This is a genomic window from Colwellia asteriadis, from assembly GCF_039523295.1.
Classification (GTDB): Bacteria; Pseudomonadota; Gammaproteobacteria; order Enterobacterales; family Alteromonadaceae; genus Colwellia; species Colwellia asteriadis.
Map to the genome: position 1 here is coordinate 10,894 of NZ_BAAAFA010000011.1, position 57,671 is coordinate 68,564.

The 57,671-nt window shown below is 37.5% G+C and carries 39 protein-coding genes and 16 tRNA genes; 34 read left to right on the forward strand and 21 right to left on the reverse strand.

The window, feature by feature from the left end:
• Positions 1 to 44: 44 nt before the first annotated feature.
• Together ABD005_RS14960 and ABD005_RS14965 are read right to left on the reverse strand one after the other, a co-directional pair.
• Positions 45 to 121 (reverse strand) — tRNA-Met (locus ABD005_RS14960).
• 105 nt (positions 122 to 226) lie between these two features.
• A tRNA-Met gene (locus tag ABD005_RS14965) sits at positions 227 to 303 on the reverse strand.
• A 284-nt stretch (positions 304 to 587) separates the two neighbouring features.
• Between ABD005_RS14965 and rlmKL the strand changes: the two genes are divergently transcribed.
• From rlmKL to ABD005_RS14985, 4 genes are all read left to right on the forward strand, one after another.
• Complete coding sequence (gene rlmKL / locus ABD005_RS14970) at positions 588 to 2,732, forward strand: bifunctional 23S rRNA (guanine(2069)-N(7))-methyltransferase RlmK/23S rRNA (guanine(2445)-N(2))-methyltransferase RlmL (protein WP_215980088.1); 2,145 nt, start codon at positions 588 to 590, stop codon at positions 2,730 to 2,732.
• Positions 2,733 to 2,745: 13 nt separating this feature from the next.
• Positions 2,746 to 3,009, forward strand: coding sequence for a glutaredoxin family protein (locus ABD005_RS14975; protein ID WP_215980087.1), 264 nt, complete (start codon positions 2,746 to 2,748; stop codon positions 3,007 to 3,009).
• 25 nt (positions 3,010 to 3,034) lie between these two features.
• Complete coding sequence (uup, locus tag ABD005_RS14980; RefSeq protein WP_215980086.1) at positions 3,035 to 4,960, forward strand: ATP-binding cassette ATPase Uup; 1,926 nt, start codon at positions 3,035 to 3,037, stop codon at positions 4,958 to 4,960.
• Between the two features lie 190 nt (positions 4,961 to 5,150).
• Positions 5,151 to 6,965 (forward strand): DUF3466 family protein, encoded by a 1,815-nt coding sequence (locus ABD005_RS14985; protein ID WP_343818441.1) that lies wholly within the window; start codon positions 5,151 to 5,153, stop codon positions 6,963 to 6,965.
• Positions 6,966 to 7,532: 567 nt separating this feature from the next.
• On the opposite strand, the gene fabA is transcribed toward ABD005_RS14985, so the two are convergent.
• Positions 7,533 to 8,048 carry a bifunctional 3-hydroxydecanoyl-ACP dehydratase/trans-2-decenoyl-ACP isomerase gene (gene fabA / locus ABD005_RS14990; RefSeq protein WP_215980092.1) on the reverse strand — a complete coding sequence of 172 codons (516 nt, stop codon included), beginning with the start codon at positions 8,046 to 8,048 and terminating at the stop codon, positions 7,533 to 7,535.
• Positions 8,049 to 8,316: 268 nt separating this feature from the next.
• Here fabA and ABD005_RS14995 point away from each other — a divergent pair, with 268 nt between their 5' ends.
• From ABD005_RS14995 to ABD005_RS15050, 12 genes are all read left to right on the forward strand, one after another.
• Positions 8,317 to 8,598, forward strand: coding sequence for a hypothetical protein (locus ABD005_RS14995; RefSeq protein ID WP_343818443.1), 282 nt, complete (start codon positions 8,317 to 8,319; stop codon positions 8,596 to 8,598).
• Between the two features lie 178 nt (positions 8,599 to 8,776).
• Complete coding sequence (gene uvrY, locus ABD005_RS15000; RefSeq protein WP_215980083.1) at positions 8,777 to 9,421, forward strand: UvrY/SirA/GacA family response regulator transcription factor; 645 nt, start codon at positions 8,777 to 8,779, stop codon at positions 9,419 to 9,421.
• A 74-nt stretch (positions 9,422 to 9,495) separates the two neighbouring features.
• Positions 9,496 to 11,358, forward strand: coding sequence for an excinuclease ABC subunit UvrC (gene uvrC / locus ABD005_RS15005; protein ID WP_343818636.1), 1,863 nt, complete (start codon positions 9,496 to 9,498; stop codon positions 11,356 to 11,358).
• A 47-nt stretch (positions 11,359 to 11,405) separates the two neighbouring features.
• Positions 11,406 to 11,987: a CDP-diacylglycerol--glycerol-3-phosphate 3-phosphatidyltransferase gene (pgsA, locus tag ABD005_RS15010; RefSeq protein WP_343818445.1), complete on the forward strand. Its 582-nt coding sequence runs from the start codon at positions 11,406 to 11,408 to the stop codon at positions 11,985 to 11,987.
• A 305-nt stretch (positions 11,988 to 12,292) separates the two neighbouring features.
• Positions 12,293 to 12,368 (forward strand) — tRNA-Gly (locus tag ABD005_RS15015).
• Between the two features lie 94 nt (positions 12,369 to 12,462).
• Positions 12,463 to 12,536, forward strand: a tRNA-Cys gene (locus tag ABD005_RS15020).
• Positions 12,537 to 12,540: 4 nt separating this feature from the next.
• Positions 12,541 to 12,625 (forward strand) — tRNA-Leu (locus ABD005_RS15025).
• 108 nt (positions 12,626 to 12,733) lie between these two features.
• A tRNA-Gly gene (locus ABD005_RS15030) sits at positions 12,734 to 12,809 on the forward strand.
• Positions 12,810 to 12,859: 50 nt separating this feature from the next.
• Positions 12,860 to 12,935 (forward strand) — tRNA-Gly (locus ABD005_RS15035).
• 66 nt (positions 12,936 to 13,001) lie between these two features.
• Positions 13,002 to 13,086: transfer RNA gene (locus tag ABD005_RS15040), tRNA-Leu, on the forward strand.
• A 32-nt stretch (positions 13,087 to 13,118) separates the two neighbouring features.
• Positions 13,119 to 13,194: transfer RNA gene (locus ABD005_RS15045), tRNA-Gly, on the forward strand.
• 87 nt (positions 13,195 to 13,281) lie between these two features.
• A tRNA-Leu gene (locus tag ABD005_RS15050) sits at positions 13,282 to 13,366 on the forward strand.
• A gap of 377 nt (positions 13,367 to 13,743) precedes the next feature.
• Here the strand turns inward: ABD005_RS15050 and ABD005_RS15055 are convergent.
• The 4 genes from ABD005_RS15055 to ABD005_RS15070 all read right to left on the reverse strand — a co-directional run bounded on the left by ABD005_RS15055 (position 13,744) and on the right by ABD005_RS15070 (position 18,787).
• Complete coding sequence (locus tag ABD005_RS15055) at positions 13,744 to 14,319, reverse strand: YceI family protein (RefSeq protein ID WP_343818447.1); 576 nt, start codon at positions 14,317 to 14,319, stop codon at positions 13,744 to 13,746.
• 37 nt (positions 14,320 to 14,356) lie between these two features.
• Positions 14,357 to 15,586 carry a pyridoxal phosphate-dependent aminotransferase gene (locus ABD005_RS15060; RefSeq protein ID WP_215980081.1) on the reverse strand — a complete coding sequence of 410 codons (1,230 nt, stop codon included), beginning with the start codon at positions 15,584 to 15,586 and terminating at the stop codon, positions 14,357 to 14,359.
• Between the two features lie 368 nt (positions 15,587 to 15,954).
• A complete protein-coding gene (locus ABD005_RS15065) occupies positions 15,955 to 17,652 on the reverse strand; it encodes a proline--tRNA ligase (protein ID WP_343818452.1) in 1,698 nt (565 codons plus the stop codon).
• Between the two features lie 133 nt (positions 17,653 to 17,785).
• On the reverse strand, positions 17,786 to 18,787 hold the full coding sequence (locus tag ABD005_RS15070; protein ID WP_343818455.1) for an ion channel: 1,002 nt from the start codon (positions 18,785 to 18,787) through the stop codon (positions 17,786 to 17,788).
• 76 nt (positions 18,788 to 18,863) lie between these two features.
• Between ABD005_RS15070 and ABD005_RS15075 the strand changes: the two genes are divergently transcribed.
• Positions 18,864 to 19,349, forward strand: coding sequence for a GNAT family N-acetyltransferase (locus ABD005_RS15075; protein WP_215980078.1), 486 nt, complete (start codon positions 18,864 to 18,866; stop codon positions 19,347 to 19,349).
• An 84-nt stretch (positions 19,350 to 19,433) separates the two neighbouring features.
• On the opposite strand, the gene ABD005_RS15080 is transcribed toward ABD005_RS15075, so the two are convergent.
• Both ABD005_RS15080 and ABD005_RS15085 read right to left on the reverse strand, forming a co-directional pair.
• Positions 19,434 to 19,907, reverse strand: coding sequence for an RNA-binding S4 domain-containing protein (locus tag ABD005_RS15080; protein ID WP_343818457.1), 474 nt, complete (start codon positions 19,905 to 19,907; stop codon positions 19,434 to 19,436).
• Positions 19,908 to 19,948: 41 nt separating this feature from the next.
• Entirely contained in the window at positions 19,949 to 20,362 is a 414-nt protein-coding gene (locus ABD005_RS15085) for a hypothetical protein (protein ID WP_215980076.1), read from the reverse strand.
• Between the two features lie 220 nt (positions 20,363 to 20,582).
• On the opposite strand from ABD005_RS15085, the gene ABD005_RS15090 reads away from it, so the two are divergent.
• The 10 genes from ABD005_RS15090 to ABD005_RS15135 all read left to right on the forward strand — a co-directional run bounded on the left by ABD005_RS15090 (position 20,583) and on the right by ABD005_RS15135 (position 27,985).
• Positions 20,583 to 22,766, forward strand: a complete 2,184-nt coding sequence (locus tag ABD005_RS15090; RefSeq protein ID WP_343818460.1) for a carbohydrate-binding family V/XII — start codon at positions 20,583 to 20,585, stop codon at positions 22,764 to 22,766.
• A gap of 90 nt (positions 22,767 to 22,856) precedes the next feature.
• A complete protein-coding gene (locus tag ABD005_RS15095; RefSeq protein WP_343818462.1) occupies positions 22,857 to 23,540 on the forward strand; it encodes a DUF3313 family protein in 684 nt (227 codons plus the stop codon).
• A 214-nt stretch (positions 23,541 to 23,754) separates the two neighbouring features.
• Positions 23,755 to 23,830: transfer RNA gene (locus ABD005_RS15100), tRNA-Val, on the forward strand.
• A gap of 118 nt (positions 23,831 to 23,948) precedes the next feature.
• Positions 23,949 to 24,024: transfer RNA gene (locus ABD005_RS15105), tRNA-Val, on the forward strand.
• A gap of 118 nt (positions 24,025 to 24,142) precedes the next feature.
• A tRNA-Val gene (locus ABD005_RS15110) sits at positions 24,143 to 24,218 on the forward strand.
• 118 nt (positions 24,219 to 24,336) lie between these two features.
• A tRNA-Val gene (locus ABD005_RS15115) sits at positions 24,337 to 24,412 on the forward strand.
• A gap of 118 nt (positions 24,413 to 24,530) precedes the next feature.
• Positions 24,531 to 24,606 (forward strand) — tRNA-Val (locus ABD005_RS15120).
• 117 nt (positions 24,607 to 24,723) lie between these two features.
• Positions 24,724 to 24,799 (forward strand) — tRNA-Val (locus tag ABD005_RS15125).
• A gap of 285 nt (positions 24,800 to 25,084) precedes the next feature.
• Entirely contained in the window at positions 25,085 to 26,497 is a 1,413-nt protein-coding gene (gene gltX / locus ABD005_RS15130) for a glutamate--tRNA ligase (protein ID WP_343818464.1), read from the forward strand.
• 126 nt (positions 26,498 to 26,623) lie between these two features.
• Positions 26,624 to 27,985, forward strand: coding sequence for a DEAD/DEAH box helicase (locus ABD005_RS15135; protein ID WP_343818465.1), 1,362 nt, complete (start codon positions 26,624 to 26,626; stop codon positions 27,983 to 27,985).
• 255 nt (positions 27,986 to 28,240) lie between these two features.
• Here the strand turns inward: ABD005_RS15135 and ABD005_RS15140 are convergent, their stop codons facing one another.
• Complete coding sequence (locus ABD005_RS15140) at positions 28,241 to 30,883, reverse strand: leucine-rich repeat domain-containing protein (RefSeq protein WP_343818467.1); 2,643 nt, start codon at positions 30,881 to 30,883, stop codon at positions 28,241 to 28,243.
• 311 nt (positions 30,884 to 31,194) lie between these two features.
• Between ABD005_RS15140 and ABD005_RS15145 the strand changes: the two genes are divergently transcribed.
• Both ABD005_RS15145 and ABD005_RS15150 read left to right on the forward strand, forming a co-directional pair.
• Positions 31,195 to 32,850, forward strand: a complete 1,656-nt coding sequence (locus ABD005_RS15145; RefSeq protein ID WP_343818468.1) for an FMN-binding glutamate synthase family protein — start codon at positions 31,195 to 31,197, stop codon at positions 32,848 to 32,850.
• Positions 32,851 to 33,049: 199 nt separating this feature from the next.
• Positions 33,050 to 34,369 carry a trypsin-like serine protease gene (locus ABD005_RS15150; RefSeq protein ID WP_343818470.1) on the forward strand — a complete coding sequence of 440 codons (1,320 nt, stop codon included), beginning with the start codon at positions 33,050 to 33,052 and terminating at the stop codon, positions 34,367 to 34,369.
• 44 nt (positions 34,370 to 34,413) lie between these two features.
• On the opposite strand, the gene ABD005_RS15155 is transcribed toward ABD005_RS15150, so the two are convergent.
• Complete coding sequence (locus tag ABD005_RS15155) at positions 34,414 to 35,139, reverse strand: glutathione S-transferase (protein ID WP_343818472.1); 726 nt, start codon at positions 35,137 to 35,139, stop codon at positions 34,414 to 34,416.
• A 135-nt stretch (positions 35,140 to 35,274) separates the two neighbouring features.
• Here ABD005_RS15155 and ABD005_RS15160 point away from each other — a divergent pair, with 135 nt between their 5' ends.
• Positions 35,275 to 37,566 (forward strand): peptidase U32 family protein, encoded by a 2,292-nt coding sequence (locus tag ABD005_RS15160; protein ID WP_343818474.1) that lies wholly within the window; start codon positions 35,275 to 35,277, stop codon positions 37,564 to 37,566.
• Between the two features lie 95 nt (positions 37,567 to 37,661).
• On the opposite strand, the gene ABD005_RS15165 is transcribed toward ABD005_RS15160, so the two are convergent.
• The 8 genes from ABD005_RS15165 to purM form a co-directional block, all read right to left on the reverse strand.
• Positions 37,662 to 38,501, reverse strand: coding sequence for a 23S rRNA (adenine(2030)-N(6))-methyltransferase RlmJ (locus tag ABD005_RS15165; protein ID WP_343818475.1), 840 nt, complete (start codon positions 38,499 to 38,501; stop codon positions 37,662 to 37,664).
• A gap of 102 nt (positions 38,502 to 38,603) precedes the next feature.
• On the reverse strand, positions 38,604 to 40,196 hold the full coding sequence (locus ABD005_RS15170) for an ABC-F family ATPase (RefSeq protein ID WP_215980066.1): 1,593 nt from the start codon (positions 40,194 to 40,196) through the stop codon (positions 38,604 to 38,606).
• A gap of 222 nt (positions 40,197 to 40,418) precedes the next feature.
• Positions 40,419 to 42,341: a diguanylate cyclase gene (locus tag ABD005_RS15175; protein WP_343818477.1), complete on the reverse strand. Its 1,923-nt coding sequence runs from the start codon at positions 42,339 to 42,341 to the stop codon at positions 40,419 to 40,421.
• 327 nt (positions 42,342 to 42,668) lie between these two features.
• Positions 42,669 to 44,981 (reverse strand): YgiQ family radical SAM protein, encoded by a 2,313-nt coding sequence (locus ABD005_RS15180; RefSeq protein ID WP_343818479.1) that lies wholly within the window; start codon positions 44,979 to 44,981, stop codon positions 42,669 to 42,671.
• A gap of 191 nt (positions 44,982 to 45,172) precedes the next feature.
• Positions 45,173 to 45,646 carry a hypothetical protein gene (locus tag ABD005_RS15185; RefSeq protein ID WP_343818481.1) on the reverse strand — a complete coding sequence of 158 codons (474 nt, stop codon included), beginning with the start codon at positions 45,644 to 45,646 and terminating at the stop codon, positions 45,173 to 45,175.
• Positions 45,647 to 46,265: 619 nt separating this feature from the next.
• Complete coding sequence (locus ABD005_RS15190; RefSeq protein ID WP_343818483.1) at positions 46,266 to 47,018, reverse strand: DUF3108 domain-containing protein; 753 nt, start codon at positions 47,016 to 47,018, stop codon at positions 46,266 to 46,268.
• 68 nt (positions 47,019 to 47,086) lie between these two features.
• Positions 47,087 to 47,731 (reverse strand): phosphoribosylglycinamide formyltransferase, encoded by a 645-nt coding sequence (gene purN / locus ABD005_RS15195; protein ID WP_343818638.1) that lies wholly within the window; start codon positions 47,729 to 47,731, stop codon positions 47,087 to 47,089.
• A 114-nt stretch (positions 47,732 to 47,845) separates the two neighbouring features.
• A complete protein-coding gene (gene purM / locus ABD005_RS15200) occupies positions 47,846 to 48,886 on the reverse strand; it encodes a phosphoribosylformylglycinamidine cyclo-ligase (RefSeq protein WP_215979493.1) in 1,041 nt (346 codons plus the stop codon).
• A gap of 249 nt (positions 48,887 to 49,135) precedes the next feature.
• On the opposite strand from purM, the gene ABD005_RS15205 reads away from it, so the two are divergent.
• From ABD005_RS15205 to ABD005_RS15215, 3 genes are all read left to right on the forward strand, one after another.
• Positions 49,136 to 50,272, forward strand: a complete 1,137-nt coding sequence (locus ABD005_RS15205; protein ID WP_343818484.1) for a DUF2066 domain-containing protein — start codon at positions 49,136 to 49,138, stop codon at positions 50,270 to 50,272.
• On the forward strand, positions 50,269 to 50,976 hold the full coding sequence (gene hda, locus ABD005_RS15210) for a DnaA regulatory inactivator Hda (protein ID WP_215979491.1): 708 nt from the start codon (positions 50,269 to 50,271) through the stop codon (positions 50,974 to 50,976). The genes ABD005_RS15205 and hda overlap by 4 nt, the downstream gene beginning before the upstream one ends.
• A gap of 465 nt (positions 50,977 to 51,441) precedes the next feature.
• Positions 51,442 to 53,262: an acyl-CoA dehydrogenase C-terminal domain-containing protein gene (locus ABD005_RS15215; RefSeq protein ID WP_215979490.1), complete on the forward strand. Its 1,821-nt coding sequence runs from the start codon at positions 51,442 to 51,444 to the stop codon at positions 53,260 to 53,262.
• Positions 53,263 to 53,361: 99 nt separating this feature from the next.
• Here the strand turns inward: ABD005_RS15215 and ABD005_RS15220 are convergent, their stop codons facing one another.
• Positions 53,362 to 54,069 (reverse strand): TetR/AcrR family transcriptional regulator, encoded by a 708-nt coding sequence (locus tag ABD005_RS15220; RefSeq protein ID WP_215979489.1) that lies wholly within the window; start codon positions 54,067 to 54,069, stop codon positions 53,362 to 53,364.
• A gap of 148 nt (positions 54,070 to 54,217) precedes the next feature.
• On the reverse strand, positions 54,218 to 56,644 hold the full coding sequence (fadE, locus tag ABD005_RS15225; protein WP_343818487.1) for an acyl-CoA dehydrogenase FadE: 2,427 nt from the start codon (positions 56,642 to 56,644) through the stop codon (positions 54,218 to 54,220).
• Positions 56,645 to 56,862: 218 nt separating this feature from the next.
• On the opposite strand from fadE, the gene ABD005_RS15230 reads away from it, so the two are divergent.
• The gene (locus ABD005_RS15230) at positions 56,863 to 57,669 is read left to right on the forward strand and encodes a class II glutamine amidotransferase (RefSeq protein ID WP_215979487.1); all 807 of its coding nucleotides are present in this window, start codon (positions 56,863 to 56,865) and stop codon (positions 57,667 to 57,669) included.
• The last annotated feature ends 2 nt before the right edge of the window (positions 57,670 to 57,671 follow it).

Below are 57,671 nucleotides of genomic sequence, written 5' to 3' on the forward strand. Positions count from 1 at the left end.
TTGATAGATTAAAAAGTAGTAAAACTATTTAATTATCAATGAATTGGTTGCGGGAGCCAGATTTGAACTGACGACCTTCGGGTTATGAGCCCGACGAGCTACCAGGCTGCTCCATCCCGCGTCCGAATGACCTAAATTAATAGGAAGCCAATAAGTTTTTAATTCTACTTATTAAAGAATTATTGATAGATTAAAAAGTAGTAAAACTATTTAATTATCAATGAATTGGTTGCGGGAGCCAGATTTGAACTGACGACCTTCGGGTTATGAGCCCGACGAGCTACCAGGCTGCTCCATCCCGCGTCCGAATGGTTTAATAATATCTCATTAAGAGATAAATAAACGAGCCTTAAAAGTTTTAATTCATTTTAAAAGAATATCCTCAAAAATCTCTCCCTGAGAACGAGGCGTATACTAAGGATAGCGCACTCATAAAGCAAGTGCTTTTTTAAAAAAAATTACGATAGCTTAAAACTTCAACATAAAGGGGGAATTACGCTCAATTTCGCCGCATAAACTTTAACTTTTGTTTATGTGCACTATGTTTGCGTATATAATCGCAGCATAGTTTACTCTGGAAATACCCCATGAAAGAAAGCACGCAACAATTTTTAGCCTTAACGTCTCCTGGCATTGAAGTTTTACTTAGTGATGAAATAAAAAGCCTAGGCGGTGAAAACGTCATTCAAAAGCCAGAGGGGGTTTATTTCGACGCTTCAATGGCTGTTGGTTATAAAATTTGTTTGTGGACGCGCCTAGCCACAAGAGTAATGTTAAAGCTTGGTGAAGGTGACGCTCTTAACAAAGACAAACTATTTGCCACGGCAAATACGATTAATTGGCCTGATATTTTTACCAGTAATACGACATTTGCTATCGATTTTGTTGGTTACAGTGAAGAAATCCGAAATAGTCAGTTTGGCGCGTTAACTATTAAGGATGCGATTGTTGATCAGTTTAGGGAGCAAGGTTTAGATCGTCCTAATGTTGATAAAAGCGCGCCACAAATTAGTTTTCAAGCACGCTTACTAAAAGACAATATCACATTATTTTTAGACTTTTCGGGACGCGGTTTATTTCAACGCGGTTATCGACAAAATAGTGGTGCTGCACCATTAAAAGAAAACTTAGCCGCAGCATTAATTATTCGTTCGGGTTGGTTAGATGATACGAGTAAGCCACTGGTTGATCCTATGTGTGGCTCAGGCACTATTTTAATTGAAGCTGTTTCAATGGCTGCTAAGCAAGCACCAGGAATTGACCGTAGAACATGGGGCTTTGCAGCTTGGCAGGCACATAATGTTGAGTTATGGGAAGAGGCTCTTAGCGATGCTATTACACAATCAGAACAATCACTTGAACAACTAAAAGTTAAAGTGTTTGGGGTTGATATCGACTCACGCGTTATTAATACCGCACAGCAAAACTCACGTGCTGCTGGCTTACAGCGCTTTATTGAGTTTTCATGTAAAAACACCAATGATATGAATAATACGTTTGGACAAGCGGGCACTATATTATTTAACCCTCCCTATGGTGAACGTATTGGTGAGTTACCAGAGCTTGTTGAAAACTTTGTTTTATTTGGTCAGAAGTTAAAAGCACAATTTTTAGATTGGCGTGTAGCTATTTTTACCGCGAACGTTGAGCTGCTAAGTATGCTCAAGCTTTCCAGTTTTAAACGCTATAAGTTGAAAAATGGTCCGTTAGATTGTCAACTAGCTTTATATAACGTTGATGAAAAACAGCTATCAAAAGATGCAAGTAACCCACAAGCTAACTTTGCCGAACAAGATAGTGCTTTTGCCAATCGTCTCAAGAAAAATGCTAAATCACTTAAAGGCTGGCTTAAATCAAATCAAATAGATTGTTACCGCCTTTATGATGCTGATATCCCAGAGTATAACGTTGCCGTTGATATTTACAGTGAGTATTTAGTGATTCAAGAGTACGCAGCACCTAAGAATATTGAAACAGAAAAAGCGACTAAACGCTTACAAGAAGTCATTTACTGGGCACCTAAAGTGTTAGGTATTCCAACAGATAAAGTTGTACTTAAAACCCGAGCGAAACAAAAGGGTAGTAATCAATATCAGCGTATCGATAAATCAAAGCAGTCAATTACCATTAATGAACATGGCGCTTTATTTAAAATAAACCTTTGGGATTACCTTGATACTGGCTTGTTTTTAGATCATCGAAAAACTCGCCAAATTGTTGCCAAGAAAGCGAAAGGTAAAACACTACTCAATATGTTTGCTTATACTGGTTCAGTGTCTGTGCAAGCGGCGATACACGGCGCTAGTGAAATTACCACGGTTGATATGTCTAATACTTATTTAAATTGGGCTCAAGATAACTTTGCTTTAAATAAATTGAGTAGTCATAAGTACCAATTTGTTCAGGCTGATTGTTTAGATTGGTTGAAGAAAAACACGCAAAAGTTTGATTTGATTTTTATCGACCCGCCAACATTTTCAAACTCAAAGCGTATGGAAGACAGTTTTGATGTACAACGTGATCATGTCACTTTACTTACTGATGCATTAAAGTCTCTTAATAAGGGCGGAGAAATATTCTTCACGAACAATAAGCGTAATTTTAAAATAGATTTTGATGCGTTAGATAAAGCCGGTTTACAAGCGCAAGCGATGTCTGATATTACCCGTGATAAAGACTTCTCCCGTAATAAACATATTCATAATAGCTGGTCTATTACACGAAAAGCCTAATAGGTTTTATAAAATGCAAATATATAACCTTTATGGCAGCGAAGGCTGTCATTTATGTGAGCAAGCTCAAGCGATTTGTTTATCAATATTGGCTAAAGAGCAGCTAAATGAAGTTGATATTATTGAGCAAGAACGCGTTGAACATGAAGAAAAAACATTGGTTGAACTGTATGGCGTGCATATCCCCGTACTTGAAAAGTTAGCCGTTAATGGTAATGCTAATCGCAAGTTATTTTGGCCTTTTACTGCAGAGCAAGTTAAACAACTTAGTTTGTAATGACAATATTTAAATAAGAAGAATTATGGAATTATTAAGAATAGCCAATGGCGAACTTGCTTTTGGTGAAGATAAAATTTTAGATAAAGCTGACTTGAGCATACAAACGGGTGAGCGTATCTGTTTAGTGGGCCGAAATGGTGCTGGTAAGTCAACATTAATGAAGATATTAATGGGCTTACAAAATTTAGATGATGGTCAAATCTTAAAATCAAGCACCATGCAAATGGCTATGTTAGAGCAAGATCCACCAGAATCATCAGAAATGAGTGTCTTTGATTATGTCGCTGAAGGCGTAAAAGAAAATGCTGACTTAATTCGCCGTTATCATCACTTGATTCATATCATTGGTGAAGACCCGAGTGAACAAAACCTTAATAAGCTTGCTAAAGTTCAAGAAGAGTTAGAGCAAGCTAATGCATGGCAAGATGAGCAACGCATAGAGCAAGTGATGACGACTTTATCACTTAATGGTGATGCTAAAATTTCAGATCTTTCCGGTGGTTGGCTAAGAAAAGTCGCCCTTGCTAAAGCATTAGTGACGAGTCCAGATATTTTATTACTTGATGAGCCAACTAACCATTTAGATATTCAAAGTGTTCTATGGCTGGAGAAGTTTTTAAAAGACTTTGCTGGCACGATTATTTTTATTAGCCATGATAGGGCATTTATTCGCGGTTTATCTACGCGCATTTTAGATCTCGATCGCGGGCAATTAAAAAGCTACCCTGGTGACTACGATTTATATGTCGAGCAAAAGCAGCATGACTTACAAGTTGAAAGTCAACAAAATGCGCTGTTTGATAAAAAGCTTGCTGAAGAAGAAGTGTGGATTCGCCAAGGAATTAAAGCAAGGCGTACACGTAATGAAGGCCGAGTACGCTCTTTAGAAAAACTGCGCTTAGAGCGTAAAGCAAGACGCGAAGTTCGCAACCAAAGTGCCATGAATATTACCCAAGGCGAACGTTCAGGAAAGTTAGTTTTTGAAGCTGAAGATGTAACCGTAGCCTTTGAAAATAAAGTGGTGATAGATAAGCTTAACTTATTAATTTCGCGCAACGATCGTCTAGCGTTAATTGGTGCTAATGGTACAGGTAAGTCAACATTAATTAAATTGATTATGGAAAGGCTACCTGCAACAAGTGGTAAAATGCGCTCAGGAGTTAATTTAGATATAGCTTACTTTGATCAGCACAGAGAAGCTTTAGATTTAAATAAAACGGTTCAGGAAATTGTGGGTGAAGGTAAACAAGAAGTAGTCGTTAACGGTAAATCTCGCCATGTATTGGGTTATTTACAAGACTTCTTATTTAGCCCTAAGCGAGCAAGAACACCGGTAAGAGCATTATCTGGTGGTGAAAAAAATAGGTTGTTACTCGCACGACTATTCTTACGCCCGAGTAATTTACTCATTCTGGATGAGCCAACTAACGATCTAGATATTGAAACTTTAGAGCTACTTGAAGAAGTGGTTGCAAATTATGCAGGAACCGTTATTTTAGTTAGCCATGATAGGGACTTTGTTAATAATTGTGTTAATACCTGTCTTTATTTTGATGGAACCGGACAAATTAACCAAATCGTTGGTGGCTATGATGATGTTGATGATTATTTGGTATTAAAGGCTGAACAGCGTCAAACTATGCTCGATAATGCAAAACAACAAAACAATAAAGCCACTCAAACAAAGGTTCAAGAAAAAGCAAAGCCAACCGCTCCTGAAGTTAAAAAGAAGAAGCTTTCATTTAAAGAAACAAAAGAGCTGGAAGAGTTACCCGAAAAAATAGATGTACTTGAAACTGAAATAGAGGCATTACAAGTGCAGGTTAATGAAGCTGACTTTTTTACTCAAGAAGAGAGTGTCACTAAAAAAATATTGAACCAGCTTGCTGAAAAAGAGTCAAATCTTGAAGTTATCTATGCGCGTTGGCAAGAATTAGACGAGTTTTAGTAGCGAAAAAGCAGGGTAAAAAGAAGAAACTAGTTCTTCTATATAAGTTAATAGTGTCTGAAATTATTCAACGATAAATGTTTAACACTTTTGTGGCACCCCTGTTATTAGTATTAAACTCAAAGTTTTCAAGGCAATTTTTATTAAAATAAGTTGTCATAATAATCATTAATAAGAGTTAACAAGAAGAATGAAGCAATTTGCAAAACATATGTTGGCAGTGGGCATTACCAGTGCATTGAGTTTTAGTGTGATTAATCCCGTTTCAGCCGCTACTTATAAAGTGGTTGATAAAATTGCCGTTGATGAACTTAAGCATAGTTATGCTCAACAACAAAATAATAATGGTGTATTAGCTATCTCTGGCTCTAACCTTTATAATTTTCCGGTGCAATTTGACTATCTAGATGATGATGATTTTACACAAATTAGAGAGTTAGCAAGGATTCGACATGAGAGAGTTCATGGTTTAAATGAAATTGAAAATTATGACGAGTTAGTCGCAGGAAACCCTACAGCTAACGATCTGGCATGGGTTAAATCTTATTTAGCTTTGCAAGTTGATTTTGAAAAGCCTGAAAATGACCCTTATGAGTATCAACGAGTTGGTGATTTAGTTGCGATGATTAACTTGGGCGGTGATGCCGATACCGAGGTTTTTAAAATATTTGACCAGCCTTTTGCCGGCACTGATACCTTAACTCGCTCAACCATTGATATTATTTCAGGTGTAACCAACAGTGGTATTGCTTATGGTAGTGCGACAGCACCTTATTTACCTATGGAAGACTTCACGACCAGTAATGGTAATGTTAAAACTTTTTGGTTAAGAGAGCATGGTCAACGAGGTTTTTTCTCTTACGATAATGGTGCTCAAATTTTTCCTGTGATACCAGCAGAGACACGCTATGGTGGTGGTATTTCAGCGGTGCTTGATGTCAATGATAACGGTGAAGCTGTTGGTTACATGAGTTATGAGTTAAGTGAAACAATTCAAGAGTATGTTGAGGATGAAAGCAATGGTTGCTCCGATCCCGATGTTGTTGATGATTTTCCTTTTGAAATTTGTGTTCAGCGTTATCAGCCTTACATGTATCGTATCATGGCATTTAAGGGCAGCTTGAATGCAAATGGCGAGGTGACTTCAGAGCAGCTAGGTTTGTTGGTCGAGCCACACCCTGAAGATACACGTAATTACTCAAGTCGCGCTCTGGCTATTAATAATAATGGTGTAGCCGTTGGCTTTGCTGATGGTTGGGATGATGAAACTGTTACTACACCTGACGAGGATGAGAGGTTGACAGGCTCTTATGCGGTGATGTTTAAGGATGGTAAAGTTTTTGATTTTAACCAAGAACATTACAGTTTTAGAGTGTTTTCAGGCTCTGTTGTAAATTGGTCTAAAGCTTATGATATTAACGATCATGGCCTCGCTGTAGGTACAACAAATACATTAAGTGCAGTTAACAAGTTTTTTTATGTTGATACTAGCGTTCCTGAAGCTGAAATGAAAATGACTTTACCCGATGATTTTTTTAAAAGCTCACAGAGTGCAGCATATGCGGTTAATAATAACGGTATGATAGTTGGTGATGGTGAAATAGAAACTCATAATGCGAGTGCTGAGAATCCACGTCGCACAGCCGCTTTTTTATATGACAGTAAAACGGACGTTTTTAATAATGTTAATGATTTATTAGAATGTGGCTCGCCTTATACGGTAGTAGAAGCTCGTGATATTAATGATGAAAATGTTATTTCAGGTACAGCTATTATTAAAGTTGACAGGTACGATGCCAAAGGTGAACTTATGCTCGATAGCGACGGAAGTCCCCTTACAGAAGATGTGGTTCGTGCTGTGACCTTAGTGCCTATTGCGGGAGAAGTGGAAGATTGTTTTGACGAAGAAGAGAAAGTAGAACGTCAAGGCGCAAGCTTTAACTTACTAGCGTTATTATCACTATTTGGCTTATTTGGTGTCCGCTTATATAAAAAAATATTTTAGGGGATCTTCGTGCCATTATAAATAAAGCACTTTTTAGTGCTTTTTTTTATAAGCTTAATTTATACGCCGAGAGTGGGTAATAAATATAAAAATTATTTAGGTAAAATTTGTGTTTTTCTAAATTCTTCCTATGCTTAAAGGAGTAAACAACTTTTAATTTATTAAGGAGCGTGTATCTATGATAAAACGGCAAAAACGCGACCGTGAAGGTAGGGTACATATAAGAGATTACCTAACTGGTATATCTGAATGCTCTAAAGCGAATAGCCCTTACTAACGTAATAATAGTTAACTTGTTAGGCGCGGTTGGCGAGAAGCCATATAAAATAAGCATCAGGGTTGTTTAAATAAACAATTAGTGTTTTATGGTTAACAGCTCTTAAAAAATAGTGAAAACGTTATTTTATGTATATTTGATATGAAAAAGCATTAAAAATCCCAGCAAGAGCTGGGATTTTTTTATAGTTAGATATACGCTTTTTCGTTTCTTTTATGAACGATTATGGTAATGAGCTTTTGCATGGTTAATTTCTAATACATAACGTCTAACTTTTTTATAAACAAATATTAAAACTTACTCGTATCTGTAAAAAGACCTACTTTTAAGTCTTTCGCCGTATAAATTTCACGACCATCTACACAAACACTACCGTCAGCAAGACCCATGTATAGTTTACGTTTTATGACTCGTTTAAAGTCAATTTTGAAGGTTACTTTTTTTGCAGTAGGTAATATTTGACCGGTAAATTTTACTTCGCCTACACCTAATGCGCGACCTCGACCAGGACCACCAGTCCAAGCTAAGAAAAAACCAACGAGTTGCCACATAGCATCTAAACCAAGACAACCAGGCATTACCGGATCACCTTTAAAGTGACAGTCAAAAAACCATAAATCAGGGGTAATATCTAACTCAGCTAACACTTGTCCTTTACCATGCTCACCACCATCTTCGGTAATGGTGATAATGCGATCCATCATTAGCATGTTGTCAGAAGGAAGCTGTGAATTACCTTCACCAAACATTTCCCCTGTACCTGCTTTAATAAGATCTTCTTTGTTATATGAGTTTTGTTGTGCCATCGCCATAATAGAGTCGATATCCAATAATAAAATAAGATGTGTACTTTAGCGTACACTTGTACACTAAACAACTCGGAGCAGTTAAAAAATAGCTAGTTTCGATAAAAATTAAGCAAGCGCATTACTGGTAGCTTAATTTATATACTGAAATAGGAATTTTATGTTGTGAAAAAGCAATAATATTAGCTTATGACTATTTTAAATTAAGCGAATATAATAAAGTTAAGTGAAAGCTAAGTGCCTTATTATTATTCGAAATGGGATTTTCATGAAAGATTTAGCACAAGACGAAAAGGGCAGCCCCCCTAAAAAAGCAATGACCAATGCACAAAAGCAAAAGCGTTACCGAGAAAGGCAAAAAGAACGGGGTTTACAAGAAATGCGAGGCTATTTATCGCCAGAAGCTAAACATTGTTACCAATTAATTGCCGAGCAAACTAATTGGTCTGATAGTATTATACTCAGCAACGCAGTACGGTTAACTTATGCAGCTTATAAAAATGGTCAAATAGGCTTGCTAAATAATTGGCTGAAAAACAATAAACTATAACCGTGTTATAAACTTACGCTACAATAAAGATAATGCTCTTGCCTTAAGGTAAGCTTAACTTGTCATTTTTAATTATATAAATGATACTTTTTAGCTCACAATGAATAGACTTGAGTTTTAAGTAACATAAGCCACTAGCTGAATCAGCTAAACCATTTGATAATAACAGGTAAAATTTGTGATAAATATTCTATTAGTTGATGATCATCATATTGTTCGAGCTGGTATCCGTAATATCTTATCAACTTTTAAAGGTATAAAAGTTGTTGGTGAATGTGAAACGGGTGAGGAGGCAATTAAGTTTTGTCGAGAACATGAGCCTGATGTTGTTTTAATGGATATGGACATGCCCGGTATAGGCGGTTTTGAAGCCACTAAGAAAATTATTCGTTTTGTACCCAGTGTACAAGTGATTATTTTAACAGGGCATACGGAAGACCCATTCCCAACTAAAGTCATGCAAATGGGCGCTGCAGGTTTTTTAACCAAAGAAGCAGGACCTGATGAAATGGTTAACGCTATTAGAGCGGTCAATAGTGGGCAGCGTTACTTACCTCCAGAAATAGCTCAAAAAATGGCGCTGAATCAATTTAAAACAGTAGATGATAATCCCTTTAATGGTTTATCTGATCGTGAGTTACAAATTATGGTAATGATAACACGCGGTGATAAAGTTCCTGATATATCAACACGTTTAGATTTGAGCACAAAAACGATTAATAGTTACCGTTATCGTATGTTTGAAAAATTAGGTGTTAGTAATGATGTTGAGTTAACCCATCTTGCTATTCGTCATGGTATGTTGAAAACAGAAAAAATTTAATTTTGTCAAAAAATCACCCCGAAAAACTAGTCGCTTCTCCAGCAAAGCCAACCCGTGAAAGCCAGCCGCCCGTAATGTCTTTTGATAGTACGGCTTTTTTGCAAGCCGTTACCGAGCAAGCAGGTGTTTACCGCATGTATAATAGCCAACAGCAAGTTATTTATGTTGGTAAGGCTAAACAGCTTAAAAAGCGTTTAGCGAGTTATTTTAGACAAGATGTTGGCTCAGTAAAAACCAAGGCTTTAGTTAAGCAAATTTGCGCAATAGACGTTACAGTCACTCACACCGAAGGTGAGGCGTTGATTCTTGAAAATAACTATATTAAAAAATACCAACCGAAATATAACATTTTACTTCGTGATGATAAGTCTTACCCTTATTTACTGATCACTGCCCATAAACACCCAAAGCTGGGCTTACATCGTGGTGGTAAAAAAGTAAAAGGTGAGTACTTTGGTCCATACCCAACCGTTGGTGCCGTTTGGGAAAGCTTACGCTTAATGCAAAAGGTTTTTCCTATAAGACAATGCGAAGATAGCTATTATCGCGCTCGCTCTCGACCTTGTTTACAGCATCAGTTAGGTCGATGCTCTGCACCATGTGTTGATAAAATATCGCAAGCAGATTACGCAGAGCAAGTTAACTTAGCAAAACTTTTTCTTAAAGGTAAAAGCTCAACGGTTATTGAACAGTTAGTACAGCACATGGAAGCTGCGAGTCAGGCACTTAACTTTGAACTTGCTGCAAAATATCGCGATCAAATCGTTACCTTACGAAAAGTACAGCAGCAACAATATGTCAGTGGCTTTACCTCAGAGATGGATGTGATTGGTTTATATCGATTTAAATCGCAAGTGTGTATTCATTTATTGTGTATTCGTAGTCATAAAATACTAGGGAGTAAAAGTTACTTCCCTGTTGTTCCTGCAGAAACAAATGACAGTGAAATTATTGAGGCTTTTATTGCTCAGCACTATTTGGCTAGCGACGTAGCTAGCGGCGGTGAAGTACAAGGCCATATTCCCAAAGAAATTGTCATACAAGGAGAGGTTGAGCAGCGACTCATGTTGACGGAACTATTAAGTAAGCAGGCTGAATTTGAGGTAAAAATATCGTCTAATAGTCGCAGTGAGCGTGCTCAATATTTAAAATTGGCTCAAACCAACGCACAAAGTGCGTTGGTTACTCGAAATAGTCATAAAGAATCAATGCAAGCTCGTTTTACTGCATTAAATGAAGTGTTTGAGCTAGAGCAAGGTATTCAGCGTATCGAATGTTTTGATATTAGTCATACTATGGGGCAGCAAACTGTTGCCTCTAATGTGGTTTTCAATCAAGAAGGTCCTTTGAAGTCTGACTATCGACGCTATAACGTGCACGGTATAACACCTGGTGATGATTATGCCGCTATGGCTTTCGCCTTAAATAAGCGCTATAGCAAGCTTAAAAACCTTAGCAGCACAGATGACACCCAGCTACTTAATGTCCCTGATATTGTTTTTATTGATGGGGGGAAGGGCCAACTTGCGAAAGCGGAAGAGTTTTTTAATCAACTTGAGCTAGTTAAAACACCTTTACTTGTTGGTGTTGCTAAAGGAGAGTCACGTAAGCCAGGGTTAGAAACGCTTATTCTAGCAGGGAGTCACCAACTAATTTCATTACCTGCTACATCGCCAGCATTGCATTTAGTGCAACATATACGTGATGAATCACACCGTTTTGCGATTGCAGGTCATCGAGCTAAGCGCCAGAAGGCGAGTAAAAAATCTATTTTAGAGTCTATTGAAGGTATTGGCGCTAAAAAAAGGCAGAGTTTATTAAAGTATTTAGGTGGTATACAAGAGGTGATGGTTGCAGATATTAGCGCGCTTGAAAAAGTTCCAGGTATTAGTAAAGTATTAGCGCAAAATATTTATGATGCATTACATGACAAGTGATCGATAACTTGTGTAAACTAAAGAAAAATACTTGTAGTGAAAAGTAAATGTGGACTATACCTAATCAAATAACTTTATTTCGAATCATCTTAATTCCAATCTTTGTTATTATTTTCTATTTGCCTTTATCTTGGAGTCACTTTGGTGCGTTTGCCGTTTTTTGGTTAGCAGCGATTAGTGATATTTTAGATGGCTACCTTGCCAGAAAATTAAATCAATCTTCTGCTTTTGGTGCTTTTATTGATCCCGTTGCTGATAAATTGATGGTGGTTGTGGCATTAGTAATGATCGCCCAAGATTATCATTCATGGTTGATCTCGGTCGCAGCGATTATTATGATTGCTAGAGAAGTTTTTATTAGTGCTTTGCGTGAATTTATGTCTTCTCGTGGTAAGCGTGACATCATTGCGGTTTCTAATATGGGAAAATATAAAACAGCGGCACAAATGTTAGGAATAATGGGTCTTATTTGGCAACCTGATTACGATATTCCATTAATTTTGTTTTATTTCCCACATGAAATATTAAATGTATTGTCTTATGGCTTTTACTTTATTGCGACAGTATTAACCGTAGTTACCCTAGTTAACTATTTTAGAGCTGCCTGGCCTGAACTTAAAGATGTTTAATTGTACTAGTCTTTTATCTGTTGTTAATTTGATTGCTTTAATAAGCTAACTTAACAACATACTTTAAATGCTGTTAGCACAAAATAACCGCGCCACCGCTCGGTTTTAGTTAAAAAAACAACAAATAAGACGAAAAGTAAGCAGTCGAAATAAAAATGCAATTTAATAGTTGACTGGAAAATATTAAGATGTAGAATGCGTTTCCGTTGACAGGGAGTCAGCAGGCAAAGTTAGCTAGTTAAGCACTACGGTGTTAAATGGCTAATAAGTAATAACGAAGTAACTAATCGTTAACGTTCTATGAAGCGGCTGTAGCTCAGCTGGTAGAGCATCACGTTGCCAACGTGAATGTCACGAGTTCGAGTCTCGTTAGCCGCTCCAACTTATTTATATTTAGTTTAATATAAATAAAAGTATATTTTTGATAGTAATCAAATGTAAACTATGAACACCTCGATAAAGCGTTGATGTATAAGGCGGGTTGGCAGAGTGGCCATGCAGCGGATTGCAAATCCGTTTACCTCGGTTCGACTCCGGGACCCGCCTCCAAAATGCCCGGGTGGTGGAATTGGTAGACACAAGGGATTTAAAATCCCTCGCCGAAAAGCGTGCCGGTTCAAGTCCGGCTCCGGGTACCATTTCATCAACACTATGTTGAGAAAAAGTAAAAAATGGTTGTTAAGCTAATATTGATACGCTAAAATGCGCGCCGATAATTAGACATAACCAAGTAAATAAAGTGATCTGCGGCTGTAGCTCAGCTGGTAGAGCATCACGTTGCCAACGTGAATGTCACGAGTTCGAGTCTCGTTAGCCGCTCCAATCTTTATGGTAAAAGTATTGGCGAATCACTTAAAATTAGCTCTAATGAAGCGGCTGTAGCTCAGCTGGTAGAGCATCACGTTGCCAACGTGAATGTCACGAGTTCGAGTCTCGTTAGCCGCTCCAATTTTTATAGTGTTAATTTAAAAAGTAGGTCTCCAATACCTACTATAAAAAAAGCTCCCATATAATGCCCGGGTGGTGGAATTGGTAGACACAAGGGATTTAAAATCCCTCGCCGAAAAGCGTGCCGGTTCAAGTCCGGCTCCGGGTACCATTTGATAGTTTATAATTGAAAGCTCTAATGAAGCGGCTGTAGCTCAGCTGGTAGAGCATCACGTTGCCAACGTGAATGTCACGAGTTCGAGTCTCGTTAGCCGCTCCAACTTTTAAAGTTATTTATAGCTTTGTCGTAAAAGTAGGTACCAATACTTACTATAAAAATTCTTCCCATATCTTATATGATATCGTTGCCCGGGTGGTGGAATTGGTAGACACAAGGGATTTAAAATCCCTCGCCGAAAAGCGTGCCGGTTCAAGTCCGGCTCCGGGTACCATTTAATTTATAGTTATTCAACTATTCCGTTATTCAACTATTCCGTTATTCAATTCTAATAATATAAACTATTTATTTGATTAATTATTTAATTAACCAGCTATTTATTTCCTAAAGTACATTTCATCAGTAAATCACTGTAACTACTCTACGTTATAAGTCCTATTTCATATAGTGAACTTGCTATTGTTGCATTGTTCATTTACAGCTTTATTTTGTTGCACTGAACACTGTAATAAAAGCTTTGTTGTGCTATTTGATTTTACTTATTTTACATAGTGTAAGAAGGCGGGAAAAAATAGTTAAATATATGTGGAGTGGGGCAACCTCAATAAGTTGGTACTAAGGTTGCCTTGCTTTAAATAAAGTAATAGTGCTTTAGTTTTTTTGTAGCGTTAGGGTAAAAGAGACTGGTACAGACTGTGTAATTGAAGGTAATTGAGCCAATGCCTGAAGTTTTTCAATGCCTGCTGTTAAATTGAAGTCAGCTGGGTTAATAATTACCGGCATAAAAGAGCTTACTATAATATTGCCATTGCCTAACTGTGTTGTTAACACATCGATTGCTAATGTTTTGTTTATGCCGTTTAAGGTGATATTAGCCGGTATGTTAAGTAATTGGCTTTGATCTGTTTTTAGCGTTTTTAAATGCTCAAATAGATCAGCGTTCAGCTTTAAGGTTGGTGATAACTTTGTATTGAATAGATATTGCGCCATTCTTTCATTACGAATAGGGATTAATGTCTCAACGCTAGCTAACTGTATGTCCGCAGAAAACTGCCCTGATTGTGTTAATTCACCCGCTATTTTTTTAAAGTAATGAGCTTCACCAATAGTATTTTTTTTAACTGAAACAAAGCTTACTCGAGATAAGTCGTTATCTAAGCTCCAATCGGCTAACGCTATAGGGCTAAGCAATAACAACGTAGCCCCAGTGAATAAAGTTTTTAACATCGTGATATTCCTCACATAAAATGGATGATAGAGCTTCTTAACTCTTGTGATTAACTTGCTTATATGTCGAAAAAAAGTTTTTTAATTTTTCTAATGCTGGGACTAGTTCATCAACATGCGGTAGAAATACTAATCTAAAATAATTATTTTCTTTAATATTAAAAGCACGGCCATGTACTAAGAGTATTTTTTCTTGTTTGAGTAAGTCTAAAATCATTCCTTCATCGTCGGTAATATTGAATTTTTTATTATCAACTTTCACAAATAAATATAGAGCGCCCATTGCGGGGTTACATGATAAACCATCAATGTCGTTAATCATTTGATAAGCAATGTTACGTTGCTTAAGTAGGCGGCCGTCACCACTAATTAGCTCATTAATACTTTGATAGCCACCTAGCGCAGTTTGTATTGCGTGTTGACTAGGAACATTAGCGCACATACGCATAGAAGATAGTAAGGTTAAGCCTTTTATATAATCTTCAGCATGTAGTTTGGGGCCCGATATTACCATCCAGCCAGCTCTAAAACCTGCAATACGATAATTCTTCGATAATCCACCTAAAGTAATAATTAGCACATCGGTAGACAAGCTAGCGGTTGGAACATGTTTGGCTTGATCATAAAGAATTTTGTCATAAATTTCATCGCTATAAATAATTAAGCCATGCTTTCGTGCGAGTGCAATGATGCCTTGTAGTACTTCTTTTGAATAGACAGCACCAGTAGGGTTATTTGGATTAATTAATACAATAGCCTTGGTTTTTTTCGTTATTTTACTTTCCATATCGGCTAGATCTGGAAACCAACTGTTTTCATCGTCACAACGATAATGTACTGGCTTGCCACCTGATAATGAAACCGCAGCGGTCCATAGCGGATAATCAGGTGATGGAATTAATACTTCATCACCGTTATCAAGTAAGGCTTGCATCGCCATAACAATCAGTTCGCTAACACCATTACCAATGAAAATATCATCAACGTTAACGTCTTTGATACCTTGCTGTTGAAAATATTGCATCACGGCAACTCGAGCAGAGTAAATGCCTTTTGATTCAGAGTACCCTTGTGAGCGAGGTAAGTTATGGATTACGTCTTTTAAAATATCATCAGGTGCAGCAAAACCAAATGGTGCTGGGTTACCAATATTAAGCCTCAGAATTTTATGGCCTTCATCTTCAAGGCGTTTGGCTTCGGCGGCTATTTGTCCTCTAATATCATAACAAACATTGTTTAATTTAGATGACTTAGTAATAGCTTTCATGAGTTAGGTACTTCTTACGTGAATAAAAAAATAGGATTACTTCATTGTTGCCAATAATGAACTGTTTTTAAACCTTTAATTACGCTTTTTTAATGATAATTTGTCGATAAAGTCATGAAAAAGTAATATTGCGCAAAATTATGTCCTTATTGATGAATGAAGCTTTATATTTAGCGGATTACTTTGTTTTAAATTGGAAGTAAGTCGTTTAATAAAGAGTTGTGTACGTTTAGCATGTGTTTTGATTGGCTTGTTCATAATAAGTCCTAAATATGTAAACACATTTCAGGACGAGACAGTGCTAATAAAAAAGCCAACTAGATAACCTAGTTGGCTTTTTATTAAGTCTTTAAATTCGTTTTTATTGGTTAGTTAAATAACGACATTACGTTATCAATCGCTAATAATGACTTCTCACCAGTAATACGATTTTTTAATTCAACTTCTTGAGTATCAAGGTTACGCTCACCAACGACGAGTAATAATGGTGTCCCCATTAGTTCATGGTCAGCAAACATTACACCAGGGCGTTCTTTTCTGTCATCAAACAATACTTCAATACCCGCGTTACTTAATTGCTCATAGAGTGCTTCTGCCGTTTCTTTCACACGAGCAGATTTTGCCATATTCATTGGTACAATCGCCACTTGGAAAGGCGCAATTGCTTTTGGCCATTTTATACCGTATTGATCGTGGTTTTGCTCTATTGCGGCAGCAACAATACGAGAAACGCCAATACCGTAACAACCCATAGTTAACGTTTGATTTTTACCGCCTTCATTTAATACAGCACAGTTCATTGCTTGGGCATATTTGTCACCTAACTGGAAAATATGACCTACTTCAATACCACGTTTTATCACAATGCTACCTTGACCACATGGGCTTGGATCGCCTTCAATCACATTGCGTATATCTGCAACGGTAATATCAGCACAATCTCTTTCCCAATTAACACCAGTCAAAGAGTACCCATTTTGGTTTGCACCACAAGCAAAGTCACTTAAATGTGCTGCGCTTCTATCAACGATAACCGGTACCGACAACCCTTTAGGGCCTAATGAACTGCTGTGACAGTTAGCAACAGCAGATACTTGTTCGTCAGTTGCAAGGGTTAATGGTGCATGCACGCCACTAATATTTTCAGCTTTTATTTCATTTAGCTGGTGATCGCCACGAAGTACAAGTGCTACAAAGTTTTTGGTAGGCTCTTCATCAGCATCACCAAGAACTATGATTGTTTTAACGGTATTTTTTATATCGACATCCGTTGTTTTGATTAACCGCTCAAGTTTTAATTCAACTGTTTCTAGCGCTTGAGATGCTATGGCACGTTCACCTTGTGGTGCTAATGCCTCAGCTTTTTCAATATTCGCAGCAAAGTCACTTGCATCACTAAAGGCGATATCATCTTCACCCGATTCCGCTAACACATGAAATTCATGTGATTTTTCTCCACCAATAGAGCCAGTGTCAGCAATTACAGGGCGGAAGTTCAATTCTAATCGTTCGAAAATACGGCAGTAGGCATCAAACATAATTTGATAGGTTTTTTCTAAACAAGCATCGTCTAAATGAAATGAGTAAGCATCTTTCATTAAAAATTCACGACCACGCATTACCCCAAAACGAGGGCGAATTTCATCTCGAAATTTCGTTTGAATTTGGAAAACATTTAAAGGTAATTGTTTGTAACTGCTAAGTTCATTAGCCACTAACTTAGTAATAACTTCTTCATGAGTTGGGCCTAAAACAAAGTCACGTTTATGACGATCGCTTAAACGTAGTAATTCGGGACCATAGTCATCCCAACGACCAGACTCTTTCCATAAGTCAGCTGGTTGAACCATAGACATCATGATTTCATTCGCGCCGGCACGCTGCATTTCTTCACGAACAATGTTTTCTACTTTTTTAAGTACTCGCAAGCCAGTAGGTAACCAAGTATATAAACCCGAAGCAAGGTGACGTACTAATCCTGCTCGTAACATCAATTGATGACTTATCACTTCTGCGCTCGCAGGAGTTTCTTTTAAGGTAGACAGTAAGTATTGACTGGTACGCATTGCTAAAGACTTCCAAATAAATAGGATAATAAAATTGCCGCTATTCTATCAGGGGGATCTCAGATGAAAAAGCAATAAATACAATATTTATATCGAGTGGTATATTTTCAGGTTCTATAATGAAAAGTTGTCTTTATCGGGTCATCTTTTTGACGAATACCACAACAAAAAGCGCGATAGTAAAACTACCAGTAAATGCCTCTATGGCTGCAATAGCTCGGGATATACCTACGGGGGTGAAGTCGCCATAACCTAAAGTGGTAAAGGTAACAACAGAGTAGTATAAAGAGGAAAAAAAGAAGTTAATATTCTGTTGGATATCTTGTTCACTACTAAGAGATTGCACCGCGCCGTTATAACTTAAACCAGTAAAAGCATAAATAATGGCGCAAACAAAAATAATTGCCATCGATAAACCGATAATGCGCAAAGGCGCTTCTCCATAACCACAGCATATATCAACCAGCTTAGACAAAGTGCGCTTAATGCTAAAGCGAGGGAGCTGTAAGCGGCGCATTGTTAACTCTTTTTGAATAAAGTAACCTGATAAGGTAAATATGCCTTCATGCTCTGAATGCTTGCGCAAATCGCGGTAAATCTCCTCAGCTTGCTCTAAGTAATCAAGTGAGGCGCGTTGGTTTTTTTGCTTTTGTGCTTTTTTTGCGGCAATTTCTTGTCGTATTTTTTTACCAAACTTTATATTTTCAAACTTACTACCAGCCCACTTTACTCCTAACATATTGGTATTTTCTAAATTAGCGCAGTTTAAGTTGGCGTCACGCAGGTCGGCTTTCATAATACTGGCGTTATTTAAATTAATATTAAATAAATGCCCGCCCATGAGGTTTGCATGATAAAAGTCGGCATAGCTAAAGTCATAGCCTAGTTTTTGATGATGATTGACTAAATCGACATCTTTTAGGTTTGCACGGGTAAGATATATACCTCGTAATAAACCACCGTTTTTGGCATATTCTTCTAAAAGTGCCTTAACTTCTGTTCCTGTTTTATCAATTGATTTATCATGCCAATAACAAAAGCCAGAGTCATGGGCTTGCTCCGTACAGCAGAAGTTTTCTGTACCTTTTTTATTGGGGTCTTGGTATCGACACAATGGTGACTTTATCTCATTCATTTAAAGAGTATAGTGCGCTCTCTCTAAAATTAAAAAATAACTGTTAATAAATTAGTACGTATAAAGGAAGTATTTAATGCAAATATCGTTAATTCAAGCTGACTACCAAAACGAACAACATAGCAAAGACTTAGTTATGTTACTCAATGCCTATGCGCAAGACCCTATGGGGGGAGGTGAGCCTCTCGCACAATCAGTACAACAAAACTTGGTCGCAACGATAGCGAAACGTAATGATTTTTTTACTGTGCTTTGTTATGTCGATGGTAAACCCGCAGGCATTATTAACTTTATTGAAGGTTTTTCTACTTTTAAGTGCAAGCCACTGATGAATATTCATGATTGTGGTGTGTTAAAAGAATACCGAGGCTTAGGTATTAGTCAGTTGTTATTTGGCGAAGTTGAAAAAATATCACGAGCACGCGGTTGCTGTAAATTAACACTTGAGGTCTTGGAAGGTAATACTATTGCCAAAAATGCTTATAAAAAATTGGGATTCTCTGGTTATGAGTTAGATGAAGAAACAGGCAATGCGATGTTCTGGGAAAAGGTACTTGGCTAACTTGGCGTTGTGATAAAAATCATAAGCTAAATTATATCAATGTAGCACGGTTAAATGTCTACATTGATATAAGTTACGAGAGGTTTAAAAAGAAATAGGTCTTCTTTTTCGTGGTGTTGGCTCAACTGCTTGTTCGGTTAATGGTGAAGTGTTTTTCGATTTTTTACTTGCTTGTTTCTTATTATTTTCACTCTGTTTTTTAGGTGGTTGTGTTGAAGGCTCTGGGCTTACATCAGAATAACCTTCAGCAGCATTACTATATTGAGAAACGTTGTTTTCAACGGTATTTGCATATTCATTCGACTCATCAGAAAAATCTTGATTAGCTAAATCTTCATTTACTATCACTTGCAGTAAGTCGCCATTAAACTCAATAACGTCTTCATGGTATATCTTTTTACGTTTTTGATATTCTACTTCACCATTAAGTAATACGTAGCCTTGGCTAATAACAATTTTAGCTTCGCCGCCGCCGCCAACTAAATTGGCAACTTTTAATAACTTACATAATTCAATAGGTTGGTGATCTAATTCAACCATCAAGTGGTTTATTGTCATAATGTTCTCTAAAACAGGTACAAGGGTAGTGAAAAAGAGTGCTATTGAATGCTTGTAAAGAAATCATTAATTTCTTTTTGTAGCTCTTCATCATCAATAGTGCCAGCTAATTCATTAGCTTGTGCCGCATATTGTTGTGCTTTCTCTATTTCTTCAAATTCATGATAACGCTGTGCCATGGCTAAAGTGATAGACGCTTTAAAGGTATTTAATGCCATTTTTTCTGCGGTTACTAAAGCTATTTGGTATATATCCATAGCTTGGTCACCATCTTCAGTAAAGTCTGCAAGAGCCTCCCATTGTAAAGGGTGATCATTAGGGGTGTTTTGATTGGTTGCACATAACACTTGCAGTTTTTTGCAGGCTTGAAGTCTTGCTTCGTCATTATCAACAGAAGAAGCATTTGCTATATCTTGGCAAATAGTGAGTATTTCATCAAATAAAGGGGCTTTCATTTATTGTCCTAAAGGGAAGGTGGTTCATGTATAAAATAAACAGCATATTTAATAGTCATTTGCTGTTTACCTGAACATTAATTAAAGTAAGGTAATTGGTAGCGATTTTAGCATAGTGCTAAATAACATACAAAATGAACGAGCTGATAATAGCCGATAATAATAGGTATTATTATCGCCGTACCAAGACTTTTTATATCACTAAAACAAGGTAGTTTGCATGCAAAATATGATCAAGCGCAACACGAGAGGGCACTGGTTAAAGTTTGTCTATCTTAAATTTATTACTTTTATGTTGATAGGGGCTTCTAGTTACTCTTTTGCTATAGATTGGCCACAAGAATTAAGCGGTGAATTAGGCACTATCATTGTTTATCAACCCCAACCAGAAAAACTTAATGGTAATATATTAACGGGTCGAGCTGCAATGTCGTTAGAGCTACCCGGAAAACCTGAGCCTATTTTCGGTGTGTTTTGGTTTTCATCAACTATATCTACCGATCGTAGTAATGATTCTGCAGTTATCTCTGGTATTAGCGTCACGAAAGTAGGATGGCCTGACTCTAAAGACGCTCAAGAAGAGAAATTCACCAAGTTTGTTGAAGCAGAGTTGGTGAGTTCGTCTTTTACTACTTCCTTATCGAAATTAACGGCAAGCTTAACAACCGCAGAAAAGGTTAGTAACAGCTTAGCTGAAATTAAAAATGATCCGCCAAATATTTTATTTAAAGAGCAGCTTGCTGTTTTATTAAGCTTTGATGGTGAAGCTATATTCAAAGATATTGAAAAAAGTACATATCAACGAGCATTAAATACACCATTTGCCGTAGTTAAGGTAAAAAATAAAGAGGTTTATTATTTAACCAGTGGTAGTTTGTGGTATCAGTCGACGAAAGTGCTAGGCCCATGGCATATAACTCATACACCGCCAGCAGATTTAGTTGCTATGATGCCAAAAGATGATAATGAGGAAGACTCAACGCCTGTCACAAAAGTACCTGAAGTGGTAACTGTTACTAAACCAACCGAGCTAGTAGTATCAGACGGAAAGCCACAATGGACCAGTTTGCTGGGTGGTAAATTACTTTATGTGAATAATACTGAAACCCCTTGGCTACGTGAGCTAAGTAGTGGCGATATGTATTTATTGTTGTCAGGGCGTTGGTTTAAAAGTAAAGCAATTAAAGGTCCTTGGGCCTTTGTTCGACCGGATAAATTACCTAAGAGCTTTAAAGATATCCCACCCGATTCAGATATTGGCGGCTTAAGAACTTCGGTTGCTGGTACGGATGAAGCAGAGCAAGCAGTACTTGATGCGCAAATACCACAAACAGCGACAATTAAGCGTAGCGAAGCAAAACTAACCGTTGAATATGACGGGAAGCCAAAGTTTGTTGCTATTAAAGGTACAGACGTAGAATATGCCGTTAACACTAATGCGCAAGTCCTTAAGATTAATGGGAAGTATTACGCTGTAGACAATGGTGTTTGGTTTGTTTCCGAGCAGGCCCAAGGATCATGGCAAGTGGCTGATAATATACCCGAGTCAGAAATAGCCCAAATACCTGCTAGCTCTCCAGTTTATAATACGACTTATGTGAAGGTTTATAGTTCTACTCCTGAAGTGGTTTATGTTGGCTATACGCCAGGTTATTTATGGTCTTACCCTTATTACGGTGTACCAATTTATGGTACAGGTTGGTATTACCCACCTTATTATGCAGGAGGCTGGTATTACCCTCGTCCACCAACATGGGGATTACATGTTGGCTATAATCCTTGGACGGGTTGGAATGTTGGCGTTAGCTGGGGTGGACCATTCTTTAGAGTAGGTGTTAGCTGGGGTGGTGGTTATCATAACCATTACCGTCCATGCTGTGGTGGTTTTTATGGTGGCTATCGCGGTGGACATAACACTAATATTAATGTGAACGGCAATATCAATATTGGTAATTCAGTAAGTATTGGTAATAAAAATCATATTCAGCGCAATATTGGCAATCATGTGAGCAATAATAAGTTCACTAATAGCCGTGTCGGCACTCGCCATAATAATTTGTATAATCGCGTAGAAAACAAACAACGTAATGCTACCAAGCTAAAAGCTAAGAAAAATTATCAACAAGGGCGTGTCACTACTAAACGAGCAAATAATGTTTTTGCAGATAAGCGCGGTAATGTTGTGAGGCATGAAAATGGCCAATGGCAAAACAGAAGTAATAAAAGCTGGAGCACCATCGAGAATAAGCGCCCAAATACTCAGATTAATAATCAAAATATACGTAAGAGAAACAATGGCTCGTTTGACCGAGGTAGCATGAATCGAGATTTACGTGGTCGTCAAATGGGCAATATGCAACGTGGTGGGCAAGGGCGTATGCAACAAATGAGACGTGGTAGATAGCGTAAACTCTTTTAATGAATAGGGTTTAATCATAATGGTTTTTCATTAACACCTATGTTAATAAAATTAATGTTATAAAGGATGGTTATTATGAATAAAATAGCGGCTGTAAAAGTAAGTGTTATTGCAATATCAGTAATGCTTTTTATGGGGTGTAGTTCTACTTATCAGAGTAAAGCACCGCAAGTATCTCCAGACGGGATGATATTAAAGAAAGCTACGCGTTCAACACTTGCTTATAAAAAGGAAGGAGTAGATTTTTCTCAATATACATCAATCCTCATTTTACCAAGTCAAGTTGCTTTTAAGAAAAACTGGAAGCGCGATTATAATCGTGATCAAGTAGGTTTAAGTACAAGAGTGAGTGATGCGGATGTTATTCGTATTAAAGAAGATGTCGCTAAGCTCTTTGATGAGGTTTTTCAAGCAGAGTTTAGCCAAAACGCAAACTCTCCTCTAGTTCAAAAGCCAACGGTAGGTACTTTGGTGGTTAAACCTGCGGTTATTAATCTTGATGTTAATGCACCAGATACTGTTTCTGCGACTAATATGAAAAGTTATACCAGTGAGACTGGCGAAGCTACCTTATTTTTAGAGTTGTATGATGGTGTTAGTGGTGAAATATTAGTCCGTGTATTTGACTCTGAAACGGCAGGCGATGATAGTTATTATCAATGGGCTACGCGAGTATCAAATCGAGCAGATGCTAAACGGTTAATTAAAAAGTGGGCTAAAGCGCTTCACAATAAGTTTGAGCAAGTGCAGAACCCATAAAGCAAGTTATGGGGGCTTACTTATTGGTAAGTCCCCAATTGATATATACCTAAGCTGCTTACAACCTATTAAACATCACGCTAATTTAGCCTATAAAAATAGCGTTGTGCGCAAAAATAAATCAAACAAACTTTTTTTTGCAAAATATTAATTATTTTAATTATTTTCGGTTGACAGAACTTTCGATCTACCTATAATACGCCCCCACAGAGATGGACGATTAGCTCAGTTGGGAGAGCACCGCCCTTACAAGGCGGGGGTCACTGGTTCAAGCCCAGTATCGTCCACCAAATTTATAGCATTAGCTATAAAGTGAATGTTGCAATTGATGTGATTCAAGCCCATTAATACTAAGCAATGTCCGCCACTTCTTTTTCAAGGAAGTCTAAATAGATTGATAAAAATATCGGACGATTAGCTCAGTTGGGAGAGCACCGCCCTTACAAGGCGGGGGTCACTGGTTCAAGCCCAGTATCGTCCACCAAATTTATAGCATTAGCTATAACGTGAATATTGTAATTGATGTGGTTCAAGCCCATTAAAACTAAGCAATGTCCGCCACTTCTTTTTCAAGGAAGTCTAAATAAGTTGATGAAGGTATCGGACGATTAGCTCAGTTGGGAGAGCACCGCCCTTACAAGGCGGGGGTCACTGGTTCAAGCCCAGTATCGTCCACCAAATTTATAGCATTAACTATAAAGTGAATGTTGCAATTGATGTGATTCAAGCCCATTAATACTAAGCAATGTCCGCCACTTCTTTTTCAAGGAAGTCTAAATAAGTTGATGAAGGTATCGGACGATTAGCTCAGTTGGGAGAGCACCGCCCTTACAAGGCGGGGGTCACTGGTTCAAGCCCAGTATCGTCCACCAAATTTATAGCATTAGCTATAAAGTGAATGTTGCAATTGATGTGATTCAAGCCCATTAATACTAAGCAATGTCCGCCACTTCTTTTTCAAGGAAGTATAAATAAGTTGATAAAAATATCGGACGATTAGCTCAGTTGGGAGAGCACCGCCCTTACAAGGCGGGGGTCACTGGTTCAAGCCCAGTATCGTCCACCAAATTTATAGCATTAGCTATAAAGTGAATGTTGCAATTGATGTGTTTAAGCCTATTAATGCTAAGCAATGTCCGCCACTTCTTTTTCATGGAAGTATAAATAAATTGATAAAAATATCGGACGATTAGCTCAGTTGGGAGAGCACCGCCCTTACAAGGCGGGGGTCACTGGTTCAAGCCCAGTATCGTCCACCAATCTTAATTAGCTATTCAAGTTATACCTCTTCTCTGATTTCACAGTACTTTTTAAATACACCTGATGTCGAACTTATGTGGCAATAACCGCCATATTTCAAATGAATCTAGCTCTATTATTCTCCAAAATAACTACTTGAGATGGAGTATTATTTTGAGTTTAGGTTAATTACATCTAAATGGTGAATTTAACTGAGCTCAATGTTAAAATGCAGCCAATTTATATATTCTAATTTCACTAATGTCAGTTTATTGTTGGCTTTAGTTATTCATATTGAGATTTCTATGACATTAACTACTCGTTTTGCACCAAGTCCTACAGGTTACCTTCACGTTGGTGGCGCTCGTACAGCCTTATATAGCTGGCTTTATGCTCAAAAAAATGGTGGGGACTTCATTTTACGTATTGAAGACACCGATTTAGAGCGCTCAACACAAGCGTCTGTTGATGCCATTATGGATGGTATGAACTGGTTAGATCTAAAATGGACCCATGGCCCTTACTTTCAAACCAAACGTTTTGATCGTTACAAAGAAGTGATTGAACAATTATTAGCCTCTGGTAATGCTTACCGTTGTTATAGCACCGCAGAAGAAGTTGAAGCGATGCGTGAGGAAGCAAAAGCTAAAGGTGAAATTGAAAAGTACAATGGTTTATGGCGTGAACGTACAGATCACCCAACAGATTTACCTTATGTTATTCGTTTTAAAAACCCACTTGAGGGTAATGTTGTTATTAAAGATATGGTTAAAGGCGACATAACCATTAGTAATGAACAGCTTGATGATTTAATTATCGCACGTTCTGACGGCACACCAACCTATAACTTAACCGTTGTGGTTGACGACTGGGATATGAAAGTAACTCACGTTGTGCGTGGTGATGACCATATTAGTAACACTCCTAAGCAAATTAATATTTTAGCGGCATTAGGCGCAACTATTCCTGAATATGCACACATTCCTATGATTTTAGGTGATGACGGTAAACGTTTATCTAAACGTCACGGTGCTGTTAGTGTTATGCAATACCGTGATGAAGGTTATTTACCTGAAGCATTACTTAACTATTTAGTGCGCTTAGGTTGGTCACATGGTGATAAAGAAATTTTTTCTCGTGAAGAAATGATTGAATTATTTGACCTTAAAGACTGTAACCGTGCCGCGTCTGGTTTTAACACCGACAAGCTTATTTGGGTAAACCAACATTACATGAAAACCATGGATCCAGAGTATGTAGCAACTCACCTTGAGTGGCATATGAAAGATCAAGGTATTAATACAGATAATGGCCCAGCCTTGGCTGAAATTGTAAAAATTCAAGCCGATCGCGTTAAAACGTTAAAAGAAATGGCGCAAATTTCTCGTTATTTTTATGAAGATTTTAGTGAGTTAGATGCAACATCAGTTAAAAAACATTTACGTCCCGTGGTAAAAGAGCCGTTAATTTTAGTCAAAGCAAAATTAGCTGAGTTAAGTGCATGGGAGCCGGCACTAATTCATGCAGCAATTAATGATACTGCTACTGAGTTAGAAGTAGGAATGGGTAAAGTGGGTATGCCATTACGTGTTGCCGCTACTGGTGGTGGTAATTCACCATCGCTTGATATTACCTTAGCGTTATTAGATAAAGACAAAGTGCTTGCTCGTATTGACCAAGCATTAGTTGTAGTTGAAGAGCGTATTGCGAATAGCTAGTTCGCTCGACTATCAGTAAAGTGATAAGGGGTATATAAGATATTTTACCCAGTAAATGTATTTTGTATTAACCTTATCAAAAGTAAAAATCATCACCTTAAGAAGCAGTTTCTGCTGGAGTAATTAGTGCAATTTAGTGATTTTGGTTTAGATAGATGTTTAATGAACACGGTTGAGCATTTAGGTTTTAACGAGCCAACACAAATTCAGCAACAGGCGATACCTGCTGCCATGTCGGGGCATGACTTAATTGCCTCATCTAAAACTGGCTCAGGTAAAACCTTAGCGTTTATTCTACCTGCGATACAACGCCTGCTTAAAAATAGAGCGCTATCAAAACGTGATCCACGCGTGGTTATTTTAACGCCAACACGTGAATTAGCTAAGCAAGTGTTTAGCCAGTTACGCTTATTTACTGCTAATACACAATTTAGTGCTGTGCTGATTTTAGGTGGTGAGAACTTTAACGACCAAGTTAAAGTACTTGAAAAAGATCCGCACTTTATTGTAGCAACGCCAGGTCGTTTAGCGGATCATTTAACGCAAGGCCATTTTTACCTTAATGGCCTAGAGCTATTAATTTTAGACGAAGCAGACCGAATGCTTGATTTAGGCTTTAGTAAAGAATTAAGCCAAATAAATAAAGCGGCCGATCATCGTAAACGTCAAACCTTATTGTTTTCAGCAACCTTAGACCATGCACAAGTGAATGAGTTTGCCGCAGAGCTACTGACTAAACCAAAGCGTATAGCCATTGAATCGGGTCATACCGAGCATAAAGATATTACTAAGCGCTTTTACTTAGCCGATAATCTCACACAAAAAGAAACCTTACTACAGCACTTCTTAGCGACAGAAACGTGCCAGCAAGTCATTATTTTTACTGCGACGCGTAGCGATACTGAGCGCTTATCATTACTTATTAATGCTGAATTAGCCGATAAAGGCATAAATGCCGTTGCCTTAAGCGGTGAGCTTAACCAAGGTCAGCGTAATCAAATTATGGACGGTTTCACTAAAGGCCACCATAAAATCCTAGTAACGACTGACTTAGCATCGCGCGGTTTAGATTTGGTGAATGTTTCACACGTGATTAACTTTGATATGCCAAAGCATACCGAAGAGTTTGTACACCGCATTGGTAGAACAGGACGCGCTGGTACGCATGGTGACGCTATTTCATTAGTGGGGCCAAATGACTGGTTAAGCTTTAAAAATGTTGAAGCGTTTTTACAGCAAACCATTAGCTTTGAAAAGATTGCTGGTATTAAGGTTAATTTTAAAGGGATTAAACCGAAAAAAGCTAAAGCAGTGAAAGCCAAAGCCGTCGTTAAAAAAGCTGAAAAAGTGAAAAAATCTCCAGCGAAACAATCAACCAAGCAAACTTTCTTAGAAGCGCATGATGTTAGTGATATGCCAATTATCAAGCGTAAAAAGTCACTACCAGCTAGTGAGTTAGATAATAACACTGAGCAAGAAATTGATTAAAAACAAGTAGATTTGATACGTGATTAAGGCTGCATTTGCAGCCTTTTTTATTGCTTATATTTTTAAAGTGCCAAAAGAGTCTTTTTATATTTCTTTATGAATATATGCACCTTTAATCTTGGTAACATCACTAATGGCTTTGAAATAAGTGGCTTGAAAACTTATAGAGTTAGTTGGAGTACAGAAGATAGCACAAAATTTAGTACTACCTCCTAATGATCAATAAGTTAATCTAATCAACTTGAATCTAAGTAATTACATACAATGACTAGGCTTACTAAAAGACCATAGTTCTAAGTTAGTTTCTATTTCATTGAGCTGAGAGCAATCAAGATCATTATTACCTGATAAGTAAAAGTTGTGTAAATATACAGGTATAGAGCTTAGCGCTATATCCTTTAACTCATTATTGCTGAGGTCTAATTCTTGTAAATTACTTAAGTTAGCGATATTAGAAAAGGCAGTAATAGTGTTGGATGATAACTGTAGGGACCGAAGCTTAGTTAATTGATTTAAGCTTGAAAAATCAATGATCATGTTATAATTTAGGTTTAACCAAGTTAGGTTGGTTAGCGTAGACAAGGCAGTTATATCTGTTAGGTTATTACTAGATAAACTTAGTCTAGTTAACTGCGTTAAACTAGATAACGCAGAAGCATCAGTAATATTATTATTGTCTAGACTCAATTCACTTAGTTTAGTCAGTTGCTCAATGCCTTCTAAGCTTTGAATTTCATCATATCGACATCTCAGGTAGTTAATATCCGCTATATCTAAGCTTGATCTTGTAATACAACTTAAAAGCCCTTGATCAATAATTAGAGATTCATTGATCGGTTGCTCCATACAATTATAATTTCTTGAGATTACAGCGAGAGGGAATGTCTGCACTAATAAGTCTAGATCACTGCACAAAATAACAGAATTACCATTTAAGTTAACTTCTTTGAGTAAAGGTAAGCTTAATAATGCATCAATATTGCTTAATTTATACACACCCTCCATTAGAACAGTTTCTAAATTAATCGCCGTAGCAAGAGCATCTATAGAAGTAACTATCGAGTGATTTAAGTTGAGATGTTTAAGTTTAGTGGTAAAAGATAAAGCAGATACGTCAACGAGCTGGTCGTTGTATTGTGCTTTTAGCTCTATTAAGCTTGGAGCATTTTCTAGTTCGGTTAAAGTTACTAAATTATTTTGACTGATATTTAAGCTGACTAACTGAGTAAGTAAGCTAAAATCAAATAGTTGGCTTAAATTAGCATTGGAAATATCTAACTCTTTTAGGTTAGACATATCCTCCAGTACAGATATATCTGTATAGGTGTTGTGGTTCGCGATAAGTTGCTCTAATTGCTTTAAGTGTGCAAGCGGCTCTAGTTCTATTCCTGTTCCTTGATATCTATTATATAGATTACTTATATTCAATGATGTTAACGAGGTCAGTGCTTTAATTGGCGAAATATCATTTAAGTTATGATTGTTAGATAAGTCTAATTGAGTTAAGTTTATCAAATCTTTTAATGGGCTAATATCACCTAAACGTCCGTTGTGGCTAATATCTAGTATTTCTAATGAAACTAAACTAGCTAAAGGTGCAATTGTAGCGGTATTGATATTACGTAAGCTTAATTCTTTTAACTGTGTAAATGTTTCTAATACGGAAAGATTACTAAGGCTAGTAATATTATCTAATTCTAATACAGATAACTTACTCATTTCATTAAGTACATTAAGATCTAACGTACTTGTATAATAATAATATGAATAGTTTATTTTTAGTTCGGTTAGGTTTACTAACTTACTAATAGGGCTGTAATCAGTAACACCTAGATTTGAAATATTGAGTTTTTCAAGAGAAACTTTTGCTGAAAGAGCGCTTAAGTCTTGTAAGTTACTATTATTGCTTACATCTATTTCTTTAATATTGTGTAGTGGTAGGATGAAGCTTAATGAGTTGAGAGAACCGCCTAACTTAACAAGTTTAAGCGTTTGTAAGGCCGTGTTGTGGTCTGCGAGGCTTTGTATATTTGTAATTTCGGCATTACTAATGTGTAAATAGCTTAACTCACTTGCCTGTTCTAATTGTGCTAAATCTATATTATTCCATTGGCTGTTTTTATTTAAAGAAGCTAAAGATATATGAGTGAGTTTTGTTAAGGCACTAAGGTTGATTCCGTTGGAATTATAACTATTAATATAGTTATGGCTCAAGTTCAAATTAACTAGCTGGGTAAGGCTGTTAACTGGGCTAGCGTCAATAATGTTATTGTTTGATAAGTCTAATAAAGTCAGTTGATTAAATTCACTAAGGGCGGAAATGTCTTGTAAGTTCGCGTTAGTGATTGTTAGCGAAGATAAGTTATCGAACTTACTTATATCTTCAAGTGATAGTATAGAAGTGCCGTCACAAACGATTTGCTCTATACCGACATCGGCATTATTTGTATTTTGAAGACAAAGAGCTAAGCCAGCATCATGAAACGTTACTGTAGATATTTCGTTATACGCCTCAACTGAAATATCAATATCGGCAGAGCTACTGACATTATTGTTATCAGTTACCGTCAGAGTAAACTTAAGTGTTTCATCTGTCGTGATATTTGGAGCGGTAAACGTTAATGTATCGCTATTTGCTATTAAATCATCAACACTCGTTCCTGAAGCTTGCTGCCATTGATAACTGATAATAGAGCCGTCGGAGTCTGTAGTATCAGCCGTAAAGCTAAAAGAGGCGCGTTCTACTACTTGACCTGAAACCATATCTGCAATTGTAGGCGCTATGTTCGTTGATTTCTCGGCTGTATTGGGTGAGTCACCGCCTCCGCCTCCACAGCTAGCAAGCAAAAGGCATGAAACGAAAGTCGTTATTTTTTTTGGATGAATGAAAAAGCTCAAGATAATTCCTTATATAGTTGACCAAAGGTCTAATAGTTACGCTTTGTTTACGTACTTGTGATAAAAGCGAGGGCAGTTTAATTTGTTAACATACTTATTACAATCAAGTTACTTGTAAATCATAATAAATATTGAAGGTTTTTTATTTCAAGCTATTGAGTACAAGATTTAAGGTTTATTTTGAATAATGCCGCAGAGCAATGTATTGTTCGTCACTAAAAAGTATCGAAAGTGAATTCATTAAGTTATCGTTAAGTTCATTTTAGATTCTGGTAGGCAAGTCGTAACTGATTATTACTAGGGAAGTTTTTATGACAATAATGCAAAAAGTGTTTTGGTTAATATTCAGTGTTGGAAACATTGTCGCACTGTGGCTTTATTGGCAAACGCAAAGTGTTGTCAGTGCGTTATTTTTATTGTTCACCCTAGGCTATAGCGTGGTTGGTATATATGATCTTAAGTTTAGTACTCATAGTCTTAATCGTTTATACCCTGTTGTTGCTTACCTTCGTTACTTTTTTGAGTCTTACCGAGTTGAAATCCAACAATACTTCATTGCTAATGATACTGAAGAACAGCCATTTAACCGCGAACAACGAAGCTTAGTATATCAACGCTCTAAAAATATTCGCGATACTATTGCTTTTGGTACCCAGCGCAACCTACTCGAAGAGAATTATCGAAGTTTATGGCACTCACTCGCACCAACTCATGTTAAAGACGAGGTAAAACGGGTTGTTATTGGTAATGAGCAATGTAGCCAGCCTTATTCTGCTTCATATTTAAATATATCAGCGATGAGTTTTGGCTCATTGAGTAGTAACGCTATAGAAGCGTTAAATTTAGGTGCTAAAAAAGCAGGCTGCTATCACAATACTGGTGAAGGAGCTGCGAGCCCATACCACTTAAAGCATGGTGGTGATATTGTTTGGCAATTAGGAACCGGTTTATTTGGGTGCTGTAATGAAGACGGCAGTTTTAATGCAGACAGCTTTGTAACAACGGCAAATTTACCACAAATTAAAATGATTGAAATTAAGCTATCTCAAGGTGCTAAACCAGGTCATGGTGGTGTGTTACCTAAAGCTAAAATCACGCAAGAAATTGCCAACATACGACATATTTCAATGAGTAAAGATTGCGTATCACCTGCTGTAAATCCTGAGTGTACTTCCCCCAAAGCACTGTTGAATTTTGTGCAACGATTGCGTGAGTTAAGTGGTGGTAAGCCGGTAGGCTTTAAACTTTGTATCGGTAATCCGGCTGAGTTTTTAAGTATTTGTAAAGCTATGTTAGAAACTGATATTTATCCTGACTTTATTACAGTTGACGGTGCTGAAGGTGGTACGGGAGCAGCACCCGTTGAGTTTAGTAATCGACTAGGTATGGTTTGTATTGAAGGTATTTATTTTGTTGAAAATGCCTTAGTAGGTGTTGGTTTACGCGATAAAATAAAAATAATAGCTTCAGGAAAAACAGCATCGAGTTTTGATTTGCTCGATAAAATAGCAGCCGGAGCCGATGTGGTTAATGCCGCGCGAACAATGATGCTAGCACTAGGTTGTATTCAATCAAGACACTGTAATACTAATTTATGCCCGACGGGTATTGCAACACAAGATCCGGTTCGCTCCCAAGCGATTGATGTTGAAATTAAGAGCGAACGGGTTAAAAACTTTCATAATAATACCTTGAAAAATTTTTATGAGTTGGTCGGTAGTATGGGTCTAGATGATCCCGCCAAACTTGTACCACAAATGATTAAGCGTCGCTCACCTTATGGTTTACAAATGTCTACCGGTAGTTTAGTTCCACCGCTGAAATTAGGCGCACTAGTGAATAATGAAGTGCAAGATGAAGCATGGAAGCACTGGTGGCATGCTTGTAGCGCCGAGCGGTTTTATGTTGAAGATTTATATGTACTAAAGTCTCCAGAGTTTAATCAACAGCAGTACCCGAGCCATTAAAAAACAGTCGCGAGATATTAATAGATACATGACAATATCACTCTCTTTTAGTAGTGACTTTTGTCGAATGTAAACACTTAGTTTTCAAGTTATTAACAAATTTAACTCTACAATATCAATTTAGGTTGATTTTCATACTGCTAAGATTTATCGTTATTTTGTCTAAATTTTAGACATAACAATAAGGAGAATGTTAACAATGGAAAATAAAACCTCATTTAAGGCTATTAAAAAGCACGTTGCTTTTGGTATTTTTACAGCCATCTGTGCAATTTCAGCGCAGGCGAAAGACTATCAACCTAACATTGTTGGCGGTGGTCAAGCTAACCCTGCCGACTGGCAATTCTTTACTCAGTTAGTAAATGACCCTGGTTCACTACCATTTTGTGGTGCAAGCTATATTGGCAATGGCTATGTGTTGACGGCAGCACATTGTGTTCGAAATAAACAAGCACAATCTATTGCTGTTAATGTTGGGAGTACTATACGTGGTGGTAATGATGGACAAAGGATAAATGTTGCGCAAATATTTAGCCATCCTCAGTATAATCGTAGCACCCACGCTTATGACGTTGCCGTCTTAAAATTAACCCAAATCCCACAAAATGCTAATGTAGTGAACTTAGCGCAAGGCTCACTTACGCAATATGCGCGTATCGGCGATATGCTTACAGTTGCTGGCCTTGGTCGACTTAGTGAACATGACTGGGCAAAACCGAGTGTATTACAGGAAGTCGATGTACCTCTCGTTTCAGATAGCGTCTGTCAAAGTACAGGTGGACCATACTCAAACGTAGGAGCAGATAATTTTTGTGCAGGCTTTGAACAAGGGCAATATGACTCTTGCTCTGGAGATAGCGGCGGACCTATTGTGGTTAACTTGGGAGGCCAAACTACACAAGTTGGCTTAGTTAGTTGGGGGGTAGGTTGTGCTCGTGCTGGTAATTATGGCGTTTATGCAGATGTTGCTGCAGCCCGTAGTTGGATTGATAGTGTTGTAGGCGGTATACAAGAGCAAGTTTCTGTTGGTTATACGGCTAGTCAAACAATCGCTGGTTTTACTGTGGGTGAGATAAAGTCTCATACTTTCAGTATTACCAATACCGGTACTGCTAATTTTACACTGACTTCTATAGGCATAGCGAATAGTGGCGTAACGAATGCTTCACTTATTACGCATGATAGCTGTAGCGCAACAACCTTATTAGCTAATGATGCTTGCAGCGTGAGTGTCGACTTTGAGGCGAGTAGTGCAGGTAATGCCAGTGTTAGCTTAAATTTCACAATTGATAAAAATAATACCGCATATAGCGCAGTTGTGAATGCTCAAGCTTCAAGCTCAGGGGGAGGAAATACCTGTCCTGAAACTTGGCAGTCATCTAAAATTTATGATACAGGTGATAAAGTAATCTTCAACAATCAAGTGTGGGAAGCACAGTGGTGGGTTAAAGGCAAAGAGCCAGCAGATACCGGGCCTTGGGGGGTGTGGCTTTCGCAAGGGGCTGCTAGTTGTAACTAGCGCTTAATATTTACAAAGCGAATATACGATATTCGCTTTGTTATTCAGTGTTGTTTATCGCCAAACAATACTACTTCATGGTTATCTAGCCATAACGGATATTTAGCCATAACCTTAGTAAACATGGGGCTTTGTAAGTAATTATTAAGCCATTGTCTTACTTTAGGGTAGGGCGACTGTAAATACCATTGGCGTTCTACACGTGCAAATTGTCGAATAAATGGCATTAACGCAATATCGGTTAAGCTTTCTTTATCTGACATTAAAAATGGATGTTGTGTTAAACGCTGCTCCAAGCGCTGTAAGTATTGCTCACAGGCAATTCGACATTCAACCACATTATCTTCTTGATAACGTTTGGCGCATTTGTATTGCTCTAAACAGCTTTTAAAATCAGTATCAAACTCAGCGATAAGCACTAACATTGCGGTGAGTGTGTTTTTATTATTTGCGGTATTATGACTCTTTTGATGTAGTAAATCATTAGGATCACTTTGCTGTAGTGCCCATAACATTATTGCTAAACTTTCATCAATAACACTGCCATCAGCTAAGACTAAAACAGGAACCGTTGCTTTTGTTGAAGCGGCTATCATTTCACTAGGTTTGTTACTTAGTACAATGTCTCGTAACTGTATTATTTGCTTAGTTTTGAAAATTGCCATTCTAGCTCGCATGGCATAAGGGCAGTTTCTTAATGAATAAAGTACTGGTAGTGATTGTCTCTCATCGACCTTATGAGGTATTTTTTCTTTTGTGCTACTGTTCATTTGTACGTTTCCCTAAAGGTCAAATTCATAAATACCGTTATTAACCTATTTTAGCGGTATTCAACGGCTAAATATATGCGTAGAATTCGCTCTTTGAAATTTAACTGCCGATACTGTTGGCTAAAGTTGTAATAAATGAGTTCTAAAATTGAATTATTAGCGCCAGGTGGCGATGTCGATGCAATCAAGGCCGCTATTATTGCAGGCGCAGATGCCATTTATTGTGGTTTAGATACCTTTAATGCTCGAAATCGTGCGGCGAATATTTCGTTTGAAGAGCTTGTAGGTATTATTCGTTTAGCGCATCAGTACCAATGCCAAATATTTTTAACTTTAAATATTATTATTTTAGAGCGAGAGTTTAAATCACTCGCCAAATTACTCAGTAAGCTTGCTAACACCACACTCGACGGTGTTATTGTGCAAGATTTAGGCTTATGTTACATACTTAAAAAACACTTTCCAACGCTTGATATTCATGCCTCAACGCAGCTAACAACTCACAATATTGGCCAAATTCCCTTTTTGAAAAAACTTGGCGCTTCTCGCGTTAACTTATCTCGAGAAATGAATTTAAAAGAAATCACCGCGATTACCGCAGTAGCAGATGCTGAAGAGGTGCTTGTTGAAGTATTTGTTCATGGCTCGTTGTGTGTCGCTTTTTCAGGGTTGTGCTACTCAACATCTGCCAGCGTTGGTAATTCAGGTAATCGTGGTCGCTGTAGTCAGGCGTGTCGTGAAGAGTATGAAACCACACCATCAGGCAATAACTTTCCATTAAATATTAAAGATAACTCTGCCTTTTTTGACTTACCGGCATTAATTGAAGCGGGCGTGCACTCTTTTAAGGTAGAAGGGCGTATTAAAGGGGCAAGTTATGTGCATACTGTTATTGACAGCTTCCGTAAACAAATAGATGGTTTTATTGAAACAGGTGAGTTACTTGAAGACGGTGAGCGTCTTTATAAAGTGTTTAATCGTGATTTTTCTAATGCTTTTTTACGTGGTGATTTAAATCAGTCAATGTTTATTGAAAATCCGCGTGATAACTCAAAATATCATGCAATTGATCAGAGTAATGCAATATCAGTGGTACAAATCCACGAAGTTGAGCAAAGCTTAAGTGATGAAAAAGAGCAAATAAACAGTACAGTACAAGATAAAATAAAGCATTTGAGCATTGAAAAGCGGCCATTGTCATTAACCTTTTCAGGCAGCCTTGGTCAGCCGTTAACAATCACGATGGTTACTGAAGAATTTGCTAAAGGGGCGACTAAGCCTCATGAGTTAGTTAAAGTATTCAAGACATCAAGTGCATTAATCGCTAGTAAAACTAACTGCATTGATAAAGCAACCATTGAAAAGCGCTTTAAGAGCTTTAACAATGCTGAGTTTACCTTAACTGCGTTAAATACCGGCGAAATTGAGGCAGGGGTTGGTATTGCTTTTAAAGAGTTAACCGCGCTTAAAAATGATGTCGCTGCCTTTTTAAATGATGGGGTGAGTGTATTACCCGAGGTTACCTTACCTAAATTGATACATCATGCAAAATCAAACCCTGGCGCTAAAGCTAAACTTTCTATCTTAATTTGTGATGATAGTGACATTAACCTAAGTAATGTCACCAATGCCGACATCTACTTTAAATTGCCTGATGCTTATAAACGAGGCTGCACTAAGTATGTTGATTTTTTCAAAGAGAACCCTCAGCTTATTCCATGGTTCCCGTCGGTGTTAATCGGTAAAGATTTTGATGTTGCTTTAACTATTTTAGAGCAAGTAAAGCCGCGACTAATCGTGACCAATAATACCGGTATTGCTCATCGTGCTTATGAGCTAGGTATTAAGTGGATAGCGGGGCCTTTTTTAAATACGACTAACTCTTATGCCTTATTGGCGATGAAAGAAGAGTTTAATTGTGCAGGTGCGTTTATTTCTAATGAAATTAACCATCAACAAATGCGTAATATTGCGCGACCTGAAAATTTCGAGTTATTTTATAGTGTTTATCATCCTATTTTATTGATGACTAGTAGACAGTGTTTTTTCCAGCAAAGTGTTGGTTGTGAAAAGCCACGTATTGATAATGGTTGTATGCTTTCTTGTGATAAGTCGACCAGTATTACCAACTTGAAAGGCGTTTCATTTGCCATTGACAAGCAAAAGGCGGGCTACCCAAGCATTTACAATAAAGATCAGTTTTTAAATATGGAAGTGATTAACGATTTAGCCGAGTATTACGATGGCTTTATGATTGATTTAACCAATATTGGCGCAGGTGATAAACAATCACCTGAAAAAACAGCTTTAATAACACAGTTTGAACAATTACTTAGTGGTGAGTTTACCGATACTCAGTCTATTGAAAACAGCTTAAATAAGCTGGTACCAGAGTCAACCAATGTTCAATATCATAATGGTTTGTAGGGTAGGCTGTTATTACGTTTAGTCAGGCTAAAAAAAACCTTGAAGTTATCTTCAAGGTTTTTTAGTTATTAATAATTTTACCAGCTAATAGCTGGCTACTCAGCAACTAATTGTGTTACTTGGTAAGTTGATTGTTGACTACCAAGTTTAGTTTTTAAATAAGGCAATATTTCTTTTAGCTGTTCGGCTAAGTGCCATGGCGGATTAATAATAAATAATCCAGTGCCCGTCATACCGTACTCTTCACTATCGGCTTCTAAACAAAACTCAACTTGCAGCACGTTTTTAACATTGCTGTTGGTAAAGTCTTTTTCCATTTGCTCAATAAAGTGACGTTTTACGACAGGGTACCAAATAATATAGGTGCCTGTGGCAAACTTAGTGTAAGCTTTAATAATAGTTTTAACGGCTTTTTGGTAATCTTCTTTGAGCTCATAAGGCGGGTCTATTAATACTACGCCACGTCTACTTGGTGGTGGTAATAGTCCTAAAACACCTTGATAGCCATCGGATTGCTTAACAAATACTTTACGCCAACGTTGACAAAAATCCTCTAAGTGCTGAATGTCAGTAGGGTGTAATTCAAATAAATGAGTACTGTCTTGGCGACGCATAAAGGCTTTCGCAATACCTGGCGAGCCAGGGTAGACTTCAAGTTCATCTGACAAATTAAGACTATTGATTAACGATAAATAAGGCTCAAGTGACTCAGGCGCACTTTTATCCTGAATGATTTTCTCAATACCGTTTTTGTACTCTCCTGTTTTTTGAGCGTATTCATCCCCAAGTTGATACATACCAGCACCAGAGTGACTGTCTAAATAACAAAAGCCTTTTTCTTTTCGAGTCATGTAATCAAGTACGAGTGTTAAAACGCTGTGTTTTAATACATCGGCAAAATTGCCTGCATGAAAGGCGTGACGGTAACTAAGCAAGGTAATTCCTTAATAGGGAAGTGTTATTGAGCTTTATAAGCCAAATAAAGCGGTTATTACAACAGTGTAATAACCGCTGGGTGTTTAAACTTAGCCTTTTAATTAAGCTTGGCTAGCTAAGTATTCATCGTAAGTACCAGCAAAGTCGTTATAACCTGTTGGTGTTAATTCAATAATGCGCGTAGCAATGGTTGATACAAACTCACGGTCATGGCTGACAAATAACAAAGTACCTTCGTATTGCTCTAGTGCCATATTTAATGACTCGATTGACTCCATATCCATATGGTTAGTTGGCTCATCGAGTACTAAGATGTTTGGTTTTTGCATCATTAGTTTACCAAATAACATTCTGCCTTTTTCACCACCTGAAAGCACCTTAACTGATTTTTTTATATCATCAGCAGAGAATAATAAACGACCTAAGTAACCACGTACCACTTGTTCGTCATCACCTTCTTGGCGCCATTGGTTCATCCAGTCAAATAAAGTCATGTCGTTTTCAAATTCGTATTCATGATCTTGCGCGTAATAACCAATATTGACATTTTCAGACCACGTTAACTCGCCTGAACTTGGCTCGTAACCGACATCATTCATTAAGGTGCGTAAAAAGGTGGTTTTACCAATACCGTTTTCACCAATAATGGCAATACGTTCGCCCACTTCTACTAAGGCTGAAATGTCTTTAAGAATATGAGCATCATCAAAGCTTTTGTTTAATTTCTCTAATACTAAGGCATTACGGAATAACTTCTTTTCTTGCTCAAAGCGAATGAAGGGGTTGCTACGACTTGATGCTTTAACTTCATCAAGTTGAATTTTATCAATTTGCTTGGCACGAGAGGTAGCTTGTTTCGCTTTTGAGGCATTTGCAGAGAAACGCGCCACAAAGGCTTGTAATTCGCCTATTTGTGCTTTCTTTTTCGCGTTGTCGGCTAATAAACGCGCGCGTGCTTGTGTTGCTGCAAGCATGTATTCATCGTAATTACCTGAGTAAACACGCAATTCGCCGTAATCTAAATCAGCCATATGTGTACAAACACTGTTTAAAAAGTGTCTGTCGTGCGAAATAATTATCATGGTTGAATCGCGGGCATTTAAGGTTTCTTCTAACCATTGAATAGTGTGAATGTCTAAGTTGTTGGTTGGCTCATCAAGCAATAAAATATCAGGATCTGAAAATAATGCTTGAGCAAGTAAAATACGTAATTTGAAGCCCGGTGCTATTTCGCTCATTAAACCATAATGTTGCTCGACAGGAATACCAACACCAATTAATAGCTCGCCTGCACGACTTTCTGCGCTGTAGCCGTCCATTTCAGCATATTCAGACTCTAAATCGCCAACTTTCATACCATCAGCTTCACTCATTTCAGGTAAAGCGTAAATACGATCGCGCTCTTCTTTTACCGCCCACAATTCAGTATGTCCCATGATTACGGTATCTATTACACTGTATGACTCAAAGGCGAATTGATCTTGACGTAACTTACCTAAACGTTCACCGGTATCAAGGCTAACATTACCTGAGGTTTGTTCTAAATCACCACCTAAAATTTTCATAAAGGTTGATTTACCACAACCGTTTGCACCGATTAAACCGTAACGGTTTCCGCCGCCAAATTTTTGTGAAATGTTTTCAAACAATGGCTTAGCGCCAAACTGTTGAGTAATATTATTTGCTGCTAGCATGATGAGTTCCGTTGATGTTTATGAGACAGAAAGTGTTAAACAAGTACCAATTACGAGCACTAATACTTGTTAGTCTACCGCGTAATATTTATCGAATAATAAAATAGCAACAACGGTAGAAACAATGCGCGCGATTATACCGAGAAAGTAAAAAGAAGTCATGTACAGTACAAGAAGTTATTTACTGTAGGTGGGAGTGTAAGGATAAGCCATAAGGTAAAACTATTTAGCGACTTCTACACGATTTCGTCCTAATGCTTTTGCCTGATACAGGGCATCGTCAGCATCTTGGAATAAATGATTAAAGCTATGCTCAGGGTTTGATAGTTCTGATACACCAAAACTTGCGGTAATCTTGACGTGTAATTCATTAATTAAAAAATCATTATCGTCAATTGCTGCTCTTATTCTTTGCGCTACCATGCGTGCTTTCTTAGCGGTTGTTTTAGGTAACACTAATAAAAATTCTTCGCCGCCAATACGGCCTAAAATATCTTGTTCTCTAACATATTCATTAGCAATTTTGGCAATATTAATCAGCGCAATATCACCGCCAGCATGTCCATAAGTGTCATTAACTATTTTAAAATGATCAATATCAAAAACAACAACAGCAAACGGAGAGTTATGATTTTTACATGTGATGAGCTTATTCTCTGCATACTTGAAGGTAAAGCGTCTATTAGCTAAGCCCGTTAGTGCATCTGTATTAGCGAGTTTATTTAAATATTTGGAAGTTTTAACTTGTCTTCTGACTAAAAAAATTAAAAAGCAGGTAAGTGCTAATGTAAATAAAATAATGAGGTATTGAATCCATTTTTCTTGCTCTGCACTTTTTAACGCGGCTTTATCAAGTAACTTATCCCGCGCTAAAATTTTGTTTTGTAATCGGGTTTGATCGGTATCAAATAAAATTTTAAATTTAGATCTAATGGTTTCACGTTGCGTGTTTTGATAAGTATTGTGTAGTTCTTTTGATTCACGCTCAAAAAGATAAGCCGACTCATAGTCTTTGTTGAGGTAAGCTATTTTGGCTTTTATCGAAAGCACCTTTACTTTCCATGATAATGTTGCGTTCTTATCCAAAGTATCTAAAGTCGCCTCAACTTCACTTATTTTTTCCTGAGCTAAAACTAAGTTATTATCAGTAATGGCTAACTTTGCTTCTAATACTAAGTAATTTACTCTCGTAAAAGTAAGAACTTCTGCGGGCCTAGTTTCATGAAATATTTGCAAATATTCTCGTGATTTATCATAGTCCTCTAAGGCAAAGTAAACTTCAGCTAGGCCAAAATTAGCAATAGGAATGGAGGCTTCACTTAAGGTTTTTTTGGAAAAAATGATTACATTTTCAAAAGCGATTTTTGCTTTATTGTAGTCTTTAATGTTGAGGTAGCTGTTTGCTAATTCGCTTTGTACATAGAGCGCATCAAAATAAAACTCACGTTCAATAAAGTAACTTAAAGCTTCATTACCCAGCTTTATCGCGTTTTCATTATCATGAATATTGGAGTATGCACCTGTCATTTGTGATTTAAGGTACATCATTTCTAATTCGTTGTTTAATTGCTCTACTAATACATAGGATTGATGGAAGTATTTTAAAGCTTGTATATCATCATGAAGTATCGAGTAATAGCCTGCTATATAGCTATATACTTCAGCAAGGCGTTTAGTATTTTCAGTAGCAATAGCTATTTTTTCTGCTTTGGCATAAAGCGGCATTGTTTGCTCTAACTCACCTTTGCTCAATAATAATGCACCATGGGTAATTAATAATAATAATCCGGTGTCACTGTTAAAGTCTGGGTTTAAAGCATAGGCTTGTTCAATGGCTGCTATACCTTGAGTAACATTCCCGAGAAAGTAATTGTACTGAGCTATTTTAGCGAGCAGTGTTGTTTTATTTTCTTGAGACAAGGTTGAACCTTGCTCTGTCATCATTTTGGTTGCTGCTTCTAAAGCGAGGCTAGGGTCTTTAGCGCTTAACTCTTCAAAGTGGTCAAACGCTTTGCTAATAGTATTAAAGTTAGGAGAGCTTGAATAAGCTTTAAAGCTAAAAAATAAAAAAAACGTGATAAGTGCTAAACGTAAATAAATGACGGTGTTGAGAGTAAAGTCACTATTCTCTTTTTTTACATACATTGATAAAAGCCGTCCACTTATTTGTTTTTAAAGTAATTTTATAGTTATATAGCATAACAGTATTAAGCTTAGCTCGTTATTTACTTTATTGGAATGCTTTAAACATAAAAATTAATTACTATTTAGTCTAATAAAAATAGCGCGTAGTGTTAACCATACAATGAGTAGCTTATTATTGCTGATTGCTACGGGTTGGGGGTTGTTTAGCAGGTATAAAAAAAGCTATCTTTGTGGTTAGACAAAGATAGCTTTGGGCTTTCAATAAATAGTTAGGTTTTAGGAGGCTATTTATTTTTAATAAGGCTCACTATATTTGTAGAGCTGTCATTACTTAGGTGTATTTTTTCTACTTGTAAACTGATTATCTGAAAAACGGGTTAACCCTTTTTTATGATTTGGTGTTTTCTTACCTTTTGCTTTGTTTGATGGGCTTCTCTGTTGTCCTGGGCTGGTTTTAAAGCCTTGAGAGTTATTCTTCCCTTGTCGGTTTTTATTCGCTAACTGTTGTTCACTACGTGTTTCACGTGGTACTAAACAATTAGGCGCTGATCCTATTAGTTTACTTAAGCCCATCTTAGTTAATGCTTGGCGAATAATAGGCCAGTTAACTGGATCATGATAACGTAAAATAGCTTTATGAAGCCTACGTTGAATAGTACCTTTAGGGACGCTAATTGTGCCGCCTTCTTTGGCAATGTTTTTCTTAGTAATATTACGCAGAGAGTTAAGTTCAGTATGGTAAAGCGTTGTTGCATTTGCTAATGGTGACGGATAAAAGTTTTGTACTTGATCTAACTTAAAGTCGTTACTTTTAAGCCATAATGCAAGGTTTACCATGTCTTTATCGGTTGTGCCGGGGTGAGCAGAAATAAAGTACGGAATGAGGTATTGTTTTTTACCAGCAAGTTTAGAGTAATGATCAAACATTTCTTTAAACTTATCGTAACTGCCCATACCTGGCTTCATCATATTATTTAATGGCCCTTCTTCGGTATGCTCAGGTGCAATTTTTAGGTAGCCTCCAACATGATGACTCGCGAGCTCTTTAACGTATTCAGGATCTTTTATCGCTAAATCATATCGAACGCCAGAAGCGATCAATACTTTTTTAATACCTTTTACAGCGCGCGCTTTGCGGTATAGCTCAATAGTAGGTGTATGGTCAGTATCTAAATGACCACAAATTGTTGGCCAAACACAAGAAGGCTTTCTACAAGTTGCTTCAGCTTTTTCACTTTTACAATTAAGCTGGTACATGTTGGCAGTTGGTCCGCCTAAATCAGAGATTACACCAGTAAAACCAGGCACTTTCTCTTTAATGTCTTCTATTTCGTTAATAATAGATTCATGTGAACGACTTTGAATAATGCGCCCTTCATGTTCGGTTATAGAGCAAAAAGTACAACCACCAAAACAGCCGCGCATAATGTTAATGGAGGTTTTGATCATATCGTAAGCAGGAATTTTAGCTTTACCATAACTTGGATGCGGAACACGCTGATAAGGTAAACCAAATACACCATCCATTTCTTCAGTAGAAAGTGGTTTTGCTGGCGGGTTTAGCCAAATAATGCGATCGCCATGACTTTGTACCAAAGGTTTAGCCGAAGTAGGATTTACTTCTTGGTGAAAAATACGAGAGGCATGAGCGTACAACACTTTATTATCCTTTACTTGTTCAAAGGTAGGTAAATTAATATAAGTTGTTTGCCAAGGCTTACTTTTCTCTTGCCATGACTTATTACGATAGGTTGATATTTCAATAGGTTGTGCTGTTTTAGTAATATCAGCATTTACAATATTAACCGCGTTATCAGCTTCTGTTTTAGCTTCGTTGTCGCTGCAGCTTTCAGGAGTTATTTCTTCATAAGGGCTATAAATAGGATCTATTTTTCCTGGGCGATCAATATCACGTGAATCAATACCGTGCCAACCAGGTAAAGCTTGCTTGGCTAAAAATGCGCTACCGCGAACATCGGTAATAGACTTTACATCATCACCACGGGCAATACGGTGTGCTATTTCTACCAGAGGTCGCTCTGCATTACCGTAAATAAGTAAATCAGCTTTTGAGTCAAATAACACTGAGCGACGGACTTTGTCTGACCAATAATCATAGTGGGCGATGCGGCGTAAACTTGCTTCAATGCCACCAATAATAACAGGAACTCCTTTATAAGCCTCTTTACAGCGTTGTGTATAAGCGGTTACTGCGCGATCTGGGCGTTTTCCACCTTCATCATTTGGCGTATAAGCATCATCGTGACGCATTCTACGCTCAGCCGTATAACGATTTATCATTGAGTCCATGTTACCAGCAGTAACACCAAAGAATAAATTGGGTTGGCCAAGCTCCATAAAAGCATCTTTTGAGTGCCAATCAGGCTGAGCAATAATACCTACACGAAAGCCTTGCGCTTCTAACATACGACCGATAATAGCCATACCAAAGCTTGGATGATCGACATAGGCGTCACCTGTAACAATTATAATATCGCAACTATCCCAGCCTAAAATATCCATTTCTTTACGAGACATCGGGAGAAATGGTGAAGTATCGTAGCATTCGGCCCAATATTTAGGGTACTCGAATAAGCCGTACTTTGTTTCTGGGATCAGTGGTTTTGTTGCTAAGGTCATTTAATGCTCTCTGGTTACTGCGCTATTCACTTAAGGTTAGATATTTAAGTGCTTACTTTAAATTAATGATTAGCTCATTAAACCTGTATGCAAAGATACAGGCGCGCGATTGTAACAGAAAGCGTTGAGATGTTCTAAATAAACTTTGTTTGTTTTTTGAACGATAAAGGCAATATCACTACGTAAGAGGACTAGTGTACTTGTGGTTTATTATGCGCATTATTTTTTAATAATACACATTGGGTTTCACCTTGCTGAGCGCATAAGGTTAACTCTGCTATTTCTTCTGGCGCAAAGCTGGCATTAGACAAGATAACCGCTGAGCAATTTCCACGACATAACACGCCTTTAATTTGTTCCACACTTAAATCGATAGTGCGATTTATTTGATCAGTACGGTCTTTGTTTCTTAAGTTTACACACAATACTTTTGAGGTATCGATGCCATGTGTTTTTGCAAGTTGCTCGAGTGAAGCTTCGTTAGGGTTAATAATTAATATCCATTTTTTAGCTTGAGTATATTGCTGACAGACCTGTGCATATTGAGTTGATAGCTCATCATGGCTTGCAACATCTTTGAGTGCTAACCAAGACATATTTAAAGTATTTACCCCAGCTAATTCAACATTAGTAGCAGTGAAGTTGTTGTTATAAATAGAAAACATAGTAACCCTTAGTTATTTGTATATTTACTGTATGCATATACAGTAGTTGTTTTATGTTCACAATTCAAGCACTTTTTTAATTATTTTTAAACAAAGAAATCCGCATGTCTTTCACGGATACGACTTACCAGTATTCGTGGCACTTTTAAGGTAACTGTGAATAAACTTGGGATTAATGGGATTAAGCTAATGAGCACAGTAAAGTACGGCTGACTTGCGTAACTTTGATTAACTAATTGTGCTGATTGTTAGGAGCTGTTGATCTTTCGCGGTTAAATGTTGTTCGAGGTAAAAGTTTTTTAATCGCGCGGACAGTGTGTTGCCTAATCATTCTAAGCAAATACTGTTGAACAAAGCGTAAAACGCTTTTAGCCGAATATTTCGGACAGCGTTTGTTGGTCTTTTTACTGCGTTATCACCTTTTTAGGTAACGCTAGATGGATGTAGCTTATTAGACAATGCAGGAGCTTATTGTCCTGAATAGCCACACGAGAAAGGCTCTACCTTGTATGAATGCCCAACAAAAAGCAGCAAAAAAATCTCGAAAGAGCAACAGCCTCTAGGATGTAGATCTTTTAGATGAAATATCTTAAAAGGGCAGAGGGAAGGAGTATTTTTTCTATTGCTCTATCTTAGATAACTGGGCTTCAAATTGTTCAGCACCCGCTTTTACTTGATATAGTTTTACTAATAAATAATCTAATTTTGGTGCGAACCAGGCATAAGTGATACGTTTTTTCTCGGGAATTTCACGTTTTAAGCGTATGGTTTTTACTAAGCCATAAGGAAGCATTAACTCTTCTTCGCCATCATAGGTATAAACATAATCTTTAATTGAGCCAGAAGTACTAATAACAGGGTAAACAAAGCGTTGTTGTTCAGGGTTGTTAATAAGGTCAATACGGTTTTGTAAATGATAACTTAATTTATCTTGCAAACCTTCATGTCTATCTATGGTGATGGTTTTATTTTTTACCAGATCTTTTGCACTTTTATTACTGAACTGATATTGCCACTCATAGTGCTTATCTCTACCTGTACCTTCTCTATCATAAAGGTAATGAAGGGGGGTTACTTGGTCCTGTTGAATTGATAAGGTTGAGGTTTCACTGCGTTTATCTGAGAAAATTAACCATTCAATATCAGTTTCATAATGATAAACCGCATTACCATTATCAAGGTAAGTCAGTTTTCGAGTAGCTTCGCCAACCGGATCTGATTTATGTAATAAGGTATAGGTGGCGTTATATGGAGGAACTTTATATTTTTTTTCTATTGATGGTTTGTCTGGGGAAGGTGTTATTGATGCTTCGGTTGTGGCAAAAGTAGATAAGGGGAAACAAATAAGTAAAACAGAAAGATAAGTGCGCATGTTCAATTTGACTACTCTAGAAGCTATTAATAATAAACTTATACTAACAGCTTCAAGCGTAGATTCAATTAATCGTTTGCATAGCCTGAAGCTGGTAATGGATTTCCATCTAAAATAGCTTGTTCATTGGCCATGGATAACCTTTTTTCACAGAGCCATCGCACAACTAATGGGTATATACGGTGCTCTTGCTCATGAACTCGAGCTGCTAAGTCATCACTATTGTCGCCATCGAAAACAGGAACCTTGGCTTGTAAAATAACCGGACCACCATCAAGCTCTTCTGTAACAAAATGAACACTGACACCATGTACTTTATCACCAGCATCAATAGCACGCTGGTGCGTGTTCAACCCTTGATATTTAGGTAGCAATGACGGATGAATATTAAGTAGTTTACCTTGGAAGTGTTGTACAAAGGCAGGTGTTAATATGCGCATAAAGCCAGCAAGTACAATAACATCAGGGGTAAAAGCATCAATTCTTTTAATTAGCTCAAGATCATACGCTTCACGGCTGGCAAAGTCTTTATGTGATAACGCTACGGTATTTATATTGGCATTTTCCGCACGAGTTAAACCATAGGCGTCTGCTTTATTAGAGAGTACACCAACAATTTCACCGGGGTAATCGGCTGTGGCACATGCATCAATAATTGCTTGTAAGTTAGTGCCGCTACCTGAAATTAAAACGACTATTCGACTAGACATTATTATTCCTGCTTAAAGTAAGTTTTTCATGAGCTTTATAAAATAGGCTCTTAAATGAATTAAAGGGGCTAAATAGCCCCTTTAATAATAGTGTTTATGCTTACGGTGTTTACACCATTAAGCAAAAATAACTTGTTCGGCATCGTCTGCTTTATCAGCGATTGCACCAATGTGCCAAGCGTTTTCGCCATGTGCAGTAAGTACTTCAATACTTTGCTCAACTTTATCAGCTGGAACAACGATTATCATACCAACGCCACAGTTGAATGTGCGGTACATTTCGTGCTCAGTGATGTTACCTTTTTCTTGTAACCAGTTGAAAATAGTCGGCCATTCCCAGCTTTCACCATTAATTACCGCTTGTGCTGTTTCAGGTAAAACACGTGGAATGTTTTCCCAGAAGCCACCACCAGTGATATGAGAAAGCGCATGAACATCAACATCTTTAAGCAGTGCTAATACTGACTTAACATAAATTTTAGTCGGTTCAAGTAAATGTTCACCAATAGATTTACCGTCAAGTAATTCGTTAGTATCAGTATTGTTAACTTCTAATACTTTACGGATTAATGAGAAACCATTTGAGTGTGGCCCTGAAGCACCTAAAGCAATTAATTGATCGCCAGTGGTTACTTTAGTGCCGTCAAGTAAGCGTGATTTTTCAGCTACACCAACACAAAAACCTGCGATATCGTAATCACCTTGATGATACATACCTGGCATTTCAGCAGTTTCACCACCAACCAATGCACAACCTGATTGAATACAACCTTCGGCAATACCTTCAACAACTGAAGAGGCTACATCAACATCAAGCTTTGCTGTTGCGTAGTAATCAAGGAAGAATAATGGCTCTGCACCTTGAACAATAAGGTCATTTACACACATAGCGACTAAATCAATACCAACGGTATCGTGTTTAGCTAAATCAATCGCTAAACGTAACTTTGTGCCAACGCCATCAGTACCAGCAACTAATACAGGTTCTTTATAACCTGTAGGTAATTGGCATACTGAACCAAAACCACCTAATCCACCCATAACTTCTGGGCGCGTAGTGCGCTTAACCGCACCTTTAATGTTTTCAACTAGGGCGTTACCAGCATCAATATCAACACCAGCATCTTTATAGCTTAAAGACTGTTTTTGTTCGCTCAAGGGAAACCTCAAATATTACCGACTGTATTTAAAGGTGCACATTCTACCAGTGCAAGTGTTGATACTCAAGAAAGGATGAACATCTTCATGTGCTTTTATTTTTTGAGGCACTTTTTTAGAAATTATTTATATTTGCAGATAAAAATCGTTTACATTGTGGTAAGATCTTTAGTACAAACGTTTATGAGTTTTTTCTAGTTATTATACGGTATGTTTAAACACCTTATCGCGCTCTTAATATTGATTATTTTGTTTACAAGTTCAAAAGCTTATAGCGTTGAAGTAGATGATTTATATCAAGCAAAAATCCCCGTTGTCTCCCAAGCGAGCAAGCAGCGTAGTATTGCTATAAATAAAGCAATGCAAGCGGTTATTTTAAAAGTCGGCGGGCAAAAGAGCGTCTTATCAAACGAGCTTATTCGTAACGCGGTTAATCAATCATCATCGTATATTTCTCAATATCATTATGAAGAAAGGGAGTACCAACAACAAAAACAATTGTTTTTAATGGTGAGCTTTAACGAAAATAAAATAAATGAATTATTCCATCAGGCTAATTTAGCTATTTGGGGAAGTTTACGACCGCAAGTACTACTGTGGTTAATTGATGAAAATGGTTTTTCTCGCGCTGTTATTTCTAATTCAAGCCAGTCGAGCTTACCACTCCAAGCAGAAGATTTTTCTCAAGAGCGTGGTTTACCCCTTTTATTGCCACTGATGGACTTAGATGATGCCAGTCAAATTACGTTAAGTGATTTATGGGGGCGTTTTGTTGAACCTATACGTCAAGCATCTGCCCGTTACTATCCTGAGGCGATTGTTGTGATGAGAATATCAGACTCAAGTCTATTGTCTGAAGATACAGTAATAGCCACAGACGTCATATCAAATGATAGTGCTGTTGACTGCGGTTTGCTATGCCCACAAGAAGCGGACGATGCATCTTATGCACTAGATTGGACTTTTATTACACCAAAAGAAGAAATTAACCAACGCAATATTTTTAGTCAGCAATATCGTGGTAGTAATAAATCAGCGCTATTAGCTTTAGGCTTGGCTGATATTACGGATTTAATTTATCAAAAATACGCTCTATTAACCTCTACCAATGATAACTTCATTATTGAAGTATCAAATATCAACTCATTAAAACAAGACAGCGAGCTAGTTAGCTTTTTAGCTGATTTATCTGCGGTTAAATCAGTTACCCTTATTGAAGCTCAAGGTGAAATGAGGCGTTATAGCTTAGCTCTTTTAGGCTCGCAAGCAGCATTATTAGCATCATTGAAATTAAATAAACAATTAAAACCAGCCAAGAAATTTATTGATCCCTTAAGTGAATATGATGCTCCGCAAGTGCCGATATTTTATTGGGATCAGCAATGAAGCAAATCGCTCAATTAGCGTTATCGGTGCAATTACCCGATGACGAAACCTTTACTAGTTTTACTAGTGAAGAAAATAAAGCGGTGGTTAACCAACTCAAAAGCTTTATTACCCGTGCAGAGAAACAACCAAATAGCTTTTACTTGTTCGGTTTATCTGGAGTCGGTAAATCACATTTGTTACACGCTTGTAGTAGTTATGCTGCACAGCAAGGTAAAACCTCGGTTTGTCTTTCTTGTGCCGAATTAAAGCAGTTACCCGTTGAAGTATTAGATGGTTTAGAGCAAATAGATCTTATTTGCTTAGATGACATTAACCTAATTGCTGGTGATAAACAGTGGCAACAAGCCATTTTTGATCTATACAACCGCGTACTTGAGCAAAATAAGTGTTTGTTAGTCAGCGGTGACGAAAGCGCACAGCAATTAGGAATTACCCTACCTGATTTATTATCTCGTTTAACGTGGGGTTTAACCGAGCAAGTTAAACCGCTTGATGATGAAGAAAAAAGCGCAGCCCTACAGCATAGAGCTATGCAACGTGGATTGTTATTAACTGATGAAGCCGTACGTTTTTTACTAAATCGCTCAAATCGCGATATGACTAGCCTTTTAGAAACACTTGATGTTTTAGATAAAGCTTCCATTCGGGAGCAACGTAAAATTACTATTCCGTTTATCAAAGAAGTGCTTGGGCTAAGTTAACTAACCTAAGATCGGCTTAACAAATATTTCTCTAGCAGCTACTTTTCCTAACTTCTTCGTTAAATTTACTTGCAATAAGCTAGCTATTAACGCGAAATTTTCCTTGCTTATCATATGAAAAGAAGAAAACTATCAAGCTAACGATTCAGAAAAGTAATTTTTGCTGATATTTCAATTTGTTAAATATCTCTTAAACCAAGCTCAGGTTAACTACTAACTACTATTCTTTTTCATTTTTATTACTCCTCTTCTTTAGTGAATTAGCCTTAAGTGCTGAGTGCTGTTGTCTGTAATTGCGTCTTTTATTTTTTCATACCTTACTCACTCTACCTTTAAAAGGTCAAAGTGAGTTGAGTGTGCCTTTTAAATAAAAAATAAAAAAACATTTGCAATGGTGGTATGACCAGTGCTTTAATCAGGGGTAATAAAACAATAATTATTACTTTCAGAGGTGGGAGCACAGTTATGCTAACTTACAAAGCGCCAGTAGCAGATATCAAATTTTTAGTAGAAGATGTATTTGATTATTATGGGCATTATAAAAAGCACCCTGAGTTTGAAGAAGCGACACCAGACTTAGTTGACGCTATTTTTCAAGAATGTGCCAAATTTTGTGAAAATGAATTATTACCTCTTTATCAAAGTGGCGATAAAGAAGGTTGTCAGTTTGATAATGGTAAAGTAACTACCCCTAAAGGTTTTAAAGAAGCCTATCAACAATATATTGAGGGTGGCTGGCCTTCGTTATCACACCCAGAAGAATACGGCGGGCAAGGTTTACCGCCATCATTAGGTATGGTGCAATCTGAAATGACAGGTACCGCAAACTGGTCGTGGGCTATGTACCCAGGGTTAAGCCATGGCGCGATGAATACTTTACAATCACACGGCAGTGCAGCACAAAAAGAACTCTATTTAACACAGCTTACCGCAGGCACTTGGACAGGAACTATGTGCTTAACTGAACCACAATGTGGTACTGATTTAGGGCAAGTTAAAACCAAAGCTGAGCCTAATGATGATGGTACTTACAATATTTCAGGTACTAAAATATTTATTTCAGCAGGGGAGCACGATTTAACCGAAAATATCGTACATATTGTACTGGCGCGTTTACCTAATGCACCTGCAGGAACAAGAGGTATTTCGTTATTTATTGTGCCAAAAATCAAGTCTGATGAACATGGCACGTTAGGTGAAGCTAATAATGTTACCTGTGGCTCTATTGAAGAAAAAATGGGTATTAAAGCCTCTTCAACCGCGGTACTTAATTTTGATAATGCTGTCGGTGAGTTAATAGGCCCTGAAAATAAAGGCCTAGAATGTATGTTTACATTTATGAATACAGCGCGAGTGGGTACAGCATTACAAGGTGTATGTTCAGCGGAGTTGGCGTTTCAAAATTCATTAGCATATGCGAAGGAGCGTTTATCTATGCGTTCTTTAACCGGTAAAAAGTATCCCGATCAAGTGGCAGATCCTATTATTGTTCACCCTGATGTTAGAAAAATGCTGATGACACAAAAGGCAATTTCAGAAGGTGGACGAGCTATGATTTATTATACGGCGAAAATCGTTGATGATATTGAAATGGCTAAAACTGAAGCTGAAAAGAAAGTGGCTGATGAACGTTTAGGTTTTATCACCCCAATTTTGAAAGCATTTTTAACTGAGCTTGGCTTAGAAAGTGCAAATCATGGTTTGCAAATTTTTGGTGGTCACGGTTATATCAAAGAGTGGGGCATGGAACAAATTGTTCGTGATGCGCGTATCTCAACTTTATATGAAGGCACAACCGGTATACAGGCACTTGACTTGTTAGGTCGAAAAATACTGTTAACACGCGGTAAAGCATTAAATAACTTTTCAAAAGAAATACTCACTTTTTGTAAAGATAAAAGCATGTTATCGAGTAGCCCACACAAGCGTCAAATGAATAAGTTTATTTGGCCATTAAGTAAAGCGGTTGCTAATTGGCAGCAATACTCATTACGTTTAGCAATGAAAGCGAAAAGTAATCGCGATATGGTCGGTTCGGCATCGGTCGATTATTTGATGTTTTCTGGTTACGTTACTATGGCTTACTTTTGGGCTCAAATGGCGCAATCAGCCTATGAAAAATTAGCGACGGATGTTGAAAACCGAGATTTCTATCGCGCTAAAATTAAAACAGCTGAGTTTTATTTTGAACGCATGTTGCCAAGAACTAAATCGTTAGCAAAAACAATGCTAGCTGATCCAAAAACATTAATGCAGCTTGATCAAGAGCTACTGTCATTTAGCTAATGTTATGTTTTTAAAGTAACCGTAAGGTTGTTTGTTGGATAGTAAAAAGCACGGAATCCCGTGCTTTTTTATGTGTTTATGTTTTATGTCGTTATATTGCTATTTTAGCTTCATAATCCAGGCGAATAGTTTTCGTATCGCGGGTTGAATATCCGATAATACTAATACTTTATCTGCTGTGACTTGATTATATTGTAATTGAGCAATATAAGTGAACATCACCTGAGCATCTAATTGTGGATCTGTTTTATTGAAGTACTGACACAAGTGCTCGAAAGGTAACATTAACGCTGCTTTATGTTTTGACACTAGTGCCTTTAACGCAGGCGTTACTTGTGCTTCGTTAAACATAAACTGCTCTACAAGTAATTGCTCAGCCTGATGTTCAATCCGTTTCATTATTTGTGAGCAAATATTAAGGGTTAGTTCATCACATAGCGCCTCTTTAGCTGTTGCTTTTCGTAGTTCTTTTTTATCGGCTGATTCTATTAAAGCGAATGATGATGCTAATAAATGATGGCTACTTGTTGAGGTGTTTTGACAATTTAGTGTAAAGGCTTGTTGAACAAGTTCTTGAATATCTTTGAAATAATACGTAGTTAACGATAATTGCAAATCAGCTTGCGCTGCGATGGCTCGATGGGTTGTTCCTTTGATACCTTTTTGTGCTAAGACACTTATTGTGGCAAGAAGGATTTTTTCTCTGGTTTTCTCACCTTTAGAACGCCGTTTAACTGATGAATCACTTTTTTTTATGTTGTTATTTTCATCACCAGTTAACGACAAAGCTTTATTGATTTTGGACATAATAAAATCTACTACTTTAGCTTACGTTAATTTGTTAACCTCATTTTAACATTTTATAACGCCAAGACTAGAGCGTAAATAGCATTCATTTGTATCTTTGTGTTATATCGTATATCTATATTCAAATTTTTAGTATAAATATACGCACCTAAGTTGCTTTTTTGTTCTCGATATCACTACTATCAAAATCATCTACTGCAATAGCCCATTTTCTTCCTTGTTCTGCTTTTACTAACAGCTCTGCTTCTGCAGAAGAAATAACCTCGGCAGCTAAACCTTTTTCAGCAACAACATCTAATAGGTAAAAAGGGAACTTCTCATTAAGCGCTTTACATACTTTATCGAAAATAGGCTCTGCGTTAATAATGTCTTCAAGGGTTTGTTCTAAGCGGCCAAAAACGTTAGTGTTATTACGCGTTAAAAACTGCCCTTGTCCTAAGCGTGTTCTCGTTGGGCTTGGTGTTTGTAAAATACGCGCAACGGTGTGATCTAATGTATCTTTTGGTAGGCTCAACCACGCTCCCATAGGGAAAATAATTAAACGCAATGTAGCTGCTAACCACTTATTTGGGAAGTTATGTAGTAACTCATCAATGGCCACCTGTATTTTATAAAGTGAGTCTTCTACTGCCCATTTTAATAGTGGTAAATCATCAGCTTCTCTTCCTTCATCGTTGTAGCGCTTTAAACAAGCACTAGCTAAATAAAGGTGGCTAAGTACATCGCCTAATCGAGCTGAAATACGCTCTTTTCTTTTTAAGTCAGAGCCAAGAGCTAGCATGGCAATATCGGATAGCATGGCTAAGTTAGCGCTAAAGCGGCTTAGTAGCTGATAATAACGGCGAGTTTCATCATTAAATGGCGTTGGCACAAAGCGAGAGCCTGATAACGAGCACCATAAACTTCGGCTGATGTTGCTAATAGCAAAACCAACGTGTCCAAATAGTGCATGGTCAAAGTCACTAAGTGCTTGTTCGTTATTAGGATTATTAGCTGCTTGCAGTTCAGCTAATACATAAGGGTGGCAGCGAATGGCGCCTTGCCCGTAAATAATTAAGCTACGAGTGAGAATATTTGCTCCTTCCACGGTTACAGCGATAGGCGCGCCTTGGTAACTTCGGGCTAAGTAGTTATTCGGACCCATACAGATACCTTTACCACCGTGCACATCCATAGCGTCGATAACACAAGCACGCATTTTTTCGGTTAAATGGTATTTAGTAATAGCTGAAATAACAGAAGGTTTTTCACCTAAATCAATAGCGCCAGTTGACATTGTAGTAACTGCATCCATCAAATATGCATTACCACCAATGCGAGCTAAGGCTTCTTCAACCCCTTCCATTTTACCAATAGGTAATTTAAATTGACGTCTAATATGACTATAGGCCCCTGTTGCCAGTGCTACGGTTTTAATGCCACCAGCACTATTTGAAGGGAGGGTAATTGCGCGGCCAACTGATAAACACTCTACCAACATACGCCACCCTTGACCCGCCATTTCTGGACCGCCAATAATATAATCTAAGGGGACAAAAACATCTTTGCCTTGTGTTGGTCCGTTTTGAAATGGAACATTCAATGGGAAGTGTCTGCGACCAATGGCAATGCCTTCAATATCCGTTGGAATAAGTGCACAGGTTATGCCTAATTCAACGATATCACCAAGTAAATGCTCAGGGTCTTGAAGTTTAAAGGCTAAGCCAAGTACTGTCGCAATAGGTGCTAGGGTAATGTAACGCTTGTCCCAATTAAGGCGCATGCCTAATACTTCTTTTCCTTCAAACTCACCATGACAAATAACGCCAGTATCAGGAATTGCTCCGGCATCAGAGCCCGCTTCTGGACTTGTTAAAGCAAAACATGGAATTTCGTCGCCTACCACTAAACGAGGTAAGTAATAGTCTTGTTGCTCTTTAGTTCCGTACTCTTGTAATAATTCACCAGGTCCTAACGAGTTAGGTACGCCAACAGTACTTGATAATACAGAGCTAACGCCGGTTAATTTTTGTAATACACGAGATTGCGCATAAGCTGAAAACTCTAAACCGCCATATTTTTTCTTAATGATCATCGCGAAGAATTTATTGTCTTTAAGGAACTGCCAAACTTCAGCGGGTAAATCAGCGTGTTCGTGAGTGACTTCCCAATCATTGACCATGGCACATAACTCTTCTACTGGGCCATTTAAAAAAGCTTTTTCTTCACTGCTTAAGCGTGGTTTAGGAAAGTTATGTAACTTGGTCCAGTCAGGATTACCACGAAATAAATCGGCATCAAACCACGTTGTGCCGGCATCGAGGGCTTCTTGTTCAGTGGTTGACATTTGGGGCATTATTTTTTTAAACAACGCCAATAAAGGCATACTAATAAATTGTTGTCTAACACTGTCAATATTTAAGGGGAGTGCAATAACGGCAAAGAGTAGCCAAGAGACAAAACCAATAATATCTAGAAAAGTGCCTATCACCATGAGCGCAGCAAAACTCAAAGTATATGTTGATAACGAGGAGCGAACACTGCTCATAAACCAAGTTAATGAAATTGCTACGATAAGCCAAATAATAATATCCACAAGCTTTCCTTTTTATGAGGTTAAAACGTTGTTTACGTTAATCACTATCAGTATGGGCATGTATTTAAAGGCAATTAAAGCAATTGAATTTAAATAATTTTTTAAGCAGTGATATAATCTAGTTATAGAACAAATAAAGGTCATCGCCAAGCAGTTTATTGCTTATAATGGTTTTTATTCATTTCCTCTTTTATTTCTGTCTTCATCGTGGAGTTTTTATGTGTGAATTATTAGCGATGAGCGCTAATGTACCAACGGACATTTGCTTTAGTTTTAGTGGGTTAATGCAACGTGGTGGTAATACAGGCCCTCATAGAGATGGCTGGGGTGTTACTTTTTATGAGGGTAAAGGTTGTCGTAGCTTTAAAGACCCTATGCCAAGTGCGCAATCGCCTATTGCCGAACTAGTCACAAAGTATCCGATGAAAAGTGAAGCGGTTGTTTGTCATATTAGACAGGCTAATTCGGGAGCTGTTAATTTAGAAAATACGCATCCATTTATTCGACAAATGTGGGGCAGAAACTGGACTTATGCGCATAATGGGCAATTGAAAGATTTCACAACTGAATTGCCCATTCAATTTCATTTACCTATTGGTACCACTGACAGTGAACATGCATTTTGTTGGATATTAGATCAACTACATATAACTTTTGGTGCAAAACAACCTGACTATAAAACGCTGTTTAGTTTTATTGCTAATTTAGCGTCACAAATAGACACCCTAGGTGTTGCTAATATTATTATTACCGACGGCGAGTATTTATTTGCTTATTGCTCTAATAATTTACATTGGTTAACTCGCCGTGCTCCCTTTGGTCAGGCTAGCTTAATTGATGCTGAGGTGGCGGTCGACTTTAAAAAAGAAACAACGGCCAATGATGTGGTTAGTGTTATTGCAACCCAACCGTTAACTGATGATGAAACATGGCATAAAATGTCGGCAGGGCAGTGGCAGTTATTTTGTTTGGGCGAGTTAGTTGATGGGGCATTAATTGCAGGTAAATTAACAGCAAATAAATGATA

Excerpts from the sequence above, each read along its gene's own strand:
- ABD005_RS15185 (WP_343818481.1), bottom strand. The coding sequence starts at position 45,646 with ATGTTTTCTATTTATAACAACAACTTCACTGCTACTAATGTTGAATTA.
- ABD005_RS15170 (WP_215980066.1), bottom strand. The coding sequence starts at position 40,196 with ATGCTAGCAGCAAATAATATTACTCAACAGTTTGGCGCTAAGCCATTG.
- ABD005_RS15080 (WP_343818457.1), bottom strand. The coding sequence starts at position 19,907 with ATGACAATAAACCACTTGATGGTTGAATTAGATCACCAACCTATTGAA.
- ABD005_RS15145 (WP_343818468.1), top strand. The coding sequence starts at position 31,195 with ATGACAATAATGCAAAAAGTGTTTTGGTTAATATTCAGTGTTGGAAAC.
- ABD005_RS15060 (WP_215980081.1), bottom strand. The coding sequence starts at position 15,586 with ATGAAAGCTATTACTAAGTCATCTAAATTAAACAATGTTTGTTATGAT.
- ABD005_RS14975 (WP_215980087.1), top strand. The coding sequence starts at position 2,746 with ATGCAAATATATAACCTTTATGGCAGCGAAGGCTGTCATTTATGTGAG.
- ABD005_RS15075 (WP_215980078.1), top strand. The coding sequence starts at position 18,864 with ATGCAAATATCGTTAATTCAAGCTGACTACCAAAACGAACAACATAGC.
- ABD005_RS14995 (WP_343818443.1), top strand. The coding sequence starts at position 8,317 with ATGAAAGATTTAGCACAAGACGAAAAGGGCAGCCCCCCTAAAAAAGCA.
- ABD005_RS15095 (WP_343818462.1), top strand. The coding sequence starts at position 22,857 with ATGAATAAAATAGCGGCTGTAAAAGTAAGTGTTATTGCAATATCAGTA.
- uup (WP_215980086.1), top strand. The coding sequence starts at position 3,035 with ATGGAATTATTAAGAATAGCCAATGGCGAACTTGCTTTTGGTGAAGAT.
- ABD005_RS15180 (WP_343818479.1), bottom strand. The coding sequence starts at position 44,981 with ATGACCTTAGCAACAAAACCACTGATCCCAGAAACAAAGTACGGCTTA.
- uvrC (WP_343818636.1), top strand. The coding sequence starts at position 9,496 with ATGTCTTTTGATAGTACGGCTTTTTTGCAAGCCGTTACCGAGCAAGCA.
- gltX (WP_343818464.1), top strand. The coding sequence starts at position 25,085 with ATGACATTAACTACTCGTTTTGCACCAAGTCCTACAGGTTACCTTCAC.
- ABD005_RS15070 (WP_343818455.1), bottom strand. The coding sequence starts at position 18,787 with ATGAATGAGATAAAGTCACCATTGTGTCGATACCAAGACCCCAATAAA.
- ABD005_RS15065 (WP_343818452.1), bottom strand. The coding sequence starts at position 17,652 with ATGCGTACCAGTCAATACTTACTGTCTACCTTAAAAGAAACTCCTGCG.
- ABD005_RS15055 (WP_343818447.1), bottom strand. The coding sequence starts at position 14,319 with ATGTTAAAAACTTTATTCACTGGGGCTACGTTGTTATTGCTTAGCCCT.
- pgsA (WP_343818445.1), top strand. The coding sequence starts at position 11,406 with ATGTGGACTATACCTAATCAAATAACTTTATTTCGAATCATCTTAATT.
- ABD005_RS15085 (WP_215980076.1), bottom strand. The coding sequence starts at position 20,362 with ATGAAAGCCCCTTTATTTGATGAAATACTCACTATTTGCCAAGATATA.
- ABD005_RS15175 (WP_343818477.1), bottom strand. The coding sequence starts at position 42,341 with ATGTATGTAAAAAAAGAGAATAGTGACTTTACTCTCAACACCGTCATT.
- ABD005_RS15220 (WP_215979489.1), bottom strand. The coding sequence starts at position 54,069 with ATGTCCAAAATCAATAAAGCTTTGTCGTTAACTGGTGATGAAAATAAC.
- ABD005_RS15230 (WP_215979487.1), top strand. The coding sequence starts at position 56,863 with ATGTGTGAATTATTAGCGATGAGCGCTAATGTACCAACGGACATTTGC.
- ABD005_RS15150 (WP_343818470.1), top strand. The coding sequence starts at position 33,050 with ATGGAAAATAAAACCTCATTTAAGGCTATTAAAAAGCACGTTGCTTTT.
- ABD005_RS15155 (WP_343818472.1), bottom strand. The coding sequence starts at position 35,139 with ATGAACAGTAGCACAAAAGAAAAAATACCTCATAAGGTCGATGAGAGA.
- ABD005_RS15190 (WP_343818483.1), bottom strand. The coding sequence starts at position 47,018 with ATGCGCACTTATCTTTCTGTTTTACTTATTTGTTTCCCCTTATCTACT.
- rlmKL (WP_215980088.1), top strand. The coding sequence starts at position 588 with ATGAAAGAAAGCACGCAACAATTTTTAGCCTTAACGTCTCCTGGCATT.
- ABD005_RS15160 (WP_343818474.1), top strand. The coding sequence starts at position 35,275 with ATGAGTTCTAAAATTGAATTATTAGCGCCAGGTGGCGATGTCGATGCA.
- ABD005_RS15215 (WP_215979490.1), top strand. The coding sequence starts at position 51,442 with ATGCTAACTTACAAAGCGCCAGTAGCAGATATCAAATTTTTAGTAGAA.
- fabA (WP_215980092.1), bottom strand. The coding sequence starts at position 8,048 with ATGGCACAACAAAACTCATATAACAAAGAAGATCTTATTAAAGCAGGT.
- ABD005_RS15090 (WP_343818460.1), top strand. The coding sequence starts at position 20,583 with ATGCAAAATATGATCAAGCGCAACACGAGAGGGCACTGGTTAAAGTTT.
- ABD005_RS14985 (WP_343818441.1), top strand. The coding sequence starts at position 5,151 with ATGAAGCAATTTGCAAAACATATGTTGGCAGTGGGCATTACCAGTGCA.
- hda (WP_215979491.1), top strand. The coding sequence starts at position 50,269 with ATGAAGCAAATCGCTCAATTAGCGTTATCGGTGCAATTACCCGATGAC.